The organism is Rhizobium sp. LARHSG275 (assembly GCF_052871115.1).
Genome location: NZ_JBIXJN010000028.1, coordinates 1 through 57,185, shown reverse-complemented (window position 1 = coordinate 57,185; position 57,185 = coordinate 1). Strand labels below are relative to the sequence as shown.

Annotated in this window: 51 protein-coding genes, 1 tRNA gene and 1 pseudogene; 24 read left to right on the top strand and 29 right to left on the bottom strand. The window is 61.2% G+C overall.

What is annotated here, in order from left to right:
* Positions 1–188: 188 nt before the first annotated feature.
* The 5 genes from ACIPSK_RS29190 to ACIPSK_RS29170 form a co-directional block, all read right to left on the bottom strand.
* On the bottom strand, positions 189–1,172 hold the full coding sequence (locus ACIPSK_RS29190) for a tripartite tricarboxylate transporter substrate-binding protein (protein ID WP_162118816.1): 984 nt from the start codon (positions 1,170–1,172) through the stop codon (positions 189–191).
* A 209-nt stretch (positions 1,173–1,381) separates the two neighbouring features.
* A complete protein-coding gene (locus ACIPSK_RS29185; RefSeq protein ID WP_162118817.1) occupies positions 1,382–1,831 on the bottom strand; it encodes an SRPBCC family protein in 450 nt (149 codons plus the stop codon).
* Between the two features lie 54 nt (positions 1,832–1,885).
* Complete coding sequence (locus ACIPSK_RS29180; protein WP_162118818.1) at positions 1,886–2,209, bottom strand: ArsR/SmtB family transcription factor; 324 nt, start codon at positions 2,207–2,209, stop codon at positions 1,886–1,888.
* 99 nt (positions 2,210–2,308) lie between these two features.
* Positions 2,309–3,655, bottom strand: coding sequence for a sigma-54-dependent transcriptional regulator (locus tag ACIPSK_RS29175; RefSeq protein WP_162118819.1), 1,347 nt, complete (start codon positions 3,653–3,655; stop codon positions 2,309–2,311).
* A complete protein-coding gene (locus tag ACIPSK_RS29170; protein ID WP_261321781.1) occupies positions 3,652–5,526 on the bottom strand; it encodes a sensor histidine kinase in 1,875 nt (624 codons plus the stop codon). The genes ACIPSK_RS29175 and ACIPSK_RS29170 overlap by 4 nt, the downstream gene beginning before the upstream one ends.
* 109 nt (positions 5,527–5,635) lie before the next feature.
* On the opposite strand from ACIPSK_RS29170, the gene ACIPSK_RS29165 reads away from it, so the two are divergent.
* Positions 5,636–6,298 carry a sulfite oxidase-like oxidoreductase gene (locus ACIPSK_RS29165; protein ID WP_162118820.1) on the top strand — a complete coding sequence of 221 codons (663 nt, stop codon included), beginning with the start codon at positions 5,636–5,638 and terminating at the stop codon, positions 6,296–6,298.
* On the opposite strand, the gene ACIPSK_RS29160 is transcribed toward ACIPSK_RS29165, so the two are convergent.
* The 3 genes from ACIPSK_RS29160 to ACIPSK_RS29150 all read right to left on the bottom strand — a co-directional run bounded on the left by ACIPSK_RS29160 (position 6,283) and on the right by ACIPSK_RS29150 (position 8,143).
* Positions 6,283–6,915 (bottom strand): hypothetical protein, encoded by a 633-nt coding sequence (locus ACIPSK_RS29160; RefSeq protein WP_162118821.1) that lies wholly within the window; start codon positions 6,913–6,915, stop codon positions 6,283–6,285. The two genes, ACIPSK_RS29165 and ACIPSK_RS29160, sit on opposite strands and share 16 nt — an antisense overlap.
* A gap of 257 nt (positions 6,916–7,172) precedes the next feature.
* Positions 7,173–7,907 (bottom strand): CbtA family protein, encoded by a 735-nt coding sequence (locus tag ACIPSK_RS29155; protein WP_162118822.1) that lies wholly within the window; start codon positions 7,905–7,907, stop codon positions 7,173–7,175.
* A gap of 26 nt (positions 7,908–7,933) precedes the next feature.
* Positions 7,934–8,143: a CbtB domain-containing protein gene (locus ACIPSK_RS29150; protein WP_162118823.1), complete on the bottom strand. Its 210-nt coding sequence runs from the start codon at positions 8,141–8,143 to the stop codon at positions 7,934–7,936.
* A gap of 231 nt (positions 8,144–8,374) precedes the next feature.
* Between ACIPSK_RS29150 and ACIPSK_RS29145 the strand changes: the two genes are divergently transcribed.
* Positions 8,375–8,929, top strand: coding sequence for a histidine phosphatase family protein (locus tag ACIPSK_RS29145; protein ID WP_162118824.1), 555 nt, complete (start codon positions 8,375–8,377; stop codon positions 8,927–8,929).
* A gap of 450 nt (positions 8,930–9,379) precedes the next feature.
* Positions 9,380–10,951 carry a putative bifunctional diguanylate cyclase/phosphodiesterase gene (locus ACIPSK_RS29140; protein WP_017968068.1) on the top strand — a complete coding sequence of 524 codons (1,572 nt, stop codon included), beginning with the start codon at positions 9,380–9,382 and terminating at the stop codon, positions 10,949–10,951.
* 8 nt (positions 10,952–10,959) lie between these two features.
* Here ACIPSK_RS29140 and ACIPSK_RS29135 read toward each other — a convergent pair whose 3' ends face one another.
* On the bottom strand, positions 10,960–12,561 hold the full coding sequence (locus tag ACIPSK_RS29135) for an inorganic phosphate transporter (protein ID WP_017968069.1): 1,602 nt from the start codon (positions 12,559–12,561) through the stop codon (positions 10,960–10,962).
* A 290-nt stretch (positions 12,562–12,851) separates the two neighbouring features.
* Between ACIPSK_RS29135 and ACIPSK_RS29130 the strand changes: the two genes are divergently transcribed.
* The 3 genes from ACIPSK_RS29130 to ACIPSK_RS29120 all read left to right on the top strand — a co-directional run bounded on the left by ACIPSK_RS29130 (position 12,852) and on the right by ACIPSK_RS29120 (position 16,842).
* Positions 12,852–14,030 (top strand): acetate/propionate family kinase, encoded by a 1,179-nt coding sequence (locus tag ACIPSK_RS29130; RefSeq protein WP_162118825.1) that lies wholly within the window; start codon positions 12,852–12,854, stop codon positions 14,028–14,030.
* Positions 14,031–14,101: 71 nt separating this feature from the next.
* Entirely contained in the window at positions 14,102–16,486 is a 2,385-nt protein-coding gene (locus tag ACIPSK_RS29125; RefSeq protein WP_162118826.1) for a phosphoketolase family protein, read from the top strand.
* 77 nt (positions 16,487–16,563) lie between these two features.
* Complete coding sequence (locus ACIPSK_RS29120; RefSeq protein WP_162118858.1) at positions 16,564–16,842, top strand: hypothetical protein; 279 nt, start codon at positions 16,564–16,566, stop codon at positions 16,840–16,842.
* A 32-nt stretch (positions 16,843–16,874) separates the two neighbouring features.
* On the opposite strand, the gene ACIPSK_RS29115 is transcribed toward ACIPSK_RS29120, so the two are convergent.
* Positions 16,875–17,765, bottom strand: coding sequence for a helix-turn-helix domain-containing protein (locus tag ACIPSK_RS29115; RefSeq protein WP_162118827.1), 891 nt, complete (start codon positions 17,763–17,765; stop codon positions 16,875–16,877).
* Between the two features lie 117 nt (positions 17,766–17,882).
* On the opposite strand from ACIPSK_RS29115, the gene pobA reads away from it, so the two are divergent.
* From pobA to ACIPSK_RS29080, 7 genes are all read left to right on the top strand, one after another.
* Complete coding sequence (gene pobA / locus ACIPSK_RS29110; RefSeq protein ID WP_162118828.1) at positions 17,883–19,055, top strand: 4-hydroxybenzoate 3-monooxygenase; 1,173 nt, start codon at positions 17,883–17,885, stop codon at positions 19,053–19,055.
* Positions 19,056–19,265: 210 nt separating this feature from the next.
* The gene (locus ACIPSK_RS29105; RefSeq protein WP_162118829.1) at positions 19,266–20,438 is read left to right on the top strand and encodes an ABC transporter substrate-binding protein; all 1,173 of its coding nucleotides are present in this window, start codon (positions 19,266–19,268) and stop codon (positions 20,436–20,438) included.
* A 75-nt stretch (positions 20,439–20,513) separates the two neighbouring features.
* A complete protein-coding gene (locus ACIPSK_RS29100; protein WP_026154560.1) occupies positions 20,514–21,377 on the top strand; it encodes a branched-chain amino acid ABC transporter permease in 864 nt (287 codons plus the stop codon).
* A gap of 1 nt (position 21,378) precedes the next feature.
* Positions 21,379–22,383, top strand: a complete 1,005-nt coding sequence (locus tag ACIPSK_RS29095; RefSeq protein ID WP_162118830.1) for a branched-chain amino acid ABC transporter permease — start codon at positions 21,379–21,381, stop codon at positions 22,381–22,383.
* Positions 22,380–23,144 carry an ABC transporter ATP-binding protein gene (locus ACIPSK_RS29090; protein WP_162118831.1) on the top strand — a complete coding sequence of 255 codons (765 nt, stop codon included), beginning with the start codon at positions 22,380–22,382 and terminating at the stop codon, positions 23,142–23,144. Before ACIPSK_RS29095 ends, ACIPSK_RS29090 begins: the two co-directional genes overlap by 4 nt.
* The gene (locus ACIPSK_RS29085) at positions 23,125–23,841 is read left to right on the top strand and encodes an ABC transporter ATP-binding protein (protein ID WP_162118832.1); all 717 of its coding nucleotides are present in this window, start codon (positions 23,125–23,127) and stop codon (positions 23,839–23,841) included. The genes ACIPSK_RS29090 and ACIPSK_RS29085 overlap by 20 nt, the downstream gene beginning before the upstream one ends.
* Before the next feature lie 402 nt (positions 23,842–24,243).
* Positions 24,244–25,077 carry a VCBS domain-containing protein gene (locus tag ACIPSK_RS29080; RefSeq protein ID WP_162118833.1) on the top strand — a complete coding sequence of 278 codons (834 nt, stop codon included), beginning with the start codon at positions 24,244–24,246 and terminating at the stop codon, positions 25,075–25,077.
* A 698-nt stretch (positions 25,078–25,775) separates the two neighbouring features.
* On the opposite strand, the gene ACIPSK_RS29075 is transcribed toward ACIPSK_RS29080, so the two are convergent.
* The gene (locus tag ACIPSK_RS29075; protein WP_162118834.1) at positions 25,776–26,039 is read right to left on the bottom strand and encodes a hypothetical protein; all 264 of its coding nucleotides are present in this window, start codon (positions 26,037–26,039) and stop codon (positions 25,776–25,778) included.
* Positions 26,040–27,584: 1,545 nt separating this feature from the next.
* On the opposite strand from ACIPSK_RS29075, the gene ACIPSK_RS29070 reads away from it, so the two are divergent.
* Positions 27,585–27,902 (top strand): sunset domain-containing protein, encoded by a 318-nt coding sequence (locus tag ACIPSK_RS29070; protein ID WP_162118835.1) that lies wholly within the window; start codon positions 27,585–27,587, stop codon positions 27,900–27,902.
* Between the two features lie 158 nt (positions 27,903–28,060).
* Here ACIPSK_RS29070 and ACIPSK_RS29065 read toward each other — a convergent pair.
* From ACIPSK_RS29065 to ACIPSK_RS29055, 3 genes are all read right to left on the bottom strand, one after another.
* A tRNA-Met gene (locus ACIPSK_RS29065) sits at positions 28,061–28,137 on the bottom strand.
* Between the two features lie 135 nt (positions 28,138–28,272).
* On the bottom strand, positions 28,273–29,472 hold the full coding sequence (gene mnmA / locus ACIPSK_RS29060) for a tRNA 2-thiouridine(34) synthase MnmA (RefSeq protein WP_162118836.1): 1,200 nt from the start codon (positions 29,470–29,472) through the stop codon (positions 28,273–28,275).
* A 436-nt stretch (positions 29,473–29,908) separates the two neighbouring features.
* A complete protein-coding gene (locus ACIPSK_RS29055; protein ID WP_162118837.1) occupies positions 29,909–32,062 on the bottom strand; it encodes a putative bifunctional diguanylate cyclase/phosphodiesterase in 2,154 nt (717 codons plus the stop codon).
* 163 nt (positions 32,063–32,225) lie between these two features.
* On the opposite strand from ACIPSK_RS29055, the gene ACIPSK_RS29050 reads away from it, so the two are divergent.
* On the top strand, positions 32,226–32,489 hold the full coding sequence (locus ACIPSK_RS29050; protein ID WP_162118838.1) for a hypothetical protein: 264 nt from the start codon (positions 32,226–32,228) through the stop codon (positions 32,487–32,489).
* A 74-nt stretch (positions 32,490–32,563) separates the two neighbouring features.
* Here the strand turns inward: ACIPSK_RS29050 and serA are convergent, their stop codons facing one another.
* The 13 genes from serA to ybgC form a co-directional block, all read right to left on the bottom strand.
* On the bottom strand, positions 32,564–34,159 hold the full coding sequence (gene serA, locus ACIPSK_RS29045) for a phosphoglycerate dehydrogenase (protein WP_020486256.1): 1,596 nt from the start codon (positions 34,157–34,159) through the stop codon (positions 32,564–32,566).
* 80 nt (positions 34,160–34,239) lie between these two features.
* On the bottom strand, positions 34,240–35,418 hold the full coding sequence (locus ACIPSK_RS29040) for a phosphoserine transaminase (protein WP_446533088.1): 1,179 nt from the start codon (positions 35,416–35,418) through the stop codon (positions 34,240–34,242).
* Positions 35,419–35,604: 186 nt separating this feature from the next.
* Positions 35,605–36,441, bottom strand: a complete 837-nt coding sequence (locus ACIPSK_RS29035; RefSeq protein WP_162118840.1) for an outer membrane protein — start codon at positions 36,439–36,441, stop codon at positions 35,605–35,607.
* Between the two features lie 261 nt (positions 36,442–36,702).
* A complete protein-coding gene (gene glmM, locus ACIPSK_RS29030; protein WP_017968094.1) occupies positions 36,703–38,055 on the bottom strand; it encodes a phosphoglucosamine mutase in 1,353 nt (450 codons plus the stop codon).
* A gap of 241 nt (positions 38,056–38,296) precedes the next feature.
* Positions 38,297–40,228, bottom strand: coding sequence for an ATP-dependent zinc metalloprotease FtsH (ftsH, locus tag ACIPSK_RS29025; RefSeq protein WP_017968095.1), 1,932 nt, complete (start codon positions 40,226–40,228; stop codon positions 38,297–38,299).
* A gap of 96 nt (positions 40,229–40,324) precedes the next feature.
* Positions 40,325–41,800: a tRNA lysidine(34) synthetase TilS gene (gene tilS, locus ACIPSK_RS29020; protein WP_162118841.1), complete on the bottom strand. Its 1,476-nt coding sequence runs from the start codon at positions 41,798–41,800 to the stop codon at positions 40,325–40,327.
* A gap of 11 nt (positions 41,801–41,811) precedes the next feature.
* On the bottom strand, positions 41,812–42,798 hold the full coding sequence (gene ybgF, locus ACIPSK_RS29015; protein ID WP_162118842.1) for a tol-pal system protein YbgF: 987 nt from the start codon (positions 42,796–42,798) through the stop codon (positions 41,812–41,814).
* A 163-nt stretch (positions 42,799–42,961) separates the two neighbouring features.
* Positions 42,962–43,489 carry a peptidoglycan-associated lipoprotein Pal gene (gene pal, locus ACIPSK_RS29010; RefSeq protein WP_162118843.1) on the bottom strand — a complete coding sequence of 176 codons (528 nt, stop codon included), beginning with the start codon at positions 43,487–43,489 and terminating at the stop codon, positions 42,962–42,964.
* Positions 43,490–43,642: 153 nt separating this feature from the next.
* The gene (gene tolB / locus ACIPSK_RS29005) at positions 43,643–44,953 is read right to left on the bottom strand and encodes a Tol-Pal system beta propeller repeat protein TolB (protein ID WP_162118844.1); all 1,311 of its coding nucleotides are present in this window, start codon (positions 44,951–44,953) and stop codon (positions 43,643–43,645) included.
* A 21-nt stretch (positions 44,954–44,974) separates the two neighbouring features.
* Positions 44,975–46,111, bottom strand: coding sequence for a hypothetical protein (locus tag ACIPSK_RS29000; protein WP_162118845.1), 1,137 nt, complete (start codon positions 46,109–46,111; stop codon positions 44,975–44,977).
* A gap of 8 nt (positions 46,112–46,119) precedes the next feature.
* The gene (tolR, locus tag ACIPSK_RS28995; protein WP_162118846.1) at positions 46,120–46,572 is read right to left on the bottom strand and encodes a protein TolR; all 453 of its coding nucleotides are present in this window, start codon (positions 46,570–46,572) and stop codon (positions 46,120–46,122) included.
* An 18-nt stretch (positions 46,573–46,590) separates the two neighbouring features.
* Positions 46,591–47,310 (bottom strand): protein TolQ, encoded by a 720-nt coding sequence (gene tolQ, locus ACIPSK_RS28990; RefSeq protein ID WP_162118847.1) that lies wholly within the window; start codon positions 47,308–47,310, stop codon positions 46,591–46,593.
* A 378-nt stretch (positions 47,311–47,688) separates the two neighbouring features.
* Positions 47,689–48,144, bottom strand: a complete 456-nt coding sequence (gene ybgC / locus ACIPSK_RS28985) for a tol-pal system-associated acyl-CoA thioesterase (protein ID WP_017968104.1) — start codon at positions 48,142–48,144, stop codon at positions 47,689–47,691.
* Positions 48,145–48,263: 119 nt separating this feature from the next.
* On the opposite strand from ybgC, the gene ACIPSK_RS28980 reads away from it, so the two are divergent.
* The 7 genes from ACIPSK_RS28980 to ACIPSK_RS28950 all read left to right on the top strand — a co-directional run bounded on the left by ACIPSK_RS28980 (position 48,264) and on the right by ACIPSK_RS28950 (position 54,921).
* A complete protein-coding gene (locus ACIPSK_RS28980) occupies positions 48,264–49,484 on the top strand; it encodes an NAD-dependent epimerase/dehydratase family protein (RefSeq protein ID WP_162118848.1) in 1,221 nt (406 codons plus the stop codon).
* Between the two features lie 387 nt (positions 49,485–49,871).
* Positions 49,872–50,696: a glycosyltransferase gene (locus ACIPSK_RS28975; protein WP_162118849.1), complete on the top strand. Its 825-nt coding sequence runs from the start codon at positions 49,872–49,874 to the stop codon at positions 50,694–50,696.
* Positions 50,693–51,610, top strand: a complete 918-nt coding sequence (locus ACIPSK_RS28970; RefSeq protein ID WP_162118850.1) for an NAD-dependent epimerase/dehydratase family protein — start codon at positions 50,693–50,695, stop codon at positions 51,608–51,610. The genes ACIPSK_RS28975 and ACIPSK_RS28970 overlap by 4 nt, the downstream gene beginning before the upstream one ends.
* 60 nt (positions 51,611–51,670) lie before the next feature.
* Positions 51,671–52,378 carry a hypothetical protein gene (locus ACIPSK_RS28965; RefSeq protein ID WP_162118851.1) on the top strand — a complete coding sequence of 236 codons (708 nt, stop codon included), beginning with the start codon at positions 51,671–51,673 and terminating at the stop codon, positions 52,376–52,378.
* A 117-nt stretch (positions 52,379–52,495) separates the two neighbouring features.
* Positions 52,496–53,083 carry a 5-formyltetrahydrofolate cyclo-ligase gene (locus tag ACIPSK_RS28960; protein WP_162118852.1) on the top strand — a complete coding sequence of 196 codons (588 nt, stop codon included), beginning with the start codon at positions 52,496–52,498 and terminating at the stop codon, positions 53,081–53,083.
* Between the two features lie 3 nt (positions 53,084–53,086).
* Positions 53,087–53,911 carry a TIGR00282 family metallophosphoesterase gene (locus tag ACIPSK_RS28955; protein WP_017968110.1) on the top strand — a complete coding sequence of 275 codons (825 nt, stop codon included), beginning with the start codon at positions 53,087–53,089 and terminating at the stop codon, positions 53,909–53,911.
* Between the two features lie 164 nt (positions 53,912–54,075).
* Positions 54,076–54,921, top strand: coding sequence for an MBL fold metallo-hydrolase (locus tag ACIPSK_RS28950; protein ID WP_162118853.1), 846 nt, complete (start codon positions 54,076–54,078; stop codon positions 54,919–54,921).
* Positions 54,922–55,044: 123 nt separating this feature from the next.
* Here ACIPSK_RS28950 and ACIPSK_RS28945 read toward each other — a convergent pair whose 3' ends face one another.
* Positions 55,045–55,548 carry a pyridoxamine 5'-phosphate oxidase family protein gene (locus tag ACIPSK_RS28945; protein WP_017968112.1) on the bottom strand — a complete coding sequence of 168 codons (504 nt, stop codon included), beginning with the start codon at positions 55,546–55,548 and terminating at the stop codon, positions 55,045–55,047.
* A gap of 138 nt (positions 55,549–55,686) precedes the next feature.
* Between ACIPSK_RS28945 and ACIPSK_RS28940 the strand changes: the two genes are divergently transcribed.
* Both ACIPSK_RS28940 and ACIPSK_RS28935 read left to right on the top strand, forming a co-directional pair.
* On the top strand, positions 55,687–56,121 hold the full coding sequence (locus tag ACIPSK_RS28940; RefSeq protein ID WP_162118854.1) for a DUF6636 domain-containing protein: 435 nt from the start codon (positions 55,687–55,689) through the stop codon (positions 56,119–56,121).
* Positions 56,122–56,237: 116 nt separating this feature from the next.
* The gene (locus ACIPSK_RS28935; protein ID WP_162118855.1) at positions 56,238–56,984 is read left to right on the top strand and encodes a YebC/PmpR family DNA-binding transcriptional regulator; all 747 of its coding nucleotides are present in this window, start codon (positions 56,238–56,240) and stop codon (positions 56,982–56,984) included.
* A 95-nt stretch (positions 56,985–57,079) separates the two neighbouring features.
* On the opposite strand, the pseudogene ACIPSK_RS28930 reads toward ACIPSK_RS28935, so the two are convergent.
* Positions 57,080–57,185: pseudogene (locus tag ACIPSK_RS28930) on the bottom strand (IS5/IS1182 family transposase); the annotation flags it as partial.

Genomic DNA, 57,185 nt, shown 5'->3' with positions numbered 1-57,185 from the left:
CGCGGTCACAAAGAAAGTAGCCCCTCATCCGCCTGCCGGCACCTTCTCCCCGCGCGCGGGGAGAAGGGGATACGCCGCAGACCTCTCGCCCTTTCCCACCGTTGTGTTAGGCAGGTCCCTCTCCCCGCACGCGGGGAGAGGGTTAGGGTGAGGGGCTTGGCCAGCACGCCCAGGATGCGGGTATACTCTCAGTCGGCATACTCGCCGGCGGCCTCTATGATCGGCTTCCAGCGGGCGATCTCGCTTTCGAGCTTGGCCTTCAGCGCAGCCGGCGTCGCATCGGCGTCGGAGGATGGCGCCGTGCCGAGCTCGGCGAAGCGGGCGCCGACATTCGGATCCTTCAGCGCGACTTGCAGCGACTTCGACAGACGTTCGTTGATCTCAGCCGGCGTGCCCTTCGGCGTATAGATGCCGTGCCAGATGCCGACTTCAAAACCCGGCAGCCCGGCTTCGACGGCCGTCGGAATGTCCTCCATCACGTCGAGCCGCTTGGGCGAGGTCACGGCATAGGCCTTGATCGTGCCGCCCTGAATCTGCTTCGTCGTGTTGGTCGTCTGATCGCACATGACATCAACCTGACCGCCGAGCAGATCGGTCATGGCAGGGCCGGTGCCCTTGTAGGGAACGGTCGTGAGCGGCGTCTGGATGGCGCTCATGAACATCATGCCGCAGAGATGCGAGGCCGCGCCGATGCCGGCATTGGCGACCGTCACCTTGTCCTTGTTGGCCTTGATATAATCGATCAATCCCTTGAGGTCGGCAGGCTCCATGTCCTTACGGGCAACGATCGTCATCGGCACCTCTGTGACGAGGCCGACATAGTCGAAGGCGCCGAGCGTGTCGTAGGCGAGCTTGCGGTAGAGCGTAGCGCTGGTCGCCATGCCGATATGGTGCAGCAGGATGGTGTAACCGTCGGGATCGGAACTCGCCACGCGGCCCGCGCCGAGCGTGCCGCCGGCGCCGCCGACATTTTCGACGACGATCTGCTGGCCGAGATCCTTCGACATGGATTCGGCGACCAGGCGCGCGACGGTGTCAGTGGGGCCGCCGGCCGCAAAGGGCACGACCATGGTGATGGTGCGCTCGGGATAGGTCTGCGCCGAAGCGACGCCGACGAGAAGAGAGACCGCGGCAGCCGCGGTCAGGCCGAGCATGGCCTTCAGAATTTTCATCGTTTCCTCCCTGATGAAATAAGCGAGCCCGCCGACACATCCTCCGCGCCGGGGATGACCTATTTGCCGCCGGGAAAAATCGACCCGCAATCATTGCAGCCGCTTTCGAAAGACGATTTTGCGACAGTGCGATGCAGCATGGGTCGATTTGGAAACAAACGGCCGGTGCGATGGGTGGAAATCCACCCATCGCACTATGACGTCTGCCTTCATTTTTTGGGAGGCAGCACCACTTCGCCGGTTTCGATCAGCGACTTGAGGTTCGAGAGAATGCGTGGCCAGCCGCCGGAAACGGCGTTGATAAGCTTGGAATTCTCGACCGCAATGGAATGGGTCACCGTCAGCTTGGTAGCAGTATCGTTGACCGCCTCGATCTCCATCACGCATTGCGAATAGCCCTCGGCCTTCAGCTCCGGCATGAACTCGTTCCGCCATTTCAGCACGAGCCGTTTCGGCGGATCGCATTCCAGGATCTCGCCGATGTCGGCGACCGATCCGTCCTCGAACAGAAGCTTCCAGGCGGCGCCCGCTCGCCACTCGGTCTCGAAGTGGGCGCCGAGCCAGAATTTCTTCATGAACTCGGCCGTCGTCAGCGCCGCCCAAAGCTGCTCCGGCGTCGTGCGAATAAAGGTGACATAGTTATATGTGCTGCCAGCCATGATGATACTCCTTTTTGGCGAGGACAAGATGCTCCCGATGGCCAGGCCGCGTATCTAGTGGCCGCCCTCGCCTTCGAGGGTCTGCTTCAGATCGGCGAGCGCATTCAGCTGCTGCCGCTCGAATTTGTTGATCCATCGTTGCGCGATCTCGTTGATCGGCACGGGATTGATGAAGTGCAGTTTCTCCCGGCCCTGGCGCTTGGACGAAACGAGGCTCGCCTCCTCCAGGATCGCAATATGTTTGGCCACGGCCTGGCGCGTCATCGCAAGCCCCTCGCAGAGCTCAGCCAGAGTCTGGCCGTTCCTCGCATACAGCCGATCTAGCAACTGCCGCCGGCTCGCATCTGCCAGAGCCCGGAAAACTGCGTCATCATCCATGTCTTTATACGGAACCATTTGGTTGCCTATTTTTCTTCCTTATAGGCAACCAAATGGTTGCATGTCGAGTCGTAAAATGTGGCTGGTATACATGCGCCGTTAAAAGGGGCGCTGACTTTCGGTTGTCAGCATTCGCTTGTCGAGACCGTATTTCTGCATCTTTTCGTAGAGTGTTTTCCGGGAAATGCCGAGCGACTCATAGACCGGCCTGAGGCTGCCGCCATGAGCCACCAGCGCGCTGGCAATGACCCCCCGTTCGAATTCGGCGACACGCTCCGCAAGCCCGGTCGCTTCCTCTGCCTGTGGCCCGCCATCATCGAGACCGAGGACCAGACGGTCGGCGGCATTCCGGAGTTCGCGCACGTTGCCGGGCCAGTCGCGCTGAGCGATGTCGGAAATCACGTCCGGCGGCACCGCCATCTCATCGCGGCCGTAGCGGGCGGCCGCTTCCCGCACCAGTTGCAGGAAAAGCAGCGGAATGTCCGACCGCCGCTGCGACAGCGACGGCACATGCAGCGTCGCAACGTTCAGCCGGTAGAGGAGATCGGCGCGAAAGCGGCCGGCCGCCACTTCCGCTTCCAGATCCACCTTGCTGGTCGCGATGAAGCGCACGTCGAGCGGTACGATCTCGTTCGATCCGAGCCTGGAGATCACCCGCTCCTGCAGCACCCGCAGGAACTTCGCCTGCAGGTCGAAGGGCATGGAGCCGATCTCGTCGAGAAGGATCGTGCCGCCGCGCCCATGTTCGAACTTTCCATAGCGCGGCCTTACCGCGCCCGGAAAGGCTCCCACCTCATGGCCGAAGAGTTCGCTCTCGATCAGGTTTGCCGGAAGTGCGGCGCAATTGATCGCGATGAACGGCCGGCTCGCCCGGGCGCTGATGTCATGGAGCGCCCGCGCCACCACTTCCTTGCCGGCCCCCGTTTCCCCGACGATAAGCGTATCGGCATCGCTCGCCCCGATCGCCCGGATGCGATAGCGCAAATCCACCATCACCTGCGTGCGCCCCGGCAGCCGCGCCTCGATATCGTCGCGCTTGCCGGCGACCGCCTTCAGCAGCCGGTTTTCGAGCACGAGGCCGCGCCGCTCCATCGCCCGGCGGATGACGCCGGCGAGCATCTCCGGCGTGAACGGCTTCTCGATGAAATCATAGGCGCCCTCGCGCATCGCCTTCACCGCAAGCTGAACGTCGCCGTGGCCGGTGACGAGAATGACCGGCACCTCCGGGTCGAGCTCGCGGATCTTCTGCATCAGCGTCATGCCGTCCATGCCGGGCATGCGGATATCGCTGACGACGACGCCGGGAAAGCTGTAGCCGATCAGCTCCAGCACGTGGTCGCCGTTCGAATAGGTCTCGACACTGAAGCCGGAGAGCTCCAGCGCCTGCGCCGTCGAGCGTCGCAGTTCCTCCTCGTCGTCAACCAGCAGGATCTTTGCATCGTTCATTCCGCTGCCTCCGGCATCAGCCCTGCCGCCGATTGCAGCTCGATGCGGAACACCGCGCCCCCTTCGGGATGATTGGCAGCTGTAAGGCTGCCACCGAAATCCTTGATGATGTTATAGGAGATCGAAAGCCCGAGGCCGAGCCCCTTACCGACACCCTTCGTCGTGAAGAACGGGTCGAAGATGCGCTCGGCGATTGCGGCTGGCACGCCCGGTCCATGGTCCCGCACCGTCAGCACCACCTTGCCGGCTTCATCGAAGGCCGAAATCTCGATGCGCCGGTCATTAAGCCCTTCCACCGCATCGGCCGCATTCGAGATCACGTTGACCAGCACCTGCTGCAGCCGCACCGAACCGGCGCGCACCACCGGCGGACGCGGCCCGAGATCGAGCAGCAGTTCGGCATCTGCCGCCTTCAGCCGCCAGGCGATGATCTCGAGCGTGTCGCGCATCGCCTCGTCGAGGGAAACGGGGCCGAGCTTCTCGTTCGGTTTGCGGGCGAAGTTGCGCAGGTGACGGCTGATCGACGCCATCCGGTCGATCAGCCCGCCGATACGCCGGATATTGTCCCGCGCCTCTTCCGTCCGTCCACGGTCGATGAGCACCGAGGCGCTGTCCGTATAGGTCTTGGCCGCGGCGAGCGGCTGGTTGAACTCGTGCGAAAGAGCAGCCGACATCTGCCCGAGACCGGCAAGTTTTCCGGCCTGGATCAGGTCGGCCTGCGTTTGGCGGAGCTGCTGCTCGGTCTGCCGCCGCTCGGCGATCTCCTCTTCGATACGGCTGTTGACTCGGGCAAGATCGGCCGTGCGCTCCTCGACACGTCGTTCCAGCTCGTTGCGCGCCTCGGCCTGCATCTGCATGCGGTCGGCAAGCCGCGTCCGCCGCTGGCGCAGAACCGCCACCGTAAGCCCGGCGATGCACAGGATGAGAAAGACGGCCGCAAGCGCCGTTCGCGCCTGGGTGCGGATGGAACTCGTTTCCATCAGCACGTTCACCGTCCAGTCCTCGGCCGGCATGTAATGCGAGAGCACCAGATATTCGCTCGAGCCGCGTTCGCCGGCCAGCGTCATCAGCTCATGCTGGTCGAAGTGGTGTCGCGTCACTGGCAGCGCCGTCAGCCTGGCATTGGCATAACGCCGCGACGCCTCGGTGCGGGCGATGCGATCGGCCGTCAGCGGCAGGATGGCGCCGTAAAGCCATTCCGGGCTTCCCGACATGAAGATGATGCCCTCGGGATCGGAGACGAAGATCTTGTATTCGCCGCCGCCCCAGGAGGATTCGATCATGTCGATATCGACCTTGAAGACGATGACGCCGCGAATATCCGCGCCGGTCCGGATCGGTGCGGCAAAATAATAGCCGCGCTTCAGCGAGGTGGTGCCGAGCGCGTAGAACCGCGCGTGCCGGCCCTCGATCGCATCCTGGAAATAGGGCCTGTAGCTGAAATTCTGTCCGACGAAACTTGCAGGCCTATCGTAATTGCTAGCCGCGATCGTCTCTCCATCCGGCTTGACCACATAGATGTCGGAGGATTTCAGCAGTCCGTTGATCGCCTTGAGATAGAGATTGGCCGCATCGCGCAGCGCCTCATCCTCGGGCGCGCTCACCAGCTCCTTGATATCGTCGTGATCGGCGATCAGCGCCGGTAGCGCCTCGTAGCGGTTGAGATGGCCGCTGAGTGCCGAAACGGCAAGGCGCAGCGCCGTTCCCGCCTGCGCCGAAGCCTCCCCCATATAGACGCGCGTCGCAATCGCGCTTCCATAGGTGAAGAAAGCGAAGATGATCAGCGGCACGACCAGCAACGCCGCTATCGCACGATATCTCGAAGACAGAACCGGCTCCTCCCTTCCTGCCTCCACTCCCCAGCGAGGCATGCCCCATGGCACCGAGTTTAGTGAGCCCGGCAAGGATTTCCAAGGGGTCGCCCAAACTTGACACCGCCAAAGGCGGATGTCCTATTGCTGCATCGCAGGAGACCCACTCATGAGCGACGATCAGGCGCCCACCGACAGCAAGCTCACTACCTCCAAACGCCGTTGGGCGACCGAAGGTAAGTTCCTCACCGGCCGCATCAGTCGGCCCGAAGCCGAGCGCCTGCCGCCCGGCCAGCACCTTGTTAAGAACTGGCCGGTGCTCGATCTCGGCCAGCAGCCTGTCGTTTCGACCGATACATGGCGGCTCGACGTGCGCGGCCTCGTCGAAACGACGCTCACCCTCACCTGGGCCGCCTTCCAGGCGATCGAGCAGAGCACCAAAGTTAGCGATATCCACTGCGTCACCACTTGGTCGCGCTACGACAACAAATGGAAAGGCGTTTCGACGCGCGATCTGCTCGACCTCGCCATGCCGAAGCCAGAAGCCGGTTACGTCATGCTGACGAGTTATGACGGCTACACCACCAACCTGCCGCTCGCCGATTTCGCAGCCGAGGATGCGATCCTCGCCACGGCCTGGGAAAGCCTGCCGCTGACGCCGGAGCACGGCGGACCGATGCGCCTCGTCGTGCCGCATCTCTATTTCTGGAAAAGCGCCAAATGGCTGCGCCGCATCGAGTTGATATCAGCCGACCAGGCAGGCTTCTGGGAAAAGAACGGCTACCACATGTATGGCGATCCGTGGCGCGAGCAGCGCTATTCCAACGATTGAGCCTTCGGTTGCGAGAGGCGGCGAAGCACAAACACACCGAGGCCGAACAAAGAGGCGAGCCCCGTCAGAGACGCCATGCTGGCGACATGGAATGGGATCCCGCTCCAGCGCGGCTTGACGATATCGGCTGTGTTGAAGGCCTCGCCGCTGAACCGGCAGGTGATGAGCGCGAGACCGCGCCGCACCATGTCAGCATCGACAGCGGAAATGATTTCGCCTGCAGCAGCGGCCTCCCGCGGCATCTCGCGCATTGAAAGCAAGACGGCCTTGGTCGCGGCCAGATAGGCATGGGTGCATTCGTTGAACGGACTTTCCTCATCCGCCACGCTGCCCGGCATCCGGCCCCACAGACAGTAGGAATACTGGATCTCGGCATAGTTCAGCATGCGGCGGAACGGCTCGTTCGTATCGACTGCACGGGATGCAAGGTCGATAATCCCACTGCGATAGTCAGACATGACAGCCATCTCGCCATGGGAAATTTCCGGGACATCCAGCCCGGCGTGGCTGCCGCTGCCGCCGCCGCGGCTATGGGCAAAAGCGCTTCCGGCAATCAATAGAAGCAAGGTCGCGTTGAGACCAAGAAATGCAAGCCGTCGGTAGAGATAGCGTGCCATCCCACCAACTTGCCTTCCTGTCCTCGGGCTCCTGACGGACGAGAGAGGAATACGGCGCCGCCACATATTCCTTCTCCCCAGCGGGGAGAAGATGCCTGCAGGCAGACGAGGGGGTGAGCAGCAAAGCTGCGAATGCACTGAGCACAAGCGAAGGGCAACATATAGGGCGTGCCGTGTGGCGCCCTCATCCGACCCTTCGGGCCACCTTCTCCCCGCTGGGGAGAAGGGGTAGCAAGTCGCCACCTCGATACGCCGGATCACCGAAACGCTGGCCGCAGCCCGCTCTTAACCGCAAGCCGCTTTTCCGCCAATGCTCCGAAGGCAAGGCCCAAGGTTGCCCAGAGGATCACATGCATGCCGAGTGAGGTCGTGCGGAACCGCCAAAGTTCCATCGCCGAGAAGTTCTCCGGCACCTCGTTGATCGGCGGCAGCAGATAGAGCACGACGCCGATGAAGACGAGATAGACGATGCCGGCGATGATCGCGCCGTTCCAGTGACCAAAACGCTCGGAAAGGCGGCGCGACAGCGCCACTGCGGCAATCAGCGCCGCAAGCGAAACGACGATCATCAGGAAGAACAGTTCGGTCCTGACGCCGATCGTATCGGGAGTGCCGACCGCTGGCGGGTTGGCCGGATACTTGATACCGGGAACGAGGACAACCGCCACAAAGGCGGCAATGGCGATGACGGCCGAGGTGCCGCGCGGCGAAAGGCTGCTGAAGCGGCCTTGCACGAAAGCGAAGGCGAGCGCGAAGAGCCCGCCGACGGCGACGCTGTAGGCCATGACGCCGGTGAAAAGGCCGAGACCGGCCTGTGTGGCGCGGCTGACGATTTCGGGTTCGGCAGCCTCGCCGGCGGCCTGGGCGCTTGCCTCCTCGAAGGCGATCGCCGCATCGACCAGCGGCTCGCCGAACATATGAGCGAAAGCGAAAACGAGGATGCCAGCCATCAGGCCCGCGAGCATGCCGCGAAGCAGAAGGTTTCCAACCATGTCAGGAACTCCGATCGCGAAGCGCTTTAGTGGCAGGGAAAGCCGAGGAGATGGCGGCCGTCATGCACGAACTCGTGCACATACATGCCGTTGAACAGCGCCATCGCGCCTTCCTCGGTGCCGACGAAATAGACGACAATGAGCATCAGCAGGCCGCCGAAGATCGCCCAGGGCAGGATCTCGCCTACAGGGATCGGCGCCGGTACAGCAACGGGCGCGAAAGTGGTGTCAGACATGTATTCCTCCGGGAATGACGCGTTCAGTCGAAAGAGTGCTTGTGCAGTAGGGTCTGACTTCCAGCGCGAAGAGCTTCGACACGCTGGTCACAGTGGCGCGACCGCGCCGGACTTTCACCGGCTTCCAAACCCGCAACAGCACGGTTATATCTGCACGCCGAAGAGACTGTCAACGAAACTTCACAAGGCGGCGAAGGACGCTGTCGCCGCATTCGGGAGACAAGAACGACTGTGAACACGCGCCTCACCTGGATCTGCCACGGCGCGACGGCAGCAAGCCGCAAAGCCCTGTTCCCGCTCGACGAACCGCTAGAGGACAAGGCAGTGAAGGAGGCCGGCAGGATGATCGCCCCGCCCCGCGCCCATCGTATTGTCACGAGCCCCGCCTTGCGCGCCCGTCAGACTGCTGATGCGCTTCGCCTCGAAGCCCGGATAGAGCAGGCGCTTTGCGATTGCGACCATGGCCGCTGGGCCGGCAGGTCGATCGCGGCGATCGGGACCGAAGAGCCGGAGAACCTCATCGGATGGATGAGCGATCCGGAAGCGGCTCCGCATGGCGGCGAGAGCCTTGTTGATCTGCGCACGCGCATCGCCGGCTGGATGGATGGACAGACCGTCCTCGACGGCCACATCATTGCAATCAGCCATGCGGCCGTCATCCGGGCAGCGATCGTGCATGTGCTTCAGGCGCCACTCTCCTCCTTCTGGCTGAGCGACATCGAGCCGCTTTCCGTTATCCGCATGACCAGCAACGGACAGCGCTGGTCTCTGCGCTTCCAGCATTAGCGACTGCTGATCTTATCCAGCTTTGCGCAAGCAAATCGCGTCATCTCTGTTGAACCCGGCTTTGCGGGGACTGCTTCCTTGCCCCAAGGAGATGGAAGAATGACATATGATTGGAGTGGCGAGCGCACACGACGCCTGCGTTTCATGCGTGTCGCCACAGTCACGGTTCTGGTCGGTCTCATCGTCAGCGTTCCGCTGCTGATCGTCACCGCCTGAAGCACTGGAAAGGGCGAGCGATGCATTAGCACGCTCGCCTTCGTTCTTTCCCGCATGCGCCAGTCTTCCGAACAATCAAGGGCATCGCGCTACGACGCCCTGGTTTCCCACAAGCCGGTCAGATCCCTCTGCGGCACAGCAACAGGCTGCCGCCTCTGATAATTCGCCTTATGGTTTCAATAAACATTTCAGACTCTCGTGATATTTCCACCAGGTGGAGATGGAGAAGGCATAATGCCGGTGTTTTTCCAAAGCAGGGCCGGACGGCAATGCGTGTCGATTGTGGTGTCTGGAGTGACCCTCTGGCTTCTCGGCACGCTGCTACAGCTCGACGACAGCCTGGTCGCCTTCCTGACCGGTTTCGGCGAGTATGGCGCCGACAAGCTCGTTCTGGCGCTCGGCATCGCCGGCGCCATGAGCTTCATCTATTCGGTGCTGCGCATCGCCGACCTGCGTAAGGAAATGGAACTGCGCGCGGCCGCCCAGGCAAAAGCCGATTGGACCGCGACCCACGATCATCTCACCAAGCTGCCCAACCGCTACGCCTTCGAGCGCAAGATCCTCTCACGGCCGATCAAGGACGACGAGGCCGAGATCGAGGAGTGGGACCGCAACGTCACCATCTTCTCCGTCGACCTCGACGGCTTCAAGAAGGTCAACGATCTTGTCGGCCACAAGGGCGGCGACATCCTGTTGATCGAGGTTGCCAGACGCATCTGCGCGCTCGGCAATGCGGACTGCGTCTATCGCTTCGGCGGCGACGAATTCATCATCGTCGCCTTCGCCCTGACGGCACAGCGTGAGGAGCGTTTTGCCAAGCTGCTGATCCAGGCGGTCACCCGGCCCATCCATATCGATGGCTTTGCCGTCGAAGTCGGCGCCAGCGTTGGCTACGACCGCTGGGCCGAGGGAGCCGAACCGCTGGAGGATGCCGCCCACCGTGCCGACCTCGCCATGTACGAGGCGAAATCGCGTGGACCCAACCACTATTTCGCTTTCGAACCTTCGATGCAGGACAAGGTAACGGAACGTGCCGCTCTGGAAACCAGGCTGCGTGCCGCAATTTCGAACAAGGCGATCAAGCCCTTCTATCAGCCGCTGATCGACCTGAAGACCGGTCAGCTCTGCGGCTTCGAGGCGCTGGCGCGTTGGAACAGCGACGACGGCGTCAACATTCCGCCGCCGGTCTTTATCGATATCGCCGAGGAAACCGGCATGATCACGGCGTTGTTCGAGGATCTTCTCGCCCAGGCCTGCAGCGACGCCCTCGCCTGGCCGGAGCATGTGACGTTGTCCTTCAACGTCTCGCCGGTGCAGATGGAAGACAGATTGCTGACGTCGCGCATTCTCAAGGTGCTTTCGGCAAGCCGGCTGCCGCCGCAGCGCCTGGAAGTGGAGATCACCGAAAACGCGCTGATCCAGGATCCCGCCGTCGCCGCCCTCATCCTTGACGAGCTTCATGCGGCCGGCATCCAGATCGCCCTCGACGATTTCGGCACGGGCTATTCGAGCCTCTCCCAGCTCGCCCGCTATCGTTTCGACAAGATCAAGATCGACAAAAGCTTCATCGCCACCTATCGCGACGACGAGCGCCAGGAAAAGATCGTCCGCGCCATGCTCGGTCTCGGCAGGAGCCTCAACATCAAGACGACGGCCGAAGGCATCGAAGAGCACGGCCAGCTCGCCTTCCTGCTGCAGCTCGGCTGCGATATCGGCCAGGGTTATCTTTTCGGCAAGGCGATGCCCGCCGCCGAGGCGGGCATCTTCATCAGCGATCGCAATGCGAGCCTGGCCTCCACGGCCTGACGGGACGCCTAAAAAATCTGACGCATGATCACGAACAGCACGAAGGCGATCGCGATCGAGGCCGGCAGCGTCAGCACCCAGGCCATCAGCATGTTGCGCACCGTCGACCATTGCAGGCCGGAACCGTTCGCCGCCATGGTGCCGGCAACGCCTGACGACAGCACATGCGTGGTCGAGACCGGCAGGCCGAGATGGTCGGCCGAAGCGATGGTGACCATCGCCACGACTTCGGCTGCCGCACCCTGAGCATAGGTCAGATGCGTCTTGCCGATCTTTTCGCCGACGGTGACGACGATGCGCTTCCAGCCCACCATCGTGCCGAGGCCAAGCGCGATTGCGACCGCCACTTTCACCCAGAGCGGGATGAACTTGGTCGCGTTGTCGACTGCCTTGTGGTAGTTCGTGACCGCGCTGAGGTCGCCGGCATCCATCGGCAGCAGCTTTTGCTTGTCGATCAGCTTCAGCGCCTCGCCGATCAGATAGATGTCGTTGCGGACATTGCCGACGAGATTGGTCGGCACCGCTTCGAGCGTCGGGAAGGCGGCGAGCTCGGCACTGGTCTGGTGGATATATTGCTGCAGGGCCGGCGTCGTCGCATCCGTCCAGGTCTTGTTCTTGACGGCGTTGCCGACCTCGGCCTTGTAGTCCGCAACCGTCACGCCGGGCTTTACATATTTGCCGAGCGCGGTTTCCACCTGGGCCGATGCCGACTTGTAGGCTTCGAGATAGTTGACATGGGGCGTGCGGTTCAGCGCGAAAGCCGTCGGCACCAGGCCGATAAGGATGAGCATGATGAGGCCCATGCCCTTTTGGCCATCGTTGGAGCCGTGAGCGAAGCTGACGCCGGTGCAGGTAAAGATCAGGATCGCGCGGATCCAGAGCGGCGGCGGCTGGTTGCCCTTCGGTTCGGCATAAAGCGCCTTGTTGCGCACCAGAACCTTCATGACCAGCAGAAGAACCGCGGAAAGGCCAAAGCCGATTAGCGGCGAGATCAAAAGCGACAGGCCGATATTCGTCGCCTGCGACCAGTCGACGCCACTGGTCGCCGTGCCTGCCGGCGCCAGGACCTGGTTGGCAAGGCCGACTCCGATGATCGATCCCACAAGCGTGTGCGAACTCGATGACGGCAGGCCGAGATACCAGGTGCCGAGGTTCCAGACGATCGCGGCGATCAGCAGCGCGAAGACCATGGCAAGGCCGGAGCCGGAACCGACCTGCAGGATCAATTCCACCGGCAGCAGCGCCAGGATGCCGAAGGCGACGGCACCGCTCGAAGTCAGCACGCCGAGGAAGTTGAAGAAGCCGGACCAGATGACTGCAAATTCCGCCGGCATGGAACGGGTGTAGATCACGGTGGCGACGGCATTGGCCGTATCATGGAAACCGTTGACGAACTCGAAGCCGAGCGCGATGAGCAGCGCAAGGCCGAGGAGAATCCAGGGAACGGCAACTGCGGTCGTCAGGTCGCGGGCGAGTGCATAGGCGACATATCCAAGGCCGCAAACCAGAACGAGTGCGAACAGCGGCAAGAACCATTTGCCGGCCGAATTCGAACTGCGGAGCGGGTGGGAAGCGTCGCTATGAACCTGGCTGGGGGCAATATCGGCCATGGCATAGTTCCTTATTCCGTTTGCAAATTTGCCTTTTGTTAATAATTCCGCCGCGTGAAGCTCTCATGACGCCCTGGCTGATCCGCCCGTAAGAGACTGACACTGCGCGATATTACCCGTCACATGCTCGTCCCGGCGCATTCGTGAAACATGCCCTATGTCGATCGCGGCCACCCAAGACAGTCGTGAGCGCTTCGACAAAAAACGAGCAGCGGGCGAATAATTTCTTTCCGCCGGAAGCCTCGACGCTAAGTTCGGTCGTGACCACAACCGTGCGGAGTCTTTGAGACATGCGATCGACCGACCTGCTCCTCACTTTCAACGCCGGTTCCTCGACGGTGAAGATCGGCATCTTCGCGATCGACGGCGATGCGGCGCGGCGCATCGGCAAGGGTGTGATCGATTTCCGCGCCGAGCCGCTGTCTCTCAGCCTGACAGCAGGGCCACAGACATTCGAGATGCCGCTGAAGGCGGAGACGACGGAAGACCTGCATGGCGTCATCGACGAGACCTTTTCCCTTCTCGCCGAGCATTTCGATATCACCGCCGTGCGCGCAGCCGGCCACCGCGTGGTCCATGGCGGCGACCGCTTCACCAGCGCCGTCGCCCTTAATGACGCCGTGATCGATGCGGTCGACGCGCTGACCCCGCTTGCGCCCTTGCACCAGCCGCAGGCGCTGCGTTTCATCCGCGCCCTCCGGCATCTGAAACCGCATCTTGCCCAGACGGTCTCCTTCGACACGGCCTTCCACGCCACTCAGGACGATCTCGTTCGCCGCTTCGCCATTCCTCGCACGCTGCATGACGAGGGCATCAAGCGCTACGGCTTCCACGGCCTGTCCTATAAATTCATCGCCAGCGAGCTTCGCCGCAAGGCCCCGCCCGCGGCAAAAGTGGTCGTCGCTCATCTCGGCAGCGGCGCCAGCCTCTGTGCGCTGGATGACGGCGTCAGCCGCGATTGCAGCATGGGCTTTTCGACGCTCGATGGCATCCCGATGGCGACGCGTCCGGGCTGGCTCGATCCCGGCGTCATCCTGCATCTGGCCGGAGAGAGGAAACAGTCCTTCGCAGAGATCGAGGATCTGCTCTATCACAACGCCGGCCTGCTCGGCGTCTCCGGGATCAGCGCCGATACGCGCGACCTGTTGAAGGACGGACGGCCGCAGGCACACCAGGCGATCGACCTCTTCACGCTGCGCATTGCTGGTGAAATCGGCCGCATGGCGGCGACGCTGAATGGCCTTGACGCCGTCGTCTTCACCGCCGGCATCGGCGAACATCAACCGAAGATCCGCGCCGGAGTGGCCAAGCGGCTGGTCTGGCTTGGCCTTACGATCGACGAAAAGGCCAATGCCGCCAATGGTTTCATCATCAGCGCGCGGGAAAGCCGCATCGCCGCCCACGTCATCGCCACCGATGAGGAACAAATCATCGCCGACGAGGCGTTGACCGTTTTTGGCAGTGGCTGATCCAGATCAACAGCTTGCCGGCATCAGCCGGTAGAATTGACGTTGAAGACGTTTTCGAACGGGAGAAACCCATGGATAAGCATGTCTCGACCGCTGCCCTGACCGATGCCGAACTTACGCTCATCGACCGCTATTGGCGCGCCGCCAACTATCTCTCCATCGGCCAGATCTATCTGCTGGCCAATCCGCTGCTGCGCGAGCCGCTGAAACCGGAGCACATCAAGCCCCGGCTGCTCGGCCACTGGGGCACGACACCCGGCCTCAACTTCATCTACGCGCATCTGAACCGCCTCATCCGCGCTCGCGACCTCGACATCATCTACATGTGCGGCCCCGGCCATGGCGGGCCTGGCATGGTCGCCAACACCTATCTCGAAGGCATCTACAGCGAGATCTATCCCGATATTTCCGAGGATGCGGAGGGCATGCGCAAGCTCTTCCGGCAGTTCTCCTTCCCCGGCGGCATTCCGAGCCACGCGGCACCCGAAACACCGGGCTCGATCCACGAGGGTGGCGAACTCGGCTACGCCCTCGTCCATGCCTATGGCGCCGCCTTCGACAATCCCGATCTGATCGTTGCCTGCGTCGTCGGCGACGGCGAGGCCGAAACCGGGCCGCTCGCAGCAAGCTGGCACTCCAACAAATTTCTGAACCCTGCCCGCGATGGCGTCGTGCTGCCGATCCTGCATCTGAACGGCTACAAGATCGCCAATCCGACCATTCTTGGCCGCGCCAGTCACGAGGATTTGCGGAGCCTCTTTGAAGGCTACGGCTATGAGCCCTTATTCGTTGAGGGTCACGAGCCGCGCGATATGCACCAGCAGATGGCCGCGACCTTCGACAGGGTCTTCGACCGCATTCGCGAAATCCAGGAGGAAGCCCGCAATGGCAAGGCGCCCGATATCAGCCCGCGCTGGCCGATGATCGTGCTGCGCAGCCCGAAGGGCTGGACAGGACCGAAGGAAGTCGACGGCAAGAAGGTCGAAGGTTTCTGGCGCTCCCACCAGGTGCCGGTCTCCAACTGCCGCGAGAACGAAGGGCATCGCAAGATCCTCGAGGACTGGATGCGCAGCTATGATCCGCAGGACCTGTTCGGCAGCGACGGCCGGCTGAAACCCGAGCTGCGGGCGCTCGCCCCTGTCGGCGAGCGCCGCATGGGCGCCAATCCGAACGCCAATGGCGGTTTGCTGCGCAAAGAGCTCGATGTTCCAAGTATACGCGACTACGCGGTCGATATCGGCAAGCACGGCAGCGCCATGGTGCAGTCGACGGAAATCCTCGGCCATTACCTGCGCGACACGATGAAGCGCAACGCGAAGACTGCCAATTTCCGTATCTTCGGCCCCGACGAGACAGAGTCGAACCGTCTCGGCAGCGTCTTCGAAGTCACCGACCGTGTCTGGATGGAGGGTATCGAGCCTTACGACGTCCACTTGTCTCGGGATGGACGTGTCATGGAGGTGCTGAGCGAACATCTCTGCCAGGGCTGGCTGGAAGGCTACCTGCTGACTGGCCGGCACGGCCTGTTCTCCTGCTACGAGGCCTTCATCCACATCATCGATTCCATGTTCAACCAGCACGCCAAATGGCTGAAGGTGACGCGGGAACTCGAGTGGAGAAAGCCGATCTCGTCGCTGAACTACCTGCTGACCTCGCATGTCTGGCGTCAGGACCACAACGGCTTCAGCCATCAAGATCCCGGCTTCGTCGACCTCGTCGCCAACAAGAAGGCCGATATCGTCCGCATCTACCTGCCGCCGGATGCCAACACCCTGCTCTGGGTCGGCGACCATTGCCTGCGCACCTATGACCGCATCAACGTCATCGTCGCCGGCAAGCAGCCGGAGCCGCAATGGCTGTCGATGGACGAGGCGGTGAAACATTGCGAGGCCGGCATCGGCATCTGGCACTGGGCGAGCAACGAGGACGACACGATCCTGCCCGATCTCGTCATGGCCTGCGCCGGCGACGTGCCGACCATGGAGACGCTTGCCGCCGTCGACGTGCTGCGCAAGGCCATTCCGGAACTGAAGATCCGCACCGTCAACGTCGTCGATCTCCTGGCACTGCAATCCAGGGATCAGCATCCGCACGGCCTGACCGATGAGGCCTTCGACGCGATCTTCACATCAGACAAACCTGTCATTTTCGCCTATCACGGCTATCCCTATCTCATCCACCGCCTGACCTATAAACGCACCAACCACCGCAACATCCACGTCCGCGGCTTCATCGAGGAAGGCACGACGACGACCCCCTTCGACATGACCGTCCTCAACGAACTCGACCGCTTCCACCTCGCCATCGAAGCGATCGAACGTGTACCGGGCCTGAAGGAAAAGGCAGGCGAAGCGCTCGCCGCCTTCCGCGGCAAACTTGCGGAGCATCACGACTATGTCCGTGAATATGGCGAGGACATGCCGGAGGTGCGGGACTGGACGTGGCCGGCGGCGTGAGGCGAAAACCAAACACAATCGTGGAACTGGTCGGCAGAGATCATCCGGCGGGAGCAATCGTCAAGCAACGTCTAAAGTTGGTGAAAACCATCGGCGCACTGTTCCTTGAAGGCCGCATCGTAAGCTATGCATCTAAGGCAAGCTTCAAGGCCGTCGACCGAGGAAACGACATGAAAAGTTTCGCTGCCACGCTTACCGCCGCCCGGCTGGAAGAGGTGCTCGCCTTCTACATGACGCCCGAAGCCCAGCGCGATGGCTCAGACGATGCCGTCAAGTCAGCTGAGGAACGAGACGCATACGAGACCCGCGGCGGCGAACGCGCCCGCAACACGGAAGAGGGCGCCAAAGCCTGGTAGGGCAGTTGCGCGCCGCAACCATTGCGGGTGGCCTATACACCTTCAAGCCGAACCTTCTCCTTCATGCGCCAGACCCGCGGCGTTTCTCCGGTGTATTTAACGAAGAAGCGCGAGAAATAGGCGGGGTCGGCAAAGCCGAGCCGAAATCCGATCTCCTGAACGCTGCCCAGCGTAAAAACCAGCTGGCGTTTCGCCTCCTCAACGAGTTTGCCGGCGATCAATTCATGAGGAGTATTGCCGGTCATCGACCGGACGATACGGGTGAGATGCGTCGGGGAAAGCCCAAGCTCCCTGGCGTAGAAGGACGCGGGCTTGTGTGATCGAAAATGTTGCTGAATGAGCTCGCTCAGCATTTCCATCCGCCGCTCGTTCTCGTTTGGCGGAAGCTCCTGCGTATTCCCCTCATGGGAAATCCTCGCCGTCAGCCGCAGCGCCAACGCGACATAGGCGGCCAACGCCTCGTTGCGGCCGCTGCGGCGGTTTTCGAATTCGTCGCCCAGCCGCTTCAACGTCTGCATGACATAGGCGGCCTCGGCATGATCGGGATCGAGCGGCGTCAGATGCGGCGTCGCAAACCATTCGCCGAGGTGGCTTCGGTCGCCGGGCGGATGGCTGAGATGGGATCTCAACAGGGTGATCACCAGGCCGTCGATATCGCGTGAAAAACGAAAGCCATGGTTGAGCCCGGGCGGCACGGTGATGATGGCCGGGGGGCGGATGGCATGGCTGTTTTCGCCGAAGATCGCATCGCCCGACCCGCCTTCGATGTACAATATCTGAAAGAAACTCTCGTGACGGTGCGGTCGAATCTCCCAGTGATGCAAGCTGCTGCGGGAGCGAATTGTTTCGCAATGCAACCAAAAATCGGGCTTTCGCCCGGTATTCTCACCGTAGAGTTCGTAGGTAGGGACATGTCTGCTCATGGGGCTGCTCCCGCACTAATGTTCGATTAGTCCAATTTTTCGGCCGGAATGTCCATTGCTGCGACAGAGACAACACGACAGAATCTGGCAAAACGCAAAAATGCAGGGAGGAAGCATTTGCGAACTCAGGTCGCCATCATCGGTTCGGGACCATCCGGCCTGCTGCTCGGCCAGCTTCTGACCGAAGCCGGCATCGACAATGTCATTCTCGATCGTGTGAACAAGGATTACATCCTCGGCCGGGTTCGTGCCGGCGTTCTGGAGGAAGGCACCGTCGGGCTGCTGGATCAGGCCAAATCAGGCGCGAGGCTGCATGCCGAAGGCCTGCTGCATGACGGTTTCTCGCTGGCCTTCGACGGCCGCGACCATCGCATCGACCTGCACGAACTGACCGGCGGCAGGCGCGTCACGGTTTATGGACAGACCGAAGTGACGCGCGATCTCATGGAGCGGCGCGAAGAAAGCGGCTCCCTGTCGATTTATGATGCCGTCGACATCGCGCCGCATGACTTCGACGGCCATTCACCCTTCGTCACCTATGTGAAAGACGGTGTTGCCAACCGCATCGATTGTGACTTCATCGCCGGCTGCGACGGCTTTCACGGCGCCAGCCGCAAGGCCATCCCTGAACGTGCGATCAGGAGTTTCGAGAAGGTCTATCCCTTTGGCTGGCTGGGGGTCCTTGCCGACGTGGCGCCTGTCAGCCATGAGTTGATCTACGCCAACCATCCAAGGGGCTTTGCGCTCTGTTCGATGCGCTCGGCCACCCGCAGCCGCTACTACATTCAATGCGCGCTCGACGAGAAGATCGAGGACTGGAGCGACGATCGCTTCTGGGACGAACTGAGACGGCGTCTGCCGGTGCATCACGCCGAGGCTTTGGCGACCGCGCCGTCCTTCGAGAAATCGATCGCGCCGCTACGCTCCTTCGTTGCCGAGCCGATGCGTTTCGACCGGCTTTTCCTGGTCGGCGACGCCGCCCATATCGTCCCTCCGACCGGCGCCAAGGGACTGAACCTCGCGGCCAGCGACGTTCATTATCTTTTCTCCGGGCTGATCGAGCATTACCGCGAAGGCTCGAATAGTGGCATCGACGCTTACTCGCAGAAGGCGCTCGCCCGCGTGTGGAAAGCCGTGCGGTTTTCCTGGTGGATGACGACGATGATGCATCGCTTTCCGGATACCGGGGATTTTGACCAGAAGATCCAGGAGGCGGAGCTCGACTATCTCACCCATTCCCGCGCCGCCTCGACGGTGCTTGCGGAGAATTATGTGGGACTGCCATTCTGATAGAAGTGTCTGAGGTGGGCCATGGACCAAAATTCGACCGTAGAACGGGCCGCCGATAGTTCCGCTCTTCGAGCCACAATCATAATTGTACAGTTATGGATTACGGCACTTATTTCATTTTACATCACCATTTCGCATGACAGGTTGGCGCTAAATTTCTCGCAGCTAACGAATACGGCGCTGGAGTGCGCCAAAAAAGGGAGAGAGAGAATGAAGAAGCTATTTCTGGCCGCCATTGCGGCCGTCGTCGTGGGCACGAGCGCCTATGCCGACACCATCAAAGTCGGGGTCATCGGTCCGTTCTCCGGTCCGTTCGCGCTCCAAGGCAAGAACTTCAAGGCCGGCATCGACGCCTATATGGCGGTCAACGGCAACAAGGTCGGCAGCGATACGGTGGAAATCGTCTATCGCGACGTGCCGCAGGCCGATCCCGCCCAATCCAAGGCGCTGGCGCAGGAACTGATCGTCAAGGAAAAGGTCCAGTATCTCACAGGCTTCTACTTCACGCCCGATGCCATGGCGGTGACGCCGATCCTGAAGCAGGGCAATGTGCCGATGGTTATCATGAACGCCGCCACCTCGGCGATCGTGACCAAAAGCCCGCTCGTCGTCCGCACCTCGTTTACCACCTGGCAGACATCGACGCCGATCGCCAAGGTCGCCTTCGACGCCGGCGTCAAGAAGGTGATTTCGGTCGTCAGCGATTACGGCCCCGGTATCGACGCCGAGAACGCCTTCAAGACCGGCTTCGAAAAGGCCGGCGGCCAGGTCGTCGAGGCGATCCGCATGCCGCTTGCGACCAACGACTTCAGCCCGATCATGCAGCGCATCAAGGATTCCGGCGCTGAGGGCGTGTTCGCCTTCCTGCCGTCAGGCCCGACGACGCTCGGCTTCGTCAAGGCTTATAACGACAATGGCCTGAAGGCTGCCGGCATCAAGTTCTTCGCGCCGGGCGATCTGACCCAGGAATCCGATCTGCCGGCGCTCGGCGATGCGGCACTCGGCATCCAGACGACCTTCCACTACGCCGTGTCGCACGATTCTCCCGAGAACAAGGCTTTCGTCGAGGCGGCGACCAAAGCAATCGGCAACAAGGCCGAACTCTCCTTCCCCTCAGTCAGCGCCTATGACGGCATGTATGTCATCTACAAGATGATCGAGGCGACAGGCGGCAAACAGGATGCTGAGAAGGCCGTCGATGCGGTCAAGGGCCTTGCCTGGAAAAGCCCGCGCGGCCCGGTTTCGATCGATCCGGAAAGCCGCCACATCACGCAGAACATCTATCTGCGCGAAGTCGTCAAGGCCGGTGACGGGACCTACATCAACAAGGAGATTCAGACCTTCGAGAAGCAGGGCGATCCGGGCCTTGCAGCCGTCAAGTAACATCGAGCATCAAGACCGGTGACGGGCTTGGCCTGCGATCAGGCCGAGCCCGCCGCATCGAAGCAAGGGATGTCAATGCAGACAGTCTTCAGCATAGCCGTCGACGCCTTTGCCTATGGCATGGTGCTCTTCGTGATATCGATCGGCCTTTCGGTGACCATGGGGCTGATGCGTGTCGTCAACCTGGCCCATGGCGCCTTCGCGATGATCGGCGGCTACATCGCCTCCTATGTCGCCCGCGACCTCGGCCTCGGTTATGCTGCGGCGGTCATCGCTGCCGTTGTCATCACGATCATCGTCGCCATTCCGATCGAACGTTTTCTCTACCGCCGGATCTATGGCGCGCCGGAATTGACCCAGGTGCTGATGACGATCGGCATCACCTTCTGCGTCATCGGCATCGCCAATTATGTCATGGGGCCGACGCTGAAGACCATACCGCTGCCCGCTGCGCTGCAAGGATCGGCCGATCTCGGCTTTCGCACCATTCCCGTTCACCGGCTTTTCGTCATCCTCTGCGGCCTCGCCGTGGCGCTCGCCCTCTGGTTTACGATCGACAGGACGACCTTCGGCGTCAAGCTGCGTGCCTCCGTCGATGATGCGGCGATGGCTGCGGCACTCGGCGTGCGCACCGAGGTCATCTATGCGGTAAGCTTTGCCGTTGCCGTCGGGCTTGCCGCCTTCGGCGGCGTGGTCGGCGCCGAACTCCTGCCCGTCGAACCCTATTACGCACTGCGCTACATGGTGACCTTCCTGGTCGTCGTCTCCGTCGGCGGCGCGGGTTCCATTCCGGGCGCCCTGATCGCCTGCCTGCTGCTGGGCGCGATCGATACGACAGGACGGTATCTGATGCCGGAATTCGGCGAATTCTTCTTCTATCTCGCCGTGATCGCCATCATCTGCGTCTTCCCCCGCGGCCTTGCCGGAAGGGTGAAATAGGATGGCGCTTGTCATGAATGACGAAACCGGGCCTCTCCAGCATCGTCGCGGGTTCATCACCCGCGATCTTATCGGAATAGCGGTCATCGTAGCCATTGCCGCCATCGGCTATTTCACCTTCCCCGATAATCTCGCCCTTCTGAGCCGGATTATCACGATCGCGCTGCTCGTCCTGTCGCTCGATCTCGTGACCGGTTATTGCGGCGTCGCAACGCTTGGCCATGCAGCACTTTTCGGCTCCGGCGCCTATGCCGCCGGGATCCTGTCGGCGCATTACGGCATCAATGATCCGCTGCTGATGATGCTGGCCGGCGTCGCCGGCGGCGCGGTTGCCGGGCTGCTCTGCGGGGCCATCATCCTGCGTGCGCATGGGCTGCCGCAGCTGGTGCTGTCGATTGCACTGATCAACCTCTTCCATGAATTCGCCAACAAGGCCTCGTCCTGGACAGGCGGCAGCGATGGACTTTCCGGCATCGCGCCGGACCCGGTCTTCGGCCTCTTCGAATTCGATCTCTACGGTCACACCGCCTTCTTCTTCGGAATGGCGCTGCTGCTGATCGTCTTCGTGCTGCTGAGGGTCCTGGTCCGCTCGCCCTTCGGCATGCTCTGCCGCGCCATCAAGCAGGATCCGCTGCGCATCCGCGCCATGGGCGCTTCGCCGAAGGCAGCTCTGATCAGGATGTACGCGATATCAGGTGCCGTTGCCGGTGTCGGCGGCGCCATGAATGCGATCTCGACACAGGTCGTCGGCCTCGACAGCCTGTCTTTCACGCAGTCGGCCGAAGCGCTTGTCATGCTGGTGCTCGGCGGCACCGGTTCTCTCTTCGGGGCACTTTCCGGCACTGTCATCTTCATGCTCTTCGAGGACTATGTCTCCGCCGCCAATCCCTTCCATTGGCTGACCATGGTCGGCGCGCTGCTGATCGCCGTCGTGCTCTTTGCGCCCAAAGGTCTCTATGGCACTGCAGCGACCTTCATCGGCCGCCGCAGGGAGCAACGCTCATGAGCCCGGTCTTCGAAGTCGCCAATCTCAAGAAAGCCTTTGGCGGCCTTGCCGTCACCAATAATGTCTCGCTGACGATGTCACCTGGCGATCGCATCGCGCTGATCGGCCCGAACGGCGCCGGCAAGACCACCTTCGTCAACCTCGTGACCGGTAATCTCTCTCCCAATTCCGGCGAGGTTCGCCTGGGTGGCGAGTTGGTGACGAAGCTCGATGCGATCGGCAGGGTCAGACGCGGTCTTGTCCGCTCCTTTCAGGTGACGCGGCTCTTCCAGGACATGACGCCGGCCGAACATGTGGGACTTGCCGTCCTTCAACGCGATGGAAAGACCGGGCACATGTTCGGCAATTTCCTGCGTATGCCCGACGTCATGGCCGAGGTTGATGATCTCCTTGGAAAACTCGGGCTGGCTTTCCTGATGCATCGCAAGGTCAGCGAAATCGCCTATGGCCAGCAGCGGCTTCTCGAGATCGCCGTGGCGCTGGCGCTGAAGCCGAAAGTGCTGTTGCTCGACGAACCCGCAGCCGGCGTGCCGCAAAGCGATACCGGCCGCATCGAGCAGGCGCTGGCCGATCTGCCCGCCGATCTCGCCGTGCTGATGATCGAACATGACATGGATCTCGTCTTCCGTTTTGCCAGACGCGTCATCGTGCTTGCATCAGGCGCGATCATCTTCGATGGCCTGCCGGAAGACGTCACCAAGGATGCGCGCGTGCGCGAGGCCTATCTCGGGAGCTATGCCAATGCCAGCCCTGTCGCTTGAGGTCGACAACCTGTCGGCCGGATATGGGCCGACGAGAGTGCTCGAAGGCATTTCCTTCTCCGTGCCGGCAGGTGCCCGGCTTGCCGTGCTCGGCCGCAACGGCATGGGCAAGACCACGCTGCTCGCAACGCTTGCCGGCCAGACCAGGCGATACGAGGGCAGCATCCGCCTCGGCGGTTCGGATGTCACGACGGCACCGAGTGCTGCACGCGCGCATCAAGGCCTCGGATATGTGCCCCAGGCACGCTGTGTCTTCCCGACGCTGACGGTCGAAGAAAACCTTTTCGTCGGCTTGAAGGCGCGGCCGAAAACGGCGCTGGAGGAAGCCTATGCGATGTTCCCGCGCCTGAAAGAGCGCCGCCGCAACCTCGGCAGCCAGCTTTCTGGCGGCGAGCAGCAGATGCTCTCCACGGCTCGCACCATTCTCGGTCGCCCCTCCGTCCTGCTCCTTGACGAACCGCTGGAGGGCCTTGCGCCCGTTATCTGCGAGGAACTGATGGCGGCCTTCGCCGACCTTGCCAAGACGGGAGACATGACCATCCTGCTGGTCGAGCAGCGCATCCAGAGCGCGCTCGATTTCGCCGATCAGGTCGTCATCCTCGAACGCGGCAGACTGGCGTGGACCGGAACGCCGGAAAATCTCACCAGGGATCACCAGGCTATCGAGAGCCTGCTCGGGGTCGGCGGCCTGCATTAATGGGATGGTCGGCAGAAGCCCGGGCTCTGCTGATTGCTCCCCTTTCGCCTTCAAGATTGCGCTGAACCCACCGAGCAATTCACGCAGTATATCGTCATGACGAGGTCATGATTGACCCGTCATGATTATCCTGAAAGTTTTCCGCTGGCCGAATTGATGGATCGCCTGAAAAGGCGAGAAACACCATGATCGATAAAACGGCAGCAACGTAAGACAAGACGTAAATCCTCGTTCATATAGAGGAACGACGTTTATGCGCTCCCTTTACTTGAATAGTTGAGCTGTAATCGACCGGAATTTGTGGCGCCGACGGGCGGAATTGCTCTGACGCTCCATCTATTTCGGTTGCCAGATACCCTATAGGGTTGCATAGTCGAACAGAAAATCACACGGGAGGTAGAAATGGCAAACCACAAGCCGGTCGCAGGTGACGTATACCAGCCTATTTTCAACGTCGACAACCCGATCGACGGCAACATTCTGGACAATACCAGTTCCACGGATGCCGACGGAGACCAGGTGCGTCTCAACTTCGTCAATGGACAGCGAATTCCGCAACCGGCCGATCCGAACGGGCCTGCCACGACCACCACAGTCGAGGGAAAATATGGCACTCTGACCGTCTATTCCAACGGCAATTACACATACGAGCTCGATCATACCAACCCGGTGGTATCAGCGCTCGGCCCGGGAGACCAACTCGTCGACCAGTTCAATTTCAAGGTCTCGGATGGCAAGGGCGCCACCGACTTCGGCCTGCTCAATATCGCGGTCGACTTGCCGGAACACGGCAACATCTTCGTGAATTTCGAGGATGTCGGCAACCACGACTTCCCGACGGGCTACAAAGGCTTCGATTGGGGCGCCTGGCACGATGGTGACGACGCGACTGTGCGGGAGGAAGCGGATGGCAACCACTATCTGGGAGGAGGCGTGTTCTGGACACCCATCCAAGCCGCCGATGGCGGTCACTTTCAGATCGAGCAATTCAGCGTCGCAAACGGCACATCGGACTATGACAACGTTCTGACAATCGAAGGTCGTCTAAACGGCGATACCGTCTTCTTGGTCACGGTCAACGTCACCGCCGACAGCATTCATGACCCGCAAGTGATCGATCTTAGCGCCTACGGCGAAATCGACTATCTCATCCTCGACACGGAGCCCGTCATCACCGAAACGAGCGGCCCGGATTATTACGGCGCGCAATACGACAATTTTCATTTCATCGTTTGACGAAGGGGGAAAGGGCATCGTATCGCCGGAATCTTTGCACCTTCGCCAAGCGCGCGCTGCTGTAGCTATCTGATACCAAAATCTTGCGATAGCTGACGGGCCTGCGTCTTGCTAGCATAGGATCGTGCGAGGAGGCACCGTTATGCTGGGATGGAGGAAATGATGCAGCCAGTCGGGATCAGGTTAGCGGCGGTCATGTTCTCGCTTGCCGTATGGGCTATTATTATCGCTGTCGCATCTCACCTTTGGGCGACAAAGATCCCTCTATTGCTTCTGACGCTCTACAAATAGGCCTGTCCTCAGCGTTGGCGGAAATGCTGCAGCTCAGGGCGCAACGGGTTTGGTCCCCTCGCCGCGCAAAGGCCAACCAAGACAACTGCGAAGGGCACCATGGACGCTGTTGAAGGTGGGAAAGTCATCGACGCCTCCCGAACATTCCGCCCCAGAGCACAGAATTCTACGCTGATTACTCAAGCGTGGAAGGGAAAACTTTTGGTGAATTCTTAGCCCCGGAACTATGGTGGCACTTGCTGGCGAACTATGAGCAATTGACCTGTGGTCCGCAACGGCTCGAAAGCTGACCAAATTTGCGGAAGGGAACCTTCTTTTGGAGAGGGCGATTGAACCCGCCAAAGGCTGGCAGCCCGCTCGCTATCTCATCCGGAGATTTTTTTGACGCTGACGAAATCCGGCGGGGGTCACATTTCGCGGAATATAGCGGCTGCCACCAAATCAGACTGCAACGGCGATGTGACTTTGATTTGAGATGTCCGTTGGATCTTGGCCTCATAGAGATTCCAGATCGCCAGAAACAAGGTTGTCACGATGAAGATGGCCAGCACTGCGAGATGGATTTTGCCGATGCGGCGCGCGAAATAGGACTTGGCCTTTGGCCTCGACAGCCTGGGCCATGGCCCTATTCCGCCTGTCGTTTTCGAGGAGATACCCGGCCATGCGTCCACGTGAACGATCCTGCACGCGGGACCGATCATCGTCCTTTGGGTCTGCACTCAACGCCCGACGCACGGCGCTAAAGATCAGGATCACCAGCAACACTCAGAGCATTAGGAGGACAGGCCAAAAAGGCGTCCGCTGGGGGTGGTCATATCCATCGCAGTCTCCGGGCTACAGAGCAATGATCGCCCCTGACATCAAAGAGGAACTGACGTATGATTTCAACCTCGGGGCGCAACCTTCGCTTCGGGTAAGATGATCAGCCATTCACATCTTCGATGGCAGCTGCCAACTCACATACGTATATTTCCCGTCCATTGATAAAGCACCGAAAAACACCTGGGAGACCCCCGCATCACCCGACGGACATGCAGCGCCGTCTGGTGCGCTTTCATCCGCCGTTGTCATGCGAATCTCAGGGGCATTCGCCTCCCGCCCCGCAAATTCCTCTTCAGGGACCGCCGCCGGCTTTTGCTAGCATCCGGCTCGGTCTCGGCGATCTCAGCGACAACCGCCCGGCTTTAAGTTTGCCAGCGTTGCAAACATTCCAGCGTCGATGCCTTTGAATGTTTCCCAAGCTGGTAAACAAGGGATCGATGCCTTGAATACATCAATGGCCCTATATTTCCCAACGTCAAACGGCAGCTCGCCGATGAATATGACGCGGCGCAAGAGCGGGGCGAAGTCGCCGGGCAAAGGACGGCGCCAACGGGCGTTCCGAGAGGGAACGCCCGCCAACCGCCGCCGATATCGGGCTAACCCGTAAGGACTTTTATGAAGCCCTGTCATCCGCCGACGCCGCGTGGGGCACAGCGAAGTCGCAGCAGTATCGGCTGCTACTCTCCCGTTTGGGGGTTTCTTGCAATTTGTTCGCCGGTTTGGGGGTTTCTTGCCCCTTCGCCCTGCACTTTCCCCGAGCCTGTCGGACCACTCTCCTTGGAGCCAGGCGCTTCGGCTCCGTTTTGCGGCCCGCCCAACCAGTCTTTTGTACCTGCCGTCTCCTTCGTCCGATCGCCGGTTCCGGTGGGCACTACGACTTGCTGCCCGTTCTGCTGATAAGTGGCTTCCTCTCCGTTTTGCGGCCCGCCCAACCAATCACGAGTTATGTTGCCGGTGCCCATGCGACCAGCCGCGTATTCGGGTGGGTCTTGGATTGTCTTCTTGGCGGGAGGAGTCTTAGAGTTATCGGTCATCACGATCTCCACTGTTGCGCCTTGTTGGATTGAGTAAAGGCGGACCAACGAAAATTATCAGACCAATGAATTGAAAACTACCCTAGGATTTAACGGGCGATTTTTCTGTCTCTGGTTGTATAGTTTTAAGGTCCACCAGCGACATCGATGCGCGTTGCCGAGCGCTATGGTGACGAGGACAAAAACCGAATCGTTCGGGATTTGCAGCCGACTGTCTTCCTATGCGCTCGCCGCTCCATCGATGCCTGCCGAGGTCCGTGAATCGATAGAGGCGCTGATCGCGGACGAGGGGCCGGCCGCTTGGTTCGCCGTGCGCCAACGCGGTTACGATCTTTCGCGTGACATGGCGGAGATGGGGGCGTGCGTCCGGGTTATCGCAATCCGCAGAAGAAATCGGTGCTGTTCAGGGCACCGGGTTTGCTCATTGGAGCTCTCGCGTTTGGTGCGGCCGGCGGCTGGACCGCGAGCGACTTGCTTGCCTCATTGAGCTCTTCTGGCGGCTCCGGACTGTCGTGCAGGATCAAGGGCAACATCTCCATCGACACGGGCGAGCGCATCTTCCACGTGCCGGAGCAGAAATGCTACGCACAGACGAGGATCAGCCCCCAGTATGGCGAGCGGTGGTTCTGCTCGGAACTTGAAGCTTGGGCGACCGGCTGGCGGAAATCGAAAGCGTAGTGCTTCATCGCATGTCGCACTCGTGTCGCGCAGAGTAGCCGTCACGAGCTTGCGACCATTGAAAATCAATGGTAATTTGTCGTAGGTTGCGCGACATAGAACCAGCCACCAAAGGGCAGCAATCAGCCGATAAGATATTGATTTTACTTCGGCTTGACTGGTAGCGGAGGAGGGATTTGAACCCCCGACACAAGGATTATGATTCCTCTGCTCTGACCTACTGAGCTACTCCGCCACTGGTCAACGATACCCGCTCGCGAAGCGATGCCGGTTCGTGGGATGAGCGGCTTATAAGGTGCGCTTCGGCTTTGTGTCAAGCGCATGATCGAGAAAAACGGTGGGCTTTAGCCGCCTCCCGTTCCGATGGATTTCAAGCGGCGACGGGGTTGGCCAAAAGGGCCTTCAGGCAGGCTTCCGCCGAAGGCTCGCGCTCGGAGCGTTCGATGAAACCGCCGCCGAAGACGCGGGAGTTGTCGCCGGGGGCCGAATAAAGCGCGCAGGCCTGGCCGGGTGCGATGCCCGCCTCGCCGACCGTCAGGTCGACATAGGTGCCTGTTGCATCGACATGCAGCACGGCGGGCGCCGGCGCCCGTGTCGAGCGGACCTTGGCGTAACAGGCAAAGCCCTTGCCGGACGCGGCTTCCTGAAGTGTCTCGTCGCCCAGCCAGTTGATGTCGCGCAGGTAGACGCGGTGCGTTTCCAGCGCCTCCTTCGGTCCGACGATGACCCGGCGCGAACGGGCGTCGAGAAAGACGACGTAGAGCGGTTCGCCGGTAGCGATGCCGATTCCGCGGCGCTGGCCGATCGTGAAATGCAGGATACCCTCATGGGTTCCGAGCACGCGACCATCGAGATGGACGATCTCACCGGCGAGCGCCGCATTCGGCTTCAGCTTGGTGATGACGTCGGAATATTTGCCCTGCGGCACGAAGCAGATGTCCTGGCTGTCGGCCTTCTTGGCAACGACGAGGCCCATCTCTTCAGCAAGCCTGCGAGTTTCGGCCTTCGGCAGGCCGCCCAGGGGAAAGCGGAGATAATCGATCTGTTCCTGCGTCGTGGCGAAGAGGAAATAGCTCTGGTCGCGGTCGGCATCGGCCGGGCGGAAAAGCGCGCGGCGGCCGGGATTGTCCGGCGAAGGGTTCAGTCCCGAGCGGATATAGTGACCGGTCGCCAGCGCATCGGCGCCAAGCTCCTTGGCGGTCGCCAGCAGATCGGCGAATTTGACGGTCTGGTTGCAGGAAACGCAAGGGATCGGCGTTTCGCCTGCCACATAGCTCTCGGCGAAGGGATTGATCACCGTCTCGCGGAAGCGCTTTTCGTAATCGAGCACATAATGTGGGATGCCGAGCGTTTCACAGACGCGGCGCGCATCGTCGATATCCTGGCCGGCGCAGCAGGAACCGGCGCGGTGAACGGCGGCGCCATGATCGTAAAGCTGCAGCGTAATGCCGAGCACATCGTAACCCTGCTGTTTGAGAAGGCCGGCGACGACGGATGAATCGACGCCGCCCGACATGGCGACGACGACACGGGTCTCTTCCGGCTTCTTGTCAAAATCCAGTGTGTTCAACGATGGTGCCATTCTGCTTGGGTCACGATCCGCCATTGCGCTGCAATTGCGGCGGATTGCTGATCTCCGGCGGGATCGGCCGCCGTCTCTCGATGAGGCACCGATATAGAAAGGATTGTCCCTGGACGCAAGGGGCGGCGTTCGGCGCCTGAGCGTTTCGCATTCCCGTACAAAGAAAGGCGCAGCCGAAGCCGCGCCTTGGAAGCGGGGGTGCGGCTCAAGTGCCGATCAGCTTGTTGCAGGCGAATGCGATGCCCGGATTGGCGATAATGGCGGTTACGAGCGCCAGTCCGATCATCGAGAATGAATAGCGTTTCATAGACATCCTCCTTTCCAGCCCACGACAATTATGCCGCTTCTGCCGCCTTTCTCAAAATGACGAATGCTTGATAGCGCCAGGGGGCATGCGCCGGACGGCTGATCAGAGCAAGCGCTTCTATCTGCGTGACGAAGCGGCCTTGAGAGCGCCGCCGTGGATCAGCGCCTCCGCCTCGTGCTGCGGCATAGGCCGGCCGAGCAGATAGCCCTGCACCTCGCTGAAACCTTCGGCGCGCAGCTTCTGCAACTGCTCCTCCGTCTCGATCCCTTCGGCCAGGGTCGTCGCATTGAAGCCGGAGCCGATGCCGACGACGGCGCGCACGATGGCGAGATTGCCGGCATCCGTCTCGATACCCGAAACGAAGCTGCGGTCGAGCTTGATCTTGTCGAAGGGGAAGGACCTCAGATAGCTCAGCGACGAATAGCCGGTGCCGAAATCGTCGATGGCGATGCGGACGCCGAGCGCCTTCAATGCCCGCAGCAGCGGCAGGCTTTGGTCGGCATCGGTCAGGAATACGGACTCGGTGATCTCGATTTCAAGCCGGTCGGCATTGAGGCCCGTCTCGTCGAGCGCCGCCACCACGGTCGAAAGCAGGCTCGCATGCCGAAACTGGCTAACGGAGAGATTGACGGCGATCCTCAAATGAACGGGCCAACCGGCAGCCGCGCGGCAGGCTTCCCCGATCACCCAGTCGCCGATCGGGACGATGAGGCCGGTCTCCTCGGCAAGCGGAATGAATTCCATCGGCGCCACCAGCCCGCGCTTGGGGTGGCGCCATCGGATCAGCGCCTCGAAGCCGCCGATGCCGTCATTGTCGAGCCGCACGATCGGCTGGTAGTGCAGCTCGAACTGGCGCTTCTCCAGCGCTTCCCACAGCTCGGCGGTCATCACGTGCCGGCGCTCGGCGGCAAGCCGCATTTCCGTCTCGTAGAAACGATAGGTCGAGCGTCCGCTCTCCTTGGCGGCATAGAGCGCAAGATCCGCGTGCCGCATCAGCACATCCGCGTCGCCGGCATGATCGGGCGCCAAGGCGATGCCGATACTGCAGGTGACGTGCTCCCGGACGCCGTCGAGATCGAAGGCACGGCTCAGCGCCTTGAGCAGCCGCTGCGCAAAACGCACTGCCCGCTCCGGCTCGTCGAGCTCCAGCACGACGGCGAATTCGTCGCCGCCAAGACGGGCGACAAGATCACCCTCCTCCGCCAGTTGACGCAGCCGCTCCGACACCTGGCAAAGCAGCGCGTCGCCGGCGGCGTGTCCCTTGCTGTCGTTGATATGCTTGAAGTGATCGACGTCGATATAAAGCAGCGCAATCGGGCTGTCGGCGGCCGCTTCGACCGCCCGCTGGTTGATACGCATGGAAAATGCCGCCCGGTTCGGCAGGCCGGTGAGCGGATCATGCATAGCGAGATGGGCAAGCTTTGCCTCAACGGCGCGCTCCTCCGTCACGTCTTGCGAGATACCGAGCAGATAACGCGGCGAATGGCCCTCGGGCGTCGGCAGGGCGCGCTTGACGGTGCGCAGGAGGCGCGGCGCACCGTCGGCGCGCAGCATGGTCTCCTCGAAGCTGATCGCCGTATTGGCTTCGAAGGCCCGGCGATCCTGCTCGCGGAAGGCGTCTGTCTGACTGGGAGGAAACAGCGCCCGGTCGGTTCGGCCGACCACGTGCTCCGCCCGCATGCCGACGATGTCGCCGCAGGCCTCATTGAAGAGAATGTAAAGCCCGTCGGCTTCCATGTCCTTGACGAAGACGCCGACCGGCAGGTTGTCGACGATGCTGTCGAGAAGCGAGCGTGTATCGCTGATCTGGCGTTTGGCGGCGTTGACCTCGCTGCGGTCCTGCACGATCGCCAGGATTGCGGCCCTGCCCTCGAAGCGCACTTCTCGGCCATAGGTCAGCACTTCGAAGGTCTCGCCACTCGCCTTGAGGTGAACCCAGCGCTCCGCCTTTTCCATGTCGGTTCGACCGCTGACAGCGTCGATCATCCGTTCCCGCTCATGCTCAGGGCGAATATCCAGAACCGTCATGCGCCGGTATTCGTCCGCACCGTAGCCGTAAAGTGCCGCCGCCGCCTCGTTGACGATGAGAAAGCGCAGCGATGTCGGATCATAGACCCACATCGGCGACGGATGCGTTGCAAACAATGACCGGAAGTCGTCGTTTAATGCTTCGATCTGCTCGGTCTTCTGCAAGGGGGCCATGGAAATTCGCGTGCCGTTGATGCCGATGCCAGGGGTATACCGAGAAAAGTTAAATAAAATCAGAATCATACTCAGGGTTAAACTTTAGGCTTCCGCCTTCAGAATGTGCAAAGCGGCGGTCTGTCATCACGATCTCGGCCCTCGATAAAATGATTTGGGCGCGCTGGAACAATTCCGTCGATCGTGCGTTGCGGCTGATCGATGTCGCATTCGAATTGCTGAGGAGGGTTTCATGGGCAGGTTCGGCACGACGACGGATTACAGCAGAATCAGACATTGGATCGAGGCGCGCGGCGGCCATCCCGCCCGCATCAAGAACGCACCGGACAGCGAAACCGTCCGCGTCGATTTTTCCTCGGAACCGGAAGAGATTTCCTGGGATGAATTCTTCCAGGGCCTCGACGGCAGCAGGCTCGCCTTCCTTCACCGCACCAAGGCTGAAGACGATGCCGCCCGTTTCGGCAAAATCCGCCGCCGGAAACGCCGGCACCATTAATTTATCTTCTGAAACAGCAAAAAACCCGGCGCCGTTTCCAGCGCCGGGTTTTTCATTTCCTTGGGAGGAAAGACTCAATCGATATTGAAGGTCAGCGGCTTTGCCTGGCGTACCGCCTGGTGGGCGGTCAACTCAGCAAGCACCGCGTCATCAACCTTGCCGTCGACATAGAGCAGCGCGATGGCGTCGCCGCCCTGCTTGTCGCGGCCGAGCTGGAAGTTGGCGATGTTGACGCCGGCAGCGCCAAGCGTCGTGCCGATGAAGCCGATCATACCGGGAACGTCCGTATTGGTGATGTAGATCATGTGCGAGCCGACATCGGCATCGAGGTTGATACCCTTGATCTGGATGAAGCGCGGCTTGCCGTCCGAAAACACCGTGCCGGCCACCGAGCGTGTCATGCTTTCGGTGGTCACCGTCAGCTTGATATAGCCGTCGAAGACGCCTGTCTTGTCGCGCTTGACCTCGGAAAGCACGATGCCCTTTTCCTTGATCATGATTGGCGCCGAAACCATGTTGACGTCGGCGACCTGCGGGCGGATGAGGCCGGCGAGCACGGCGCTCGTCAGTGCCCGCGTGTTCATGTTGGCGGTGACGCCGTCATAGAGGATTTCGATTTCCTTGATCGGCTCTTCGGTGACCTGGCCGACGAAGGCGCCGAGAACGTCGGCAAGACGGATGAAGGGCTTCAGGATCGGCGCTTCCTCAGCGGTGATCGACGGCATGTTGATGGCGTTGGAGACCGCACCATTGACGAGGTAATCCGCCATCTGTTCGGCCACCTGCAAAGCGACGTTCTCCTGCGCCTCGGTCGTCGAGGCGCCGAGATGCGGCGTGCAGACGACGTTCGGCAGGCCGAAGAGCGGGCTTTCCTTGGCGGGTTCGACCTCGAACACGTCGAAGGCGGCACCCGCGACATGGCCCGACTTGATCGCTTCGGCAAGCGCTGCCTCATCGACCAGGCCGCCGCGGGCGCAGTTGATGATGCGCACGCCTGGCTTGGTCTTTGCCAGTGCTTCCTTGTTGAGGATGCCGCGCGTCTTGTCGGTCATCGGCACATGCAGCGTGATGAAATCGGCCCGGGCGAACAGCTCTTCGAGTTCGACCTTGGTGACGCCCATCTCCTCGGCGCGCTCCTTGGAGAGGAACGGATCGTAGGCGACGACGTGCATCTTGAGGCCGATGGCCCGGGCGCAGACGATCGAGCCGATATTGCCGGCGCCGATAACGCCGAGCGTCTTGCCGGTGATCTCGACGCCCATGAACTTCGACTTCTCCCACTTGCCGGCCTGCGTCGAGGTATCGGCTGCCGGAAGCTGGCGGGCGACGGCGAACATCAGCGCGATCGCGTGTTCGGCCGTCGTGATCGAGTTGCCGAAGGGCGTGTTCATCACGATGATGCCGCGGCGCGAGGCGGCCGGGATATCGACATTGTCGACGCCGATACCGGCACGGCCGACGACCTTGAGGTTCGTCGCCGCCTCGATGATCTTTTCCGTCACCTTGGTGGCGGAGCGGATGGCCAGGCCATCATACTTGCCGATGACTTCGAGCAGACGGTCTTTGTCCTTGCCGAGCTGCGGTTCGAAATCGACTTCGACGCCGCGGTCGCGAAAAATCTGGACGGCGGTTTCCGACAATTCGTCGGATACGAGAACGCGAGGTGCCATGATGGCCTCCTTCAAAAGTGTTCAGCGATGAATGAATCAGGAATGGGCTCCGCCCTATGGCGGAGCCGGATGCGATCACCTCAGGCGGTCGCCTGAGCGAGCTGCGCCTTCTGTGTTTCGAAGGCCCAGGAAAGCCAGGGCATCAGCTTCTGCATGTCGGATGCCTCCATCGTGGCGCCGGCCCAGATGCGCAGGCCCGACGGCGCGTCACGGTAGTGGCCGACGTCATAGGCGACACCTTCCTTTTCCAGGAGGCCGACCAGGCCCTTGGCAAAATTCGCCCGACCGTCGTCGTCAAGCGCTGCGATGTCCTTGTCGACGATCTTCAGGCAGACGGAGGTGTTGGAGGCCGTCTCCGCCTTGACGGCGAGATTGGCGATCCAGTCGTTTGCCGCGACGAAATCGTGGATGACCTTGGCATTGGCATCGGCACGCGCGATCAGCCCCTTGAGGCCGCCGACCTGCTTCGCCCAGACAAGCGCATCGATATAATCCTCGACGCAGAGCATCGACGGCGTGTTGATCGTCTCACCCTGGAAGATGCCCTCCGTCAGCTTGCCGCCCGAAGTCATCCGGAAGATCTTCGGCAGCGGCCAGGCCGGCGTGTAGGTAACCAGACGCTCGACGGCGCGCGGCGAAAGGATGATGACGCCGTGGGCACCCTCGCCGCCCAGAACTTTCTGCCAGGAGAAGGTGACGACGTCGAGCTTGGCGAAATCGAGTGCCTGCGCGAAAGCCGCCGAGGTGGCGTCGCAGATCGTCAGGCCCTTGCGGTCGGCCGGGATGAAATCGGCATTCGGCACGCGCACGCCCGAGGTGGTGCCGTTCCAGGTGAAGACGACGTCGCGGTCGAAATCGACGGCGGACAGATCGGGAAGCTCGCCGTAACCGGCTTCGAGCTTGCGCACATCCTTGAGCTTCAGTTGCTTGACGACATCGGTGACCCAGCCGGCGCCGAAGCTTTCCCAGGCGAGCATGTCGACGCCGCGTTCGCCGAGCAGTGACCAAAGCGCCATTTCGACGGCGCCGGTGTCGGACGCCGGAACGATGCCGATGCGGTAATCCGCCGGCACTTCGAGAATTTCACGGGTAAGGTCGATGGCCTGCTTGAGCTTGGCCTTGCCGACCTTCGCGCGGTGCGAACGGCCAAGGGCCGCGTCGGAAAGGGCTTCGAGCGACCAACCGGGGCGCTTCGAGCAGGGGCCAGAAGAAAAATGAGTATTGCTCGGACGGATGTCCGGCTTTGCGGTCTTCGCCATGATGCTATCCTCTCAGATAGAAAGCCCTTCGTTGGGGAAGGGTGTCCCGCCGCCGTGTGTATGGACCCGGCCCGTCATAGTCAAGATCGAAGTGTCGCGGGCGGAACATATTTTGACGCAGGCCGGGACGGCCGCAATAGGAAAAAGCCGCCCGGTCGGGGCGGCTCAGATGTCAGGGGATCGGACTTACTTGTAGACAGGCTGCTGCAGCGGGATTTCCGGCGGCGGTTCGTAGCTCGCCTGGGCGCAGCCGCCGAAGAGATAGCGGGCGCCGACGCGGGCTTCGTGGGCGCTCAGACCCTTGTCGCGGCCCGGGCCGCCATTGTCGGCATAGCCGAACATGTTGCCGCCATCGATATGCAGGTAACGGTAGCCGACATCGGCTTTGATGTTGCAGGTCACATCGATCGAAGCGCCGGCCATGAGCGCGTAAGTGAAGCGCCAGTTACCCTTGCCGCCATGGGTGACCTGGTCGTCGCAGAAGCTGCCGTCATCGGCGCAGGCGACGTTGCTGAGGTTCTTCCACTTCACGTAAGAACCGCCGATACCGGCGCCGACATAGGGCGTGACGTAGCCGTAAGTGCCGAGATCGACATAGGCGTTGGCGAGCAGCGTATAGGCTGTCAGCGAAGAGCGGTCGCTCGAGGTGCAGTCCACCAGCGGAAAGCCGCACTGCCCGACCGTCGAGCCGTTGAAATCCGCCTGGGTGAGATAGTCGAAGGTCAGATCGGTGCGCAGATAGCTGTTGATCTGGTAACCGACACCACCGCCGACAGTCCATGTATCGTCCAGATCGGCGTCGTCGAAATCGACCTCCGTGGCGTTGCTGCCCTGGAAATAGCGGGCGCCGCGCAGATCGGTGAAGGCATAGCCGACATCGCCGCGCAGGTACCAGCCGGTCGCTTCGGTGACCGTCACCTCAGGCGGCTGCTCCGGGATAGGCTCGGCAGGGGCGAGGTCCGCGGAATAGGCGTTTGTCGCGATCAACAATGCGGCGAAGATGCCGGACAAGCTTCTTTTCATGGATCCCACTCCAAAATCCCGTTGCGTCGGCAGGCTCGGTCGCTGCCAATCTGGTACGCTTGGGATGGATAATGAATGGGAAACGTTAAAAGCTGCTTAACCACGATTATTTACCTTGATGCCAGGCATCAAGGCGGCCCGAAACATAGATCGGTTTGCTCATCGGGATGGTATGGCCGCGGCGATCGGCTCAAAATAGTGCGCATGCATAACAAAAGCCGGCGCTTGCGTACCGGCTTTTGACATCTCGCCCCGAAAAAATCAGGCGGCAGTCCGGACGTTCGAGATGGTGCCGATCAGCTCGTTGACGATGCGCTCGATCTGGGCGCGGTCGTCGCCTTCGGCCATGACGCGGATCAGCGGTTCGGTGCCGGAGGGGCGGATGACGAGGCGGCCGTTCCTGGCAAGCTCGGCTTCGGCATCGGCGATCGCCTTCTGCACCTGGATATCCTCCAGCGGCTTGCCACCGCTGATGCGAACATTGCGCAGCAGCTGCGGCACCGGCTCGAAGCGACGGCAGACCTCGCTGACGGTCCGGCCGGTGCGTTTGACTGCGGCCAGGATCTGCAGGGCCGCGACGAGACCGTCGCCGGTCGTGCCGTAATCCGAAAGCACGATATGGCCCGACTGCTCGCCACCGACATTGTAATTGTGCTGGCGCATATGCTCGACGACGTAGCGGTCGCCGACCCGCGTGCGGGCAAGCGCCATGCCGCGCTCATCGAGAAAGCGCTCGAGGCCGAGATTGGACATGACGGTCGCAACGATACCATTACCGCGCAGCTGCTGGCTCTCGGCCCAGCTTTCGGCGATGACGGCCATCAACTGGTCGCCGTCGACGATCGAACCGTTTTCATCGACGATGATGACGCGGTCCGCGTCGCCGTCGAGCGCGATGCCGATATCGGCGCGCACCTCGTCGACCTTCTTCTGCAGCGCGACGGGACTGGTGGAACCACAATTGAGGTTGATGTTGATGCCGCTCGGCTCGTTGCCGATAGTGACGACCTCGGCACCGAGTTCCCAGAGCACGGCGGGCGCCACCTTGTAGGCGGCACCATTGGCGCAATCGATGGCGATCCGGAGACCCTGCAGCGTGACATCGCGCGGCAGCGTGCGTTTGACGTGCTCGAGATAGCGATAGATATCGCCATCGACGCGCTTGGCTCGGCCGATTTCCTCAGCCTTGGCAAGCTGACCCGATAGATCCTTCTCGAGCAGATCCTCGATCTGCGCTTCGATGTCATCGGAGAGCTTGTAGCCGTCCGGACCGAAAAGTTTGATACCATTGTCTTGGAACGGATTATGCGAGGCCGAAATCATCACCCCAATATCGCATCGCAGGGAACGCGTCAGCATGGCAACCGCGGGTGTCGGAATAGGGCCGAGCAGGAACACGTCCAGTCCGGCCGCGGTAAAACCGGCCACGAGGGCATTCTCAAGCATGTATCCTGACAGCCGCGTGTCCTTGCCGATCACTACACGATGACGGTGGGCGCCGTTACGGAAAATCGTTCCTGCGGCGATGCCAACCCGCATCGCGAGGTCCGGCGTCATAGGGAAGACGTTGGCCTGGCCGCGAATGCCGTCCGTACCGAAATAGCGTCTCTTCATCTGCACTCCTGCGCTTTCCGCGCGCCATTCAAGGCAGCGCACCGTTCCGAGCGAATCCGGCTTCAGTGAATTGTCGTCAATCCACGAGCGTGATTCATGCTTGCCTCAATTCAGCGGAATGCCACAAAATGCGGCGATCAGCACGTAAATTAGCAAGAAAAATGATTATATCCCGTTACCAATTGAAAAAGCCGGATCTCCCATTTCGGAAATCCGGCCTTCTTCAAGGTAGTGCCGCTGTTCAATGCGGCTGCGGTTCGAGGCCGCCTTCGGGCTCGTCGCCCTTGGTGACGGGCCGTGCGCCGGCCTTCGGAACGGCTGAGCCGCGGCTCGGCGGCGAATCATCGCCGAGATCGCGGGAAGGCTTTTCGCCGCGGATCAGCGCCTTGATCTCTTCGCCGGTCAATGTCTCGTATTCGAGCAGACCTTCGGCAAGGGCGACGAATTCGTCGTGCTTTTCCGTCAGGATCGTGCGGGCCTGCGTATAAGCTTCGTCGATCAGGCGGCGCACTTCATTGTCGATCTTCTGCGCGGTTGCCTCCGAAACATTCTTCGACTGCGAAACCGAGTGACCGAGGAAGACTTCCTGCTGGTTCTCGCCATAGGCGACCTGACCAAGCTGATCGGAAAAGCCCCATTGCGTGACCATGGCGCGGGCGAGTTTGGTCGCCTGCTCGATGTCGGAAGAGGCACCCGAAGTGATGTTCTCTTTGCCGAAGGTGAGCTCTTCGGCCACGCGGCCGCCCATCATGATGCAGAGGCGCGAAACCATCCACTTGTAGCTCATCGAGTAGCGGTCGCCCTCGGGAAGCTGCATGACCATGCCGAGCGCACGGCCGCGCGGAATGATCGTCGCCTTGTGCAGCGGATCGGCGACGGCGACATTGAGCGCGGTGATGGCGTGTCCCGCCTCATGGTAAGCGGTGAGCTTCTTTTCCGCCTCGGTCATCGCCGAGGACCGGCGCTCGGCGCCCATCATGATCTTGTCCTTGGCGTCCTCGAATTCCTGCATGGTGACGACGCGCTTGTTGCGGCGGGCGGCCATGAGGGCGGCTTCGTTGACAAGGTTCATCAGGTCGGCGCCGGAAAAACCGGGCGTGCCGCGGGCGAGAATCTTGAGATCGACATTCGGCGCCAGCGGAACGTTGCGGGCATGTACCTTGAGGATACGCTCGCGGCCGACGATGTCGGGGTTCGGCACGACGACCTGACGGTCGAAACGGCCGGGACGCAGCAACGCCGGATCGAGCACGTCGGGGCGGTTGGTGGCGGCGATCAGGATCACGCCTTCATTCGCCTCGAAGCCGTCCATTTCGACCAGCAGCTGGTTCAGCGTCTGCTCGCGTTCGTCATTGCCGCCGCCGAGACCGGCGCCGCGATGGCGGCCGACGGCATCGATTTCGTCGATGAAGATGATGCAGGGCGCATTCTTCTTGGCCTGCTCGAACATATCGCGCACGCGGCTTGCACCGACGCCGACGAACATTTCGACGAAATCGGAGCCCGAAATGGTGAAGAAGGGCACATTGGCTTCGCCGGCGACCGAGCGGGCGAGCAGCGTCTTGCCGGTACCCGGAGGACCGACGAGCAGCACGCCACGCGGAATCTTGCCGCCGAGACGCTGGAACTTCTGCGGATCACGCAGGAATTCGACGATTTCCTCGAGATCCTGCTTGGCCTCGTCGACACCGGCAACGTCTTCGAAAGTCACGCGGCCATGCGCTTCGGTCAAGAGCTTGGCCTTGGACTTGCCGAAGCCCATCGCACCGCGCGAGCCGCCTTGCATCTGCCGCATGAAGAACAGCCAGACGCCGAGAATCAGAAGCATCGGCAAAAGCGTGCCGAGATAGCTCAGGAAGCCGGAAGAACCATCAGTCTCGGGACGCGCGGTGACGGCCACGTTCTTGCCCTGCAGGCGGTCGAGCAGACTGTCGTCGATCACAGGCGAATAGGTCTGGAAGGTATTGTTGTTCTCCAGATATGTCCCGGTCAACCGGTTACCGGTGACCACGACGTCCTTCACGCGGCCCGCATCGACCTCACGCAGAAACTGCGAATAAGGGATTTCGCGGGAGCCCGTCTGTGCCGGCGCCGTCTGGAACATACTGAAAAGGGCGATCAGCAGAAGCGCGATGATGGCCCACAAGGCGAAATTACGTAAGTTAGGGTTCATTGAACTCCCCAGCATGGAACAGCCGCCTCATGGCGACAGTCTTATTCGTTTCTAACATAGGGTTGCGCCGCACGATTGCCAAGGCGACACCCCAGGTCAGATGGTTTTTCCGTCAATACTTCTTAAAGGCAGCCTCGCATAGGGCGCCGTCGCGAAAACCGCCGAAAGCCTATTGGCAAAGATGAAGTCAAATCGTGTCAAAAAGCGGTCGAAGGGTGCGAAATAGGGCGTCAGTTCGACCTTACGGACGGATTCCTCAGATAAAGGGGCTCCTTCGGCAGATAAAACCGGCGCTGCAGCGACGGCGCGCTTCCATGCACCCTTGGGAAGGTCCCTGCCCAAGCCTCCCTCATTCCTGTGCTCGTCACGGGAATCCAGCGCGCCCAAGTCCTTGGGCGCGGGAGACTCTTCGCGCATTGTTGAGTCATTCACCGCGCCGACGCGCGGTGGCTGGATTCCTGTGACGGCCCTCGGGTTGGACCCGAGGGCGGGAATGAGGGAGTGTCCGGCCTGGGCTTCCACCTCTATAGTCGTTCCAGACCTATTTACGGCCCCGAACCTGCCATCCCAAACCCCAGCCTCTCCCGGCAGCAATACCAGCGGCAATATCCCCCGGCTCTCGCGCGCCAAATAAAGCCCGTCACGCCTGAGATCGAACACCACCCTGCCAACGGTCATCCGTCCCGGCTCACTGCCGGTGACAAATGCAAGGATATGCTCCATATGCGCCCTCCCCGGTGCAAACGGCAGCCCACCGAAAACGGCTGTCAGACGGCCGAGTGCATAATCGAGGACCGCCCGGTCCTGCCTCAACCCGTCGGGTGTCACCTGCCCGAGTAGACCGCCGTGAAGCGTGAAATGACCATCCAGCCATTCTGCTCCCCTAGCCGAAAGAGCCAGCCGCGCTTCCCAAGCCGCGCGGACATTCCTCTCGGCACCTGCATCGGCCGAAAGCTTCCGGCGTGTCCGCACGCGCTCATAGGTCACATCTTCGTTGCTCGGATCATCGATCCACGGCACGCCCCGCTCCTTGAGGAAAGCGCGGATATCTGCCCGGCTGGAAAAGAGAAGCGGCCGCCAAATCCAGAAGCGCCGGTTGAAAAGCACCGCATCCGCAATGCCGGTCGAAATCTGCTCCGTTCGCATCCCCCGCATCTGCAGTGTTTCGCGCTGGTCGTCGAACGTATGGCCAGTGACGATGAGATCGGCTTCGAAACTTTCGGCGGCGGTTGCCAGCAGGCTATAGCGCGCCTCGCGGGCCGCCGCCATGATGCCGGTTTTCGGCTTGTCGCCCTCCCAGATCATGGTGGTGTGGGGAATGCCAAGCGATGTGCAGAGGGCTGCGACTTCACGCGCCTCGTCTGCCGAGCCGGCGCGCAACGCATGGTCGACGGTTGTAGCGCAAAGGGAAATCTTGAGATGGGGTGCGGCCTTCAGGGCTTCATCGAGGAGAAGAAGCAGGCCGGTGGAATCGCTGCCGCCCGATATCGCGACGAGAATGCGTGCGGGGCTTTGAAGCGACGAAAGAAACTGGAGGATCGCCCGTTGAGGCGATGCGGTTTCCGGAGACATTCCGGAATCCCTTAGCAGGCGAGGCGCTTCTGTTCGCTCGCAACCTTGCTTATGACGGCGCGCGAGGCCTTCGGATAACGCTTCGACACTTCGCGCAGCGTCGCGCACGCCGTCTCGGTATTGTCGAGCGCGGCAAGCGACATGCCGAGCTTCAGCAGCATTTCCGGCGCCTTTTCCGATGTGCCGTATTTCTGATGTGCATTGAGAAAGGTCTTGGCGGCCTCATTGTACTTGCCCTGCGAATAGAGTGCTTCGCCGAGCCAGAAATTGGCATCCGCCGCCCGCGCGCTGCTCGGGTAGTGGGTGATATACTGCGTGAATTCCTGTTCGGCTGTGCTGTAATCACCGGATAGCACGTGCCCGTAGGCGGCCTTATACTGGTCGGCCTCGCTGCCGAGCGAAGCGGTCTGCTGCGGCGTTTTGCTATTGGCATCGGGAATCGGACCGGAACCGATCTTGGCATTTTCGTCGACGCTTCCGCCGATCGGATTGCCGTTCTGATCGAAATCGATCGAGCCGAGCTCCTTCGGTGGTTGGCCGAGACCGCTATTCTCCGGCACGCTGGTGGAGGGAGCCGTTTCGGCTCCCTGCGGTGCTTGGATCACCCTGGCAATATCGTCGCCGCCTGAGGCTGCTGGAGCGCCATCGGTCTCGCTCTTCTTGACAGGTGCCTTGGCGGCACCACCAGCACCGGTCTTTTCGAGCTGCTGGAAGCGGAATTCATTGTCTTCCTGCTGCTTGCGGATCGTCTCCTGCATCTGCAGAAGCTGAAAGCTCATCTCTTCGATCCGGCCGTTCAGCTGCCGCAACTGCTCTTCGAGTTGCTGCACGCGGACCTCCGCGTCGCCGCTCTGCACCTTGACAACAGGCGGCGCCGCCTGGTTTTCCGCGGATCGGCCGCCGAGATGTAGCCCGAAGAACGAGGCCGAATAGGCCGCCCGTTCGCTTCCGGTCACAGCCGCGAGGCACAGCATGCCTGCCACGACAAATTTCTTCATATGTATCGTCCTGTCCCAGTGATTCTTCGCACCTCGATGGCACGAACAGGAGATTTTTCCAATTGCTTTCAAAAAGCAACGGAGTCTGGCCAAAGTGTGGTCAAAAAGAAAAGGCGGCCCCACGCGGGACCGCCTTTCGAAAAAGCGAATTGTTGCTCGGCAATTACATGCCGGCGCCGCCAAGCACGGTAACCGCGCGGCGGTTCTGCGACCAGCAGGAAATGTCATCGCAGACGGCGACCGGACGTTCCTTGCCGTAGGAGATCGTCTTCAGGCGCTGCGCCGGGACGCCGCGCGAAGCGAGATAGTCCTTGGCGGCCGCCGCACGGCGGGCGCCGAGCGCGAGATTGTATTCGCGCGTGCCGCGTTCGTCGGCATGGCCTTCGACGGTGATCTGGTAGTTCGGGTAGCGGGCGAGCCACTGGGCCTGACGGTCGAGCGTCTGCGAGGCATCGGCGCGGATCGACGAGGAGTCGGTATCGAAGAAGATACGGTCGCCGACATTGACGGTAAAGTCCTGGGCGGAGCCCGGCGTTGCCGCACCAGCGCCGAGGCCAAGATCGCCGGCACTGTTCGGCGTATTCTTCTTGGCGCAGCTTGCGAGCGCGAGACCGGCGATAAGCGCGATCATGACGGGGTTGCGGGCGAAATTCTGCATGCGGCTCATTGCCGGGGTATGAATTCGGCTCATGGCCGGTCTCCTTGCGATTTCATCAGGGTTTCCGGACAGTAACCGCACTCGGTTAACCGCCCCTCAAAGATTATGGTTAACGATTTACTGATTTGTCCCGTGATCGCCCGGTTTTCATGATTTTGAGGCGACATGAAGGCATTGCCGGACCTGCTACTCCATAAGCGGCGACCAGGCCGGGTCGGAACCGTAGGTCGGCGTCTTTACGAGCTGCTCGTTGTAACCGGTCAGATCGATCGAATAGAGCTGCGGACCACCTGCGCCTGCCGCCTGGCGGAAGAACATCAGCACGCGGCCGTTCGGCGCCCAGGTCGGGCCCTCATTGTGGAAGCCGGTCGTCAGGATGCGCTCGCCGGAACCATCCGGCTTCATCACGCCGATTGAGAACTTGCCGCCGGCCTGTTTGGTGAAGGCGATGAGATCGCCGCGCGGCGACCAGACCGGCGTCGAATAGGAGCCGTCGCCGAAGGAGATACGGGTCTGGCCCGAGCCATCGGCGTTCATCACGTAGATCTGCGGCTTTCCGCCGCGGTCGCTTTCGAAGCTGACACGTGCGCCGTCAGGCGAATAGGAGGGCGAGGTGTCGATTGCCGCCGTCGAGGTCAGGCGCGTGGTCGTGCGCGAACGCAAGTCCATCGTATAGATATTGGAATTGGCGTCCTGCTGCAGGCTCATGATCACCTTCTGCCCATCCGGCGAGAAGCGCGGCGAGAAGGTCATGCCGGGGAAATTGCCGACGACTTCGCGCTGCCCGGTTTCGAGCTGCAGCAGATAGACCCGCGGCTGCTGGTTGGCAAAGGACATGTAGGTGACTTCCTGCCGGCTCGGCGAGAAGCGCGGCGTCAGCACGAGATCGCTGCCATCCGTCAGCATCCGCACGTTGAAGCCATCCTGGTCCATGATCGCCAGCTGGCGCTTGCGCTGCTGCTTGGTACCGGATTCGGAGACGAAGACGACGCGGGTGTCGAAATAACCTTCTTCGCCGGTGATCTGCTTGTAGATTGCATCGGCGATGATGTGGGCAACACGCCGCCAATTCTCCGGCTGCGTGTAAAACTGCTGACCGGTCATCTGCTGGCCGGCAAAAGTATCCCAGAGACGGAACTCGGCACGAAGACGACCATCCGCTTCCTGCGTAACTCGGCCGGTGACCACCGCCTGCGCGTTAATAACCTTCCAGTCCTCGAATCGCGGCGAAGCGTCCGGGTTGGAAATTTTCTCGATGAAGGCAGTTTTGCTGATCGGCGCAAACAGCCCGGAACGCTGGAGGTCGGCGGCGATCACCTGTGAGACCTGCGCACCCATGTCACCCTGGAGGAAGTCCGTCACTGCAATCGGCAACGGCTGAACGTTGCCCTTGTTGATATTGATCTCGACGAGAGCGTTCGCCGGCGTCGCGAACGCGGCAGCGGTCATCAGACCCGCAGCGACCATAATGGCGCGGAAGAAGGAACACTTTTTCATGGAGGAAAAGCCTTTCAGCATTTAGATTCCTAGATCGCTGGGGTCGAAGTTCACGACAACTTCGTTCCAGGCGTCGTATTTGTCTTTCGGGAGCGACGAGAAAGGGGCCGATTTCATGATGGCGCGATAGGCCCCCCCGGCAAGCGCCCGGCGAGTAGATTCATTATCGCCACCAACCGCCTCTACCTCCGGCTCACCGACGATATTGCCGTCCTGGTCGAGCTTCATATGCACTTTGATGCGCACGTCGCCCATGCCTTCCATGCCGGGAATAACCGACCAATTGCCGGCGATGGCGCTCTTCAGCGCGTCCATCTCGCTCATGGAAAGCTTCGAGCCGCCATTGCTCTTCTTCGCGCCGAGCGATGCCTCCTGCGTCGAACGTTTGGCGCCGCCAGCGGAAGGGTCGGTCTTGTTCAGCAACGCCGCAACCTCGTCGGCATTGAAATCGCTCTTCATCGACGAGGCCGATTTCGCAGTCTCCTGCTTCTGATCGGCCTTCTTCTTTTCGGTCGGCTTCTCGGCAGCCTTCGGCTGGTCGGCTGTCTTTTCCGGCGGCTTTTCGGCGGGCTTCTGTGGTTCCGGCGGTTTCACCTGCGGCTTGGCGACGGGCGTCGGCACATTGTCCGGCAGCGCTTCGGCATCGGGCTTCGGCGGCTCCTCCGGCTTGGCCTGTTCTTCCGGCGGTTTTTCCTCGGGCTTCGGCGGCGTTACTTCCGCCGGCTTCGGCGGAGGAATCGAGGCGACCTCCTTCGGCTGCTCGACTTCCGTTTCCTCCTTGACGATCTCCTTGACGTCATTCGGCTTAGGATCGATCTTCGGCATCGGCTTTTCGCTTGAATTCGCAGCGGCAGCCTCCGTATTGCTGGGTTTGGCATTCGGCACCGGAGGCATCTTCAGATCGACATTGTTGTCGCCGGCATTCTCGGCAGGCTGCGCGATCGGCGGACGTGTCGTCGGCACCGGCGCTGATGTCTCCTTCTTCGGAGCCTTCTTGTCGCCTTGCTGCATCTGGGTAATGGATTCCACCGGCACCAGATCGACCGGCATCGCCTCGAAATCCTCCACCTTGAAAGATTCCGGCGCGCTAAGCGACACCAGCGCCCAGGTAAGCACCAGCCCGTGCAAAACAGCAGATGTGATGACGCTGGCCTTCATTTTGCGCGCTATTGGTCCTTCTTCTGCTGCGTCACGAGTCCGATATTCTTGAAGCCTGCGCCCTGGATACGGGCCATGACGTCGGCGATCACGCCGTAAGGCGCTGTCGCGTCGCCGCGCACGAAGATACGTTCGTTATAACCGGTGGTGGCGATCGCCTCGAGCTTGGCGGCGATCTCCGCGGCCGGGATCGAGGTTTCCTGCAGGAACACCTCGCCGTCATTCTTGACGGAGATGGTGATCGGCTGCGTCTCGGAATTCAGCGCCTTGGCCTGCGTTTCCGGCAGGTCGATCGGCACGCCGACGGTCATCATCGGTGCCGCGACCATGAAGATGATCAAAAGCACCAGCATGACGTCGACGAGCGGCGTCACGTTGATTTCGGAAATCACGGCCCTGTTCCGACCGCCGCGACGGCGGCGTCCGCCGCCTCCGCCATTGCCTCCAACAGCCATACCCATGTGAGAATACTCCGTTGGTTACTGAGCGGCAGCGCGCGGCTGCAGTTTCTCGTCGATCTGGCGCGAAAGTATGGCGGAGAATTCATCCGCGAAACCTTCCATTCGACCCGAGAGCTTGCCGGCATCGGCAGAGAACTTGTTGTAGGCGATAACTGCCGGGATAGCGGCGACGAGGCCGATCGCGGTGGCAAGCAGCGCTTCGGCGATACCGGGCGCGACGACCGCAAGGTTGGTCGACTTCGAACCGGCAATCGCCTGGAACGAGGTCATGATACCGACGACCGTGCCGAACAGACCGATGAACGGACCGGCTGAGCCGATGGTCGCGAGCGACCCGAGACGGGCGCCGAGAAATTCGGATTCGCGGGCGAGCGTCACGTCCATCGCACGATCGATACGCATCTGCAGGCCGATCGGCGAGCGGGCGCCGCGTTCGAAGGATTTCTTCCATTCGCGCATGGCAGCCACGAAGATTGCCGCGAGCCCCGTATTGTTGCGTTCCGACAGCGAGCGGTAGAGTTCTTCGAGCGACTGGCCCGACCAGAACACCTGTTCGAACTTGTCGAACTGGCGCCGCGCGCGGCCATAGGCCAGGTATTTGTCGATGACGATCGCCCACGTCCACACCGAGGCTGCGATAAGCCCGAGCATGACGAGCTTGACGACGATGCCGGCCTGCATGAAAAGCGACCAGAGGCTGACGTCCGTCGCTGCTGCTGCCAATCCTACTTGTTCCATTGGTCCAAAATCCCCGAATCCAAACGCCCGGTGCTGGACCGGGCGGCACAAACTGATCTCGCAAGAAGTGTCCGGCGGCCGCCGCCCAAAGCCCTGGTCAAACTTCCAAGCTCATCTTCCGCCTTCTTGCCGTCAAATTTGGTCAAAGGAAGGCGTGCACCGCACAAACTCCGACTTTCCCAGTAAGACACTATTATGGTTAATAGATCGTTAGTGCCGGACTGTGACAGTAAGCCTGTATTTGGAAGATTTCGTTCCATGGATTACTTGACCGGAGCAAAGTCCGGCTGCCGAAAGAGCGCTCATCCTGCGGCGGCGCGGGAATTCCTTCACATAAAGTTCAAGTTTTGACAAGGTCCGATTTTTCGGCAATTCGGACTATAGCGGCGTGCTGCCTTCAAGGAATTTCGCTGCCAGTGTTTCCGGCAACCGCCTCGGCCGCCCTCGAGCGTTGATGACGGCGATGATCACCCTGGCGGCGATCAGCAGCGTCTCGCCCGAGCGGATCTGCTGATTGAGCACCATCTTGGCGCCGCCGGCTTTTTCCGTATGCGTCAGGATCGTCAGGACATCGTCCATGCGCGCCGGGCTCTTGAAGTCGATCTCCATGCGGTGGACGACGAAGACGAGGCCCTCCTCGTCGGCGGTGACGAGCTCGCGCTGCTCGACGCCGAGGCAGCGCAGATAATCGGTGCGGCCGCGCTCCAGGAAATGTAGGTAGCGGGCGTGATAGACCAGGCCTGAGAAGTCCGTATCTTCATAATAGACCCGCTGGACGAGGCGGTGTCCGGCCTCCGTCAGCTCTCCCGAAATGGAAAAAGGGCGTTCCGTCATAATTTTCTCCAAACTGAGGTGCCCTCTTTGGCGCAACGCTTCCAGACAGGCAAGCATTGAATAACTGTCACAATTCCTAACTATTCCCGACAACGAGCGACCAATCAGGAGACGATGCGATGAAGATTGCGGTTATGGGCGGAGATGGTTTCATTGGTTGGCCAACATCGCTGCATCTCTCCGATGCCGGTCACGACGTCCATATCCTCGACAATCTCTCGCGCCGCTGGATCGACACCGAACTCGGCGTGCAGTCGCTGACGCCGATGGATTCGATCCAGGAGCGAACCCGCATCTGGCATGCCGAAACCGGACGCCGTATCCACTTCAATCTGATCGATCTCGCCAAGGATTACGAACTCCTGAAGAACTGGCTTTCCGAACATCGCCCGGATGCCGTCATCCATTTCGCCGAACAGCGGGCCGCGCCCTATTCGATGAAGAGCGACCGCCACAAGAACTACACGGTCAACAACAATGTCAGCGCCACGCACAACCTGCTGAACGCGCTGACGGAGCTCAATCTCGATACCCATCTCATCCATCTCGGCACCATGGGCGTCTACGGGTATTCGACGGTCGGCGCGGCGATCCCCGAGGGTTACCTGCCGGTCGGCATCGAAACCACAGCCGGCGATATGGTCAACCAGGAGATCCTCTACCCGTCCAATCCCGGCTCGATCTATCACATGACCAAGTGCCTGGATCAGCTTCTCTTCCAATTCTACGCGAGGAATGATGGTCTCAGGATCACCGATCTGCACCAGGGCATCGTCTGGGGCACGCATACCGAGCAGACACGCCGCCACACGCAGCTGATCAACCGTTTCGACTACGACGGCGATTACGGCACGGTGCTGAACCGCTTCCTCATCCAGGCGGCGATCGGCTACCCGCTGACGGTACACGGCACCGGCGGCCAGACCCGCGCCTTCATCCATATCCAGGATTCGGTGCGCTGCATCGAGCTGGCGCTGAAAAACCCGCCGGCTCGTGGCGCCCGTGTCGAGATCTTCAACCAGATGACGGAAACCCACCGGGTGCGCGACCTCGCCGAGATGATCGCGGGGATAAGCGGCGCCAAAATTGCCTGGCTGCCCAACCCGCGCAAGGAAGCCGCCGAGAACGAGCTGATCGTCCGGAACGAAAAATTCCGCGATCTCGGCCTCGACCCGATCACGCTGGAAGCAGGCCTGCTCGGCGAAATCGTCGACGTCGCCAAGAAATTCGCCTATCGCGTCGACCGCGCACGCGTGCCTGCTGTTTCCGCCTGGACCAGGGATATCGCCGCGACGATCAATCACGATCCGGAAGGCAAGCGGTTGAAGTCGGTGTCGTGAGTGCGGCATTATGACGAGCGCCAGGCAGCCTGCGGCCAACCCACAAACTCACCCTCATTACGTCAGCTCAATCACGGGCGGGCACCCCATTCGAGCTCGCCAAAGCGGGAAGGTCGCGGCTTGCTCCCTCTTCTCCCCAGCGGGGATCCGAAGGACGGGTCGAGACCCGTGGCTCGACCCCGGTCGGTGGCCCGAAGGGTCGGATGAGGGGGCCACACGGCACGCCATTCATTGCCCTTCGCTTACGCTCAGCGCATTCACTCCTGTCGTCGCTCACCCCCTCAACCGCCTGCCGGCACCTTCTCCCCGCCGGGGAGAAGAGACGTGTAGCAACGCCTTGCCGTCTCTGCTTCGCCGGAGCAAGATATATCGGGGAAGCGGAACCCGATGAACCGCTCGTCCGCCTTCGCCTATGTCACGCTCGTCACCAATGCCGACTACGTCATGGGCGCGACCGCGCTTGCCCGCTCCCTGCGCCGAACCAGCACCAGCGCCGACATCGTCGTCCTCCACACCGGCGGCGTCGATGCAGCCGCCCTCGCGCCCCTGAAAGCGCTCGACTGCCGCCTGATCGAAGTCGAGCATTTGCCGCTCTCCGAGGCCTTCAACGAGCGCCACGCCCGCAGTCAGCTCCATTCGACAGCCCCTTTCACCAAGGGCCGCAAGCCGGATTTTCATTCGCCGCTCGACAATTTCTGCAAGCTCAGGCTCTGGCAGCTCGTCGAATATCAGCGCTGCGTCTTCATCGACGCCGACGCTCTCGTACTGAAAAACGTCGACAGGCTCTTCCTCTATCCGGAATTTTCCGCCGCCCCCAATGTCTACGAAAGCCTCGCCGACTTCCGCCGCATGAATTCCGGCGTCTTCGTCGCCACGCCCTCGCATGACACATTCCGGCACATGCTCGAAAGGCTTGACAGGCTGGACGCCTTCTGGCGGCGCACCGATCAGACCTTTCTGGAGACGTTCTTCCCGCATTGGCACGGCCTGCCGGTTTATTTCAACATGCTGCAATATGTATGGTTCACCATGCCGGAGCTTTGGGACTGGAAGAGCATTTCGATCCTGCATTACCAGTACGAAAAACCGTGGGAAAAGGATCATCCCAAAGCAGCGCGGCTACAACCCTTGATCGATCTGTGGCACCGTTTCCACGATGGCGGCGATGTGCCTGAGGTGACGGCGCTGGACAATCCGGAAGGGGCAGCATGAAGGTACTGGTGTCGGGTGGAACGGGTCTTGTCGGCCGGTATGTGGTCGAGGAGCTGCTGGCCGCCGGATATCAGGTGATCGTCGGTGGGCGCCGCGCGCCGCTGCCCCGCCTCTTCTCTCGCCCGGTCGAGTTCGCAGCGCTTTCGCTCGACCCCGACAAGGATCAGATCGACGTCTTCGATGACGCCTATTTCTTCGTCCACGCCGCTTTCAGCCATGTCCCGGGCAAATATCGCGGCGGCGAGGGCAACGATCCGAAGACCTTCCACAGGTTGAACCTCGACGGCACCGTTCGGCTTTTCGAAGCCGCCAAACGCGCCGGCACGCGCCGCTGCGTCTTCCTGTCCAGCCGCGCCGCCTATGGCGAACACCCGCCAGAAACCGAACTGACGGAGACGATGCTGGCCAAGCCCGAAACACTCTACGGCCAGGTCAAGCTCGATGCCGAACGGGCGCTTGCCCATCTCTCGACGCCGGGTTTTGCCGGCGTGAGCCTGAGGCCGACCGGCGTCTATGGCGATCTCTCGCCGAACAAATGGGACGGCCTCATCGCCGACTACCTCGCCGGCCACACGGTTGTTGGCCGCGTGGGAACCGAGGTTCACGGCCGCGATCTCGGGCGGGCGGTACGGCTGATGTTGGAGACGGAAAGCACCCGCATCTCCGGCGAGGTCTTCAACGTCTCGGACATGTCGGTCGACACGCGCGATATCCTTTCACGCATCCGCCGAGAGACGGGCTGTCGGCACGCGCTGCCGGCCGCTGCCGATAGTGCCGCGCTCAACCCCATGAACACTACGAAAATCCGCGCGCTCGGCTGGGCGCCCGGCGGAGTGCCTCTGTTCGAGGAGACGATGCAGCGGCTGGCCGCTGCGCTTCCCGAACCCCCAAGACACAGTTCCACGCAAGTCTGACGTTGCAGAATGCGCCCGAATTGCAATCGGGGGCCCGAATTAAAGATCGGGGAATTGTCCATGCAGGTCGCAACCACGTCTGCCTCCATCATCTTGCGCGGCACGTCTTCGACGGCAGCCATTTCAGCCGCCGGAACCGAGACCGATCAAGGCGTGCTGAAGCTGCAGCGCGCCACCCAGGCGCTGCAGCAGATGCGCCAGACCTTGGCGAACTCGGGAGACGAGGCCAAGGCGAAAGCGCAACGCAAGCTCGAAGAGGCAAAGCAGCAATTGGAGATACTGCGCAGCTCCAACATGGCTCCGGAGGTGGTCGCCCGGCTGGCCGCCGAACTGGCACGCAAGGTCGGCACCGCCGCCTCCGAATTCGCATCATCAGTCGCGGCCGACAGCCCGGCAACGGCTGTTCCAGTGGATGCAACCACGGATGCGACGGCAATCGCAACCAGCGGGGCCGCCGCTGCGCTGACGGATACTTCCGGAGAAACTGCCGCCGGCGAGACCGGCTCCCAGGAACCGGACGCCGCCACCAACGCCCGTAACGCCTATGCCAGCGTCGCCGAGGATGCCCCGAAATTCTCGGGCATCTCGGCCGATGATCGCGAAACGATGGAAGAGTTCAAGGCGGTCGTGCGCGAACTCAAGCAAGTGCTCGAAAAGGCGATGCGCGAGCTGCGGCTGCAAGACCGGCAGACCGGAGCCAATGCCGTTCCTGATATGACGGGCTTCTCCATCGCCGCGGCGACAATACCGAAAAGCATCATCGTCTGACGATCGCTGCCGCCGGCGGCCGAGGCGTGAAACGCGCGTGATACCGTCGCATCCGGCATTTGCATCGGACATCCCGCCGTCTATGCTCGGGTAAATCTCTCAGAATCGGCAGATCCAATGACCGCGAAAGAATTGAAAGCGCAGTTGCGCAACGAGCGGCTGTCCGCCCGCGACGCTATCCCCGCCGAGAAACGCGCCTCCAAAAGCTTCGCAATGGCCGAACATGCCGGCGAGGCTGTCGGTTTTGCACTGGGTACGATCATCTCCGGCTTTCTGCCGATCCGTTCGGAGGCCGATCTCAGGCCGCTGATGACGCGCTTTGCCGTGCGCGGTGCGCGGCTCTGCGTGCCGGCGATCCTCGATCGGCAGACCATCGTCTTTCGCGAGCTGGCCGAAGGTGCACCCCTCGTCGATACTGGCTTCGGCACGGTCGGCCCCGGCACAGATGCCGCCATTCTTGATCCCGAGATCATGCTGGTGCCGCTTTCGGCATTCGATATCAGAGGCCACCGCATTGGCTACGGCGCCGGCCACTACGACCGCGCCATCAGCCGGCTAAGGCAAAAAGGCCTGCATCCGAAGCTGATCGGCATTGCATTCGACTGCCAGGAAGTGGCACATGTGCCCGCTGAGCCGCACGACATAAGCCTGGATGCCATCCTGACAGAAAGCGGCCTTCGCTTTTTTGCCTCTTGGATTGGATAGGGAATGCGGCTGCTTTTTCTGGGTGACATGGTCGGCAAGACGGGACGCACGGCGGTCTGGGACCGTCTTCCCGGCCTGGTTTCCGACCTCAAACTCGATTTCGTCATCGTCAACGGCGAGAACGCCGCTGGCGGCTTCGGTATCACCGAGGACATCTTTCTGGAAACGATCAATGCCGGCGCCGATGTGGTAACGACAGGCAATCACGTCTGGGACCAGAAGGAAGCCGTCGCTTTTGCCGGCCGTCACGATCAGTTCCTGCGTCCTGCCAACTATCCGCAAGGCACGCCTGGCCGCGGCTCCGGCCTTTTCTATGCCAGGAACGGCGCGCGGGTGCTCGTCGCCAACGTCATGGGCCGGGTCTTCATGCATCCGGAACTCGATGACCCTTTCAAATCGGCGGAAGTCATCCTCGACGCCTGCCCGCTGAAGGAACAGGCCGACGCGATCATCTTCGATTTCCATGCCGAGGCGACCAGTGAGAAGCAGTGCTTCGGCCATTTCGTCGACGGCCGCGCCAGCTTCGTCGTCGGGACCCACACGCATGTACCGACCGCCGACGCACAGATCCTGAACGGCGGCACCGCCTATATGTCGGATGCCGGCATGTGCGGCGACTACGACTCCTCCCTCGGCATGGACAAGGAGGAGCCGCTCAACCGCTTCATCTCCAAGATGCCGAAGGGCCGCATGGAGGCCGCGACCGGCCCCGCGACGATCTGCGGCGTCGGCGTGGAAATCTCGGATGCGACGGGACTTGCCGAAAAGATCGCGCCGCTCCGGCTCGGACCGCGGCTGGCGGAGACGGTGCCGGAGTTCTGGCGGTAGCAGGCTGCGGGCGCCATCCAACACGCAATTGTGAGCATCCTCCGTCTGGACCCCTGCGGCCTCATGCCGCATCCTCCCGCCATTCGCGCATAACCCCGAAAATCGGAATCGATTTTCGGGGTTATGCGCCGATCGAAGGGGTGATAGAGCGCCGGAGGTGTGGCATGAAGCCGCGATATCTTGTCCTCGCTATCGCATGCCTTGCGGCCTTCGCCGCGCCGAATCTTGCCGGGGCACAAGAACTGCGGCCACCGGCCAGCCAGTGCCAGGCGATCGCGCAAACCATACCCAAGATGACCTTCGCAAGCTTTTCCGGCGTTCCGCCGCTGATGCCTGCCGCCTTCGAGGGCGAGGACGTCAAACTGACCTTCCTCGGCCACTCCACCTTCGAGATCGAAACGCCCTCAGGCATCGTCATCGCCACAGATTATAATGGCTGGTACAGGCCGGCGACGATGCCCGACGTCGTGACCATGAACAAGGCGCATTCGACCCACTTCACCTTGACGCCCGATCCCGGCATCAAGCATGTGCTGCATGGGTGGAGCGATATTCCAGGCGAGAAGGCGAATATCAATCTCGTCGTCGGCGATGCTTATATCCGCAACGTCACGACGGATATCCGCTTCAGCTACGGCCTCGGCGGTGCGCACGAGAACGGCAACTCGATCTTCATTTTCGAAATCGCCGGCCTCTGCATCGGTCATCTCGGCCACCTGCACTACGAACTGACGGATGCCCATTATACCGAGATCGGCCGCCTCGACATCGTCATGGTCCCCGTCGACGGTGGCCTGACGATGGGCGCCGACAGCATGAGCCGCGTCATCAAGCGGCTACGCTCGTCGCTGATCCTGCCGATGCACCGGCGCGGTCCGCCGGTCGAAGCCTTCGTTTCGATGTTCGGCAAGGATTTCGACGTCGTCAATGCGCCCGATGACAGTATCACCGTCTCGATGCGCACGTTGCCGAAAAAACCGCTGATCTATGTGCTGAAGGGTGTGCAGTAAACAGGCTCGGCGGTTTTCCGCGCGTCTTTTAGGCGCGCAAAGGACGCTGTAGCACTCTGAACTGCTGCATAATTCTATCCCTAAATCGATTCCAATTTAGGAATTATCCAGGAGCCTCGCACATCAGGCGAACTGCAGATGGCGCTTGATGCCGACATCCGGCATTTTGTCGTCGTCGAGATTGGCCTTGGCGATCTCCCAGCCGAATTTCAGCGTGTTGCCTGTGGAAACCCAGATTTCGGCGTCATCGACATGGAGGGACAGCATGGTAAGCTTGGGGTCCTTCTTGCCGCCGTCATACCAGGCCGCGACGATCGAACTCCAGTATTCCTCGATCTTGGAAGGGTCGGGGCGCACGTCGATCACGCCGGCAAGGCAGGCGTGATAGTCGTGATCCTTGCCGATGACGCAGAAATGCGCGCGGCTGCCGGGCTTGATGGCGCGCACGATGTCGGCATCGGTCTTGGTGTAGAACCAGATGGTGTTGGTGGTGGGATCGGCATGCGGTGCCATCGGCTGCATGTGCATGTCCAGTCCGGAAATTCCGAGCATGCCGGCATGAACATCGTTGACCTGATCCCAGAGCTGACGTGCTGGATGTTCCTGCGCCTCGCTGAGACTTGCCATGACCGTTCCTTTCCGTTGTATGGAGTTCGGTTTGAAACGTCATCTCCTCGCCTTTGTTCCGTTCGGAAGCAGCGGACGGTGCCCTCTTTTCCGCGCAGGGGAATATGCGATAGTGCGCGCCTGACCGGGAGGATCACGATGCGAACAGGACATTCGATTCTGGCTTTGATCTTTTGCGCAGCCTTTGCGCCCACAGGCCTTGCGGCGGAAAAGACTTTCAAGCCCGACGGGAACGGTCAGGTCGTCTTCGTCACGCCCACAAGAAATATCGGCTGTGTCTATACGCCAAAGGGCGGCGTCGAAATGTATGTTCCCGAAGACGGCGGTCCGGAGCTTGCCTGCGATCGCATCGAGCCGCTCTACGTCCGCCTCATCCTGCCGGCGAGCGGCAAGGCCTATATCTTCAAGATGGTCGGCGACACCGCCTGCTGCAGCGAAGAGCATGTGCTCGACTATGGCGAGAGCTGGAGGGACGGGCCCTATTCCTGCACCTCCAGCACGGAAGGGTTGCGCTGCCGACGCCGGGACGGACATGGTTTCTTCGCTAGCCGCAAGCGCCTGACGTTTGACTGAGACAGGCGACAGACCCGTACATCATGCGGCAAATCTACCGCTTTTTCCTTGAACGGGTGCCGTTTCACTCTTATAAGGCGGCCCATTCCGAACAATGAGACGTGAACAGGGGTGCCATGGCTGGCCATTCACAGTTTAAAAACATCATGCACCGCAAAGGCCGTCAGGATGCCGTGCGGTCGAAAATGTTCTCCAAGCTTGCGCGCGAAATCACCGTTGCCGCCAAGGCCGGCCTGCCCGACCCGACGATGAACGCCCGCCTTCGGCTGGCGATCCAGAACGCCAAGGCCCAGTCCATGCCGAAGGACAATATCGACCGCGCCATCAAGAAGGCAGCCGGCGCCGACGGCGAGAATTACGATGAAGTCCGCTATGAGGGCTACGGCCCCGGCGGCACGGCGATCATCGTCGAGGCCCTGACCGACAACCGCAACCGTACCGCCTCCAACGTGCGCTCGAGCTTCACCAAGGCTGGCGGCGCTCTCGGCGAAACCGGTTCCGTGTCCTTCTCCTTCGACCATGTCGGCGAAATCACCTACAAACTCTCCGTCGGCGATGGCGACAAGGTGATGGAAGCCGCGATCGAAGCCGGCGCCGACGACGTCGAAACCGACGAAGACGGCCACTACATCACCTGCGCCTTCGAAGCCCTCGGCGACGTGGCGAAAGCGCTGGAATCGAGCCTCGGCGAAGCCGAAACCGTCAAGGCCGTCTGGCGTGCCCAAAACAACGTCCCGGTAGACGAGGAAAAAGCCCAGTCGCTGCTGAAACTCATCGACAGCCTGGAAGACGATGACGACGTGCAGAACGTCTATTCCAACTTCGAAGTCTCGGAAGAAGTCCTGGCGAAGCTCTCGGCCTGATCTCCTCAGGTAGGTGTCAAATAAAACCCGGATGCAACGCCGGGTTTCTTCTTGCCGTAAAGGATTCAGATTTTAGAACCTGACTCGAAAAGGTTTCAACGATATCCGTATCTTGCCAAGCGTCGTGTCAGGACGCGGATGTGGGCGATAGTGATCCATGCTTCGGCTGAAGCGAGGGACTTTTCCCAATCCTTGGCCAAG

Bases quoted from the DNA above. Each gene is read 5' to 3' on its own strand.
- ACIPSK_RS29175 (WP_162118819.1), bottom strand. From the start codon at position 3,655: ATGAACGATGCAAAGATCCTGCTGGTTGACGACGAGGAGGAACTGCGA.
- ftsH (WP_017968095.1), bottom strand. From the start codon at position 40,228: ATGAACCCTAACTTACGTAATTTCGCCTTGTGGGCCATCATCGCGCTT.
- ACIPSK_RS29155 (WP_162118822.1), bottom strand. From the start codon at position 7,907: ATGGTTGGAAACCTTCTGCTTCGCGGCATGCTCGCGGGCCTGATGGCT.
- ACIPSK_RS29105 (WP_162118829.1), top strand. From the start codon at position 19,266: ATGAAGAAGCTATTTCTGGCCGCCATTGCGGCCGTCGTCGTGGGCACG.
- ACIPSK_RS29055 (WP_162118837.1), bottom strand. From the start codon at position 32,062: ATGATTCTGATTTTATTTAACTTTTCTCGGTATACCCCTGGCATCGGC.
- pal (WP_162118843.1), bottom strand. From the start codon at position 43,489: ATGAGCCGAATTCATACCCCGGCAATGAGCCGCATGCAGAATTTCGCC.
- ACIPSK_RS28965 (WP_162118851.1), top strand. From the start codon at position 51,671: ATGCAGGTCGCAACCACGTCTGCCTCCATCATCTTGCGCGGCACGTCT.
- ACIPSK_RS29100 (WP_026154560.1), top strand. From the start codon at position 20,514: ATGCAGACAGTCTTCAGCATAGCCGTCGACGCCTTTGCCTATGGCATG.
- ACIPSK_RS29080 (WP_162118833.1), top strand. From the start codon at position 24,244: ATGGCAAACCACAAGCCGGTCGCAGGTGACGTATACCAGCCTATTTTC.
- ACIPSK_RS29050 (WP_162118838.1), top strand. From the start codon at position 32,226: ATGGGCAGGTTCGGCACGACGACGGATTACAGCAGAATCAGACATTGG.
- ACIPSK_RS29000 (WP_162118845.1), bottom strand. From the start codon at position 46,111: ATGAAGGCCAGCGTCATCACATCTGCTGTTTTGCACGGGCTGGTGCTT.
- ACIPSK_RS29035 (WP_162118840.1), bottom strand. From the start codon at position 36,441: ATGAAAAGAAGCTTGTCCGGCATCTTCGCCGCATTGTTGATCGCGACA.
- ACIPSK_RS28940 (WP_162118854.1), top strand. From the start codon at position 55,687: ATGCGAACAGGACATTCGATTCTGGCTTTGATCTTTTGCGCAGCCTTT.
- ACIPSK_RS29190 (WP_162118816.1), bottom strand. From the start codon at position 1,172: ATGAAAATTCTGAAGGCCATGCTCGGCCTGACCGCGGCTGCCGCGGTC.
- ACIPSK_RS29160 (WP_162118821.1), bottom strand. From the start codon at position 6,915: ATGGCACGCTATCTCTACCGACGGCTTGCATTTCTTGGTCTCAACGCG.
- ACIPSK_RS28935 (WP_162118855.1), top strand. From the start codon at position 56,238: ATGGCTGGCCATTCACAGTTTAAAAACATCATGCACCGCAAAGGCCGT.
- ACIPSK_RS29090 (WP_162118831.1), top strand. From the start codon at position 22,380: ATGAGCCCGGTCTTCGAAGTCGCCAATCTCAAGAAAGCCTTTGGCGGC.
- ACIPSK_RS28970 (WP_162118850.1), top strand. From the start codon at position 50,693: ATGAAGGTACTGGTGTCGGGTGGAACGGGTCTTGTCGGCCGGTATGTG.
- ACIPSK_RS29095 (WP_162118830.1), top strand. From the start codon at position 21,379: ATGGCGCTTGTCATGAATGACGAAACCGGGCCTCTCCAGCATCGTCGC.
- ACIPSK_RS29150 (WP_162118823.1), bottom strand. From the start codon at position 8,143: ATGTCTGACACCACTTTCGCGCCCGTTGCTGTACCGGCGCCGATCCCT.
- ACIPSK_RS28975 (WP_162118849.1), top strand. From the start codon at position 49,872: ATGAACCGCTCGTCCGCCTTCGCCTATGTCACGCTCGTCACCAATGCC.
- ACIPSK_RS28950 (WP_162118853.1), top strand. From the start codon at position 54,076: ATGAAGCCGCGATATCTTGTCCTCGCTATCGCATGCCTTGCGGCCTTC.
- ybgF (WP_162118842.1), bottom strand. From the start codon at position 42,798: ATGAAGAAATTTGTCGTGGCAGGCATGCTGTGCCTCGCGGCTGTGACC.
- ACIPSK_RS29185 (WP_162118817.1), bottom strand. From the start codon at position 1,831: ATGGCTGGCAGCACATATAACTATGTCACCTTTATTCGCACGACGCCG.
- ACIPSK_RS29130 (WP_162118825.1), top strand. From the start codon at position 12,852: ATGCGATCGACCGACCTGCTCCTCACTTTCAACGCCGGTTCCTCGACG.
- serA (WP_020486256.1), bottom strand. From the start codon at position 34,159: ATGGCACCTCGCGTTCTCGTATCCGACGAATTGTCGGAAACCGCCGTC.
- tolQ (WP_162118847.1), bottom strand. From the start codon at position 47,310: ATGGAACAAGTAGGATTGGCAGCAGCAGCGACGGACGTCAGCCTCTGG.
- ACIPSK_RS29085 (WP_162118832.1), top strand. From the start codon at position 23,125: ATGCCAGCCCTGTCGCTTGAGGTCGACAACCTGTCGGCCGGATATGGG.
- glmM (WP_017968094.1), bottom strand. From the start codon at position 38,055: ATGAAGAGACGCTATTTCGGTACGGACGGCATTCGCGGCCAGGCCAAC.
- ACIPSK_RS29125 (WP_162118826.1), top strand. From the start codon at position 14,102: ATGGATAAGCATGTCTCGACCGCTGCCCTGACCGATGCCGAACTTACG.
- ACIPSK_RS28960 (WP_162118852.1), top strand. From the start codon at position 52,496: ATGACCGCGAAAGAATTGAAAGCGCAGTTGCGCAACGAGCGGCTGTCC.
- ACIPSK_RS28980 (WP_162118848.1), top strand. From the start codon at position 48,264: ATGAAGATTGCGGTTATGGGCGGAGATGGTTTCATTGGTTGGCCAACA.
- ACIPSK_RS28955 (WP_017968110.1), top strand. From the start codon at position 53,087: ATGCGGCTGCTTTTTCTGGGTGACATGGTCGGCAAGACGGGACGCACG.
- ACIPSK_RS29180 (WP_162118818.1), bottom strand. From the start codon at position 2,209: ATGGATGATGACGCAGTTTTCCGGGCTCTGGCAGATGCGAGCCGGCGG.
- ACIPSK_RS29040 (WP_446533088.1), bottom strand. From the start codon at position 35,418: ATGGCGAAGACCGCAAAGCCGGACATCCGTCCGAGCAATACTCATTTT.
- tolB (WP_162118844.1), bottom strand. From the start codon at position 44,953: ATGAAAAAGTGTTCCTTCTTCCGCGCCATTATGGTCGCTGCGGGTCTG.
- ACIPSK_RS29170 (WP_261321781.1), bottom strand. From the start codon at position 5,526: ATGCCTCGCTGGGGAGTGGAGGCAGGAAGGGAGGAGCCGGTTCTGTCT.
- ACIPSK_RS29115 (WP_162118827.1), bottom strand. From the start codon at position 17,765: ATGAGCAGACATGTCCCTACCTACGAACTCTACGGTGAGAATACCGGG.
- ACIPSK_RS29135 (WP_017968069.1), bottom strand. From the start codon at position 12,561: ATGGCCGATATTGCCCCCAGCCAGGTTCATAGCGACGCTTCCCACCCG.
- tolR (WP_162118846.1), bottom strand. From the start codon at position 46,572: ATGGGTATGGCTGTTGGAGGCAATGGCGGAGGCGGCGGACGCCGCCGT.
- ybgC (WP_017968104.1), bottom strand. From the start codon at position 48,144: ATGACGGAACGCCCTTTTTCCATTTCGGGAGAGCTGACGGAGGCCGGA.
- ACIPSK_RS28945 (WP_017968112.1), bottom strand. From the start codon at position 55,548: ATGGCAAGTCTCAGCGAGGCGCAGGAACATCCAGCACGTCAGCTCTGG.
- ACIPSK_RS29165 (WP_162118820.1), top strand. From the start codon at position 5,636: ATGAGCGACGATCAGGCGCCCACCGACAGCAAGCTCACTACCTCCAAA.
- ACIPSK_RS29140 (WP_017968068.1), top strand. From the start codon at position 9,380: ATGCCGGTGTTTTTCCAAAGCAGGGCCGGACGGCAATGCGTGTCGATT.
- tilS (WP_162118841.1), bottom strand. From the start codon at position 41,800: ATGTCTCCGGAAACCGCATCGCCTCAACGGGCGATCCTCCAGTTTCTT.